Below are 52,238 nucleotides of genomic sequence, written 5' to 3'. Positions count from 1 at the left end.
TTTCATCAAGGAAATATCTTCAGTATCGAATTTATTTCTTTTGAGGGCAACTAAATTGAGAGATCGAACATGGGAAGGGTTGCCTTCGACTAACATATAAGGGGGTACATCTCGATCGATCCTACTCATACCGCCTAGCATAGCCATTTTACCAATTTTTACGAATTGATGAACCCCTAACATACCGCCTATCACTGCTTTTGATTCTACCTCCACATGACCCGCTAGAGCGACGGAATTAGCAATCACAATGCCATTACCTAAGATACAATTATGGGCAACATGGACATAAGCCATTAAGAGATTGTCATTGCCGATAATCGTTTCCTCTCCTTCTCCTGTGGCGCGGTTAATGGTGACATATTCTCGAATAATATTGCGATCGCCAATTTTAACAAAACTTTTTCCACCTTTATATTTTAAATCTTGAGGGGCAAAACCGAGGGCAGCACCGGGAAAAATCTGATTATCACAACCAATTTCAATAGGTCCAGAAATCACCACATTAGCACCGATAATGGTATTAGCACCAATTTTGACATCGGCACCAATAACGACATTGGGAGCAATTTCGACGGTAGGATGTAATTCAGCTTTGGGATCAATAATAGCAGTGGGATGTATCACGATTCGTAAAATAAATTATATATATTTGATGAAATTAGTAACGAGGATAAACAAAAAATCTGATCATTACCATAATTGATTTTAAAATTTATCTCATTTGAGGGAGAAAAATTAATCGAAAAGAGAAAATAACATTTCTGCTTCTACCGCTAATTGTCCATCAACCAAACCTTTTCCTTGCATTTTAGCAATACGATTACGTTTAAAAGACAGTAACTCAACTGTCATCACTAATTGATCACCGGGGATAACGGGGCGACGAAAACGGGCTTTATCTACCCCAGCATAGGCGAAAAACTTGCCTTTCATGCCGGGTAAAAGAGTTAAAATCACTCCCCCTACTTGTGCTAGGGCTTCTAATTGTAAAACCCCCGGCATTATGGGCTTATTAGGGATATGCCCAGGAAAGAAAGGTTCATTGATGGTGACATTTTTAATGCCTGTAGCCTTTTGTCCTTCTGTATAATCAATAATTCGATCGAGCAAAGCAAAAGGATAACGATGGGGTAATAATTCTTGAATTTCTGTAATAGAGAAGGTTGTCACAGTGTTTTGTACTAAATCTTGTTCCATTAATGATGATTTCCTGAAGACACTTATCAATAAGCCTTAATTAGAATATCATGAACCAGTAAAACTAAGCTCAGTAGAGCAAAAAATTTTTTATGATGGAGTAATGCTATTTTAAAATTATTGTTTCGACTATTTCAGCTATTTTGATACTTGCTCCAGAAGTGCCTCTAACTTTTTGTAAATTATCTTTCATGATTGTTAATTTTGTGGGATTTTTTAAGAAATCTAAAACTAAATTTCCCACTTCTTCTACAGTTAAATAACCGATTAATTCGGGTACAATTTCTTTTTTTGCCCATAGATTAGGCCAAGCATAAAGTTTTTTATTTTTTTTGGTAAATTTGAGTACGATCGAGTTAATTAACTTAGCAAAGAAATCTCCTAGTATGGGTAAATTAGCCAAGATTCCGGGTAAACCATCCCATGATTTCATTGCCTCTAATTGATATAAAGGAATTAAAACTATCATCGGTATTCCTAAAGCTCCTAATTGAGCAGTATTTGCTCCCACAGTAGTTAAACAAAGATCACAATTAACTAATTCTTCATAGGCGGGAAAATCAGTAATTAATTTTATTTTAACTCCTCCAGATGTTAGCAGATAAAGTTGTTTTTTTTCTTCTATTAATTGCACTGTTACATTACCTAATTTATCAATTAAAGGGTTATTATTTTTATTACCATAGTAAGCTAAATTTTCTGGAGTTATGGTGGGTGCAAGAGGAAGAATAAAGTCAATATTGAATAAGTTTTGTTCAGATGAAATATTTATAATATACTGTACGATCGAACTTAAAAAAGGCACACCTTGAGTTAATTTACTAGATTTTGAACCGGGTAACAGTCCTATTTTAATATTATTATTAATTTGATTATTGTCTGATTTTAAAATACTCACATCAGCCATTAAATCTCCCACAATAGTACATTTATGATGAAATGAAGAAGGTATTTTATCAATAATAGCTTGATTCATGACTGCAAAATAATCAATATAGCGATACCAACGAGCATCCCATTCTGCATAAATTAAACTTTGAAAACCAAGTCTTTTAGCAATGGTTAAAGTAAAAAATTGATCTCCACCTAAAAAAATAACTAAACCTTGAGAATGCCAATGCCAATTATCCGCAGTTTTTCCCCATAAAAAAAAACTAAAAAAATCATCGGGTGATTGAATACGATTAATCTCTTGCCATGAAGTTGCAATATTAACTTCATTTCCCGTAGCGTGAGGGCAAGGAGATAAAATTAAAGAGATTCTAATATTATTATGAAGATGATTTAATTTAGCTCTAATTTGCTTAACAACAGGTAAAACCCATGTGGTAATTTCTCCCGGTCCGTTGGATAATATAACTATATCAAAATTGTTCATTAAGGTATTATCCCTCCTTTATTAATAAAATTATCATATTTGAAAGTGATACCTTTTCTCTTAAATTTATCTCGTCAGGAATTGATCGATCGATTTTGTGATAAAAATTAAATATCGATCGTATTTTTAGCAACATAGAAAATAATGACTCAAGAGGGAAAATTGGTTGTCATCACCGGACCTAGTGGAGTAGGTAAGGGTACAATAGTTAAGGCTTTACTGTCTAAATATTCTCAGATTTTTGTGTCTATATCTGCGACAACTCGTGTGCCTCGTCAGGGAGAAGTTGATAAAAAGGATTATTATTTTTTGTCTCGTGATGAATTTGAACAAATGATTAATGATCATCAACTGTTAGAATGGGCTGAGTATGCTGGAAACTATTATGGCACTCCTCGTCAACCTGTGTTAGAGCAAATTAATCAGGGTAAAATTATTATCTTAGAAATTGAAGTTTTAGGAGCAAGATTGATTAAAGATAGTTTCCCTTTAGCTACGAGCATTTTTATTTTACCCCCTTCTTTAGATATTTTAGAGCAAAGATTGAGGGGAAGAGCTACAGATGCCGAGGAAGTTATTATTAAACGTTTGGCTAAAGCAAGGGAAGAATTAGCCGTTAGTGATGAGTTTGATTATCAGGTTATTAATGATAATTTAGAAAGTTCGATCGAACTGGTGGAAAGTATAATTTTTCCTGCGGTTTCCTAAAGTATCAAAAATAACGCTTTTAAACTCATTTTACATTATCAGAGTCTGGGGCTGAGGAAGGTTCGATCACGAAGTGGCGCTGCTCGATCGAGCTATCCTCAGTTGCAATTGTATTCTGTGGATTATTTTCTGCTTCTGTTTCTACATCGTCAGCAATCGACTCAACAGTTTCTGTTTCTACATCATCAGCAATCGACTCAACAGTTTCTGTTTCTACATCATCAGCAATCGACTCAACAGTTTCTGTTTCTACATCATCAGCAATCGACTCAATAGTTTCTGTTTCTATCTCATCAGTAATCGACTCAACAGTTTCTGTTTCTACATCATCAGTAATCGACTCAACAGTTTCTGTTTCTACATCATCAGTAATCGACTCAACAGTTTCTGTTTCTACATCGTCAGCAATCGACTCAATAGTTTCTGTTTCTATCTCATCAGTAATCGACTCGATAATTTCTTCTTCCTTAAGAGAGTCTTTCGTTAAATCATTTTCCTCTGTTATTTTCTCAACTTCTTCACTATCACTATTAGAATCCACTAAATCTAAATTCTCAATAGCTGTTTCTACTTCTGTGGCGCTAATATTAAGATCAATTTCAGGCTCAATTTCTGATTCGTTGGTTTCTATAACAGATGGAGAAGTTTCTTTTTCATTCCTATTTTCTGGAGAAGACTTACGGAAAAATCTCATCAATTTACTAAAAATATTACTTTTAGATTTTTCTGATTCATTACTAATATTATCTGTAGATTGAGATAATCCTAAAGAATCTATATCAAAATCATCATCAAGATTATTTTCTGAGGGTGAAACTTCGTTTAAGTCAACTTCTATTTCTTCTTGGATAACTTCTTCAATAACACTTTCAACGGTTTGAGTGTCTTCCTGTAATGGCTTTTCGGTGTTAATTTCTACGGTTACTTTTTTCTCGATTATTTCCTTTGGGAATGGTTGATTTTTTTCAGATTCGACTTCTAAATTCTCTTTTATTTCAAGATTTTTTTCTTCTATTTCAGGCGTTTTTTCATCGGTTTTAGTAGAAGTTTTTCTCGTAACAACTGGGGTTTTCTTTTTCGCTAATTGAGAGATTTTATTAAAAGAAGTGAGAATGAAACTTAAAAGAGAAAAACCTTCTAACCCATTATTCGATTCCGTATCAGCAATGATTAATTTTCTAATTTGTCGATTTTCCCAGATAAATGCGATCGCCAAAGATACTACTGCTAATTGTCCTAATAATACCGCTCCTGTAATTTTTCCTGCACATATCCAGAGAGTTAAAGCATAAAACAAACCTAGTCCACTCCAAAGAAAATCATCTTGCCGATGAATTTTGGGACTAATAAAAGCGTTAAGATATAGTGTTAGACTAATCATAGCCATAACGATGGCGAGAAAGTAAGCTAACATTGCTTGTTCTCCTTCAGTATGTTGATTCTTTGATTTATATTATACTCAAAAACCGTCAAGAAATAAATTTCAGGGAATTTGTCTTCAGGAATAAGTGTAGATTTCTTTGTGATTCGTTTTTTTGTAATAATGGTTTTAACCCTTTTTGGATAATTCCCAATCTCTCCAACACCCCAACACTCTAATACCAAAACCTGATAATTTTATCTTGAACTGATTTTATTGCGGTAATAATTGTTGCACAAAAGCTAAGTTGGCAGTATCTCTTAATATTAAGAAGATGCCTAAACCTAATAGCAAGACTAAGCCAGTTTGCATAATTCCTTCTTGCAATTTATTGGGTAAGGGTTTCCCCATTATTCCTTCTACGGCTAGAAAGGCTAGTTGTCCTCCATCTAGGGCAGGAAGGGGTAAAATGTTGATAATGGCTAAGTTGATGCTAATTAATGCACCAAATTGAAATAGGTTTCCTAAGTCGTTTTTTGCTAATTCTGCACCTACCGCTACGATCGCAACAGGACCAGCTACTTGTTTAACGTTATCTTGAAAGTTAGTTATTAATTGAGCGAAACCTTGAATAGTCAGTTTTGTATAACGTTCAAATTGTTGTGCGCCTACCGTAAAGGCTTCTATAATATCACGGGGACGGCGCTTAATAAATTCTCCGTTGGGTGCTAACATGACTCCGATTTTTCCCTTACCATTGTCTGTTAATTCTGGGGTAATCGGTAAAATAAAAGTGTCGTCTCCTCTTTTGACGGTAAATTGTAAAATCTGATTGGGAGAGTCTTGAATGGTTTTTCTTAAGGTTTCTAAGGCAGTTTCTTCGGCGGGTAAAGTTTGATTGTTGATAGCTAATATCACATCCCCACCTTGTAATCCTGCCGTTACGGCTGGAGAGTTAACTTCGGTGATAATTTCGGGAATTAAAACCCCTGCTTGATAATTTATATCTTGTATGCCGACAGTGGTTGCTTGACCTACTAAAAGGAAATAAGCAAAAATTAGATTAGCGATAACTCCAGCACTGATAACGATGGCTCGATCGAATACAGGGCGATTACGCAGTAAATCAGGATCATCTAAAGATATATTACTATCAGGATCATCATCAGGAAAACCCACATAACCCCCTAAAGGAAAAGCTCTCAGAGCGTACTCTGTTTCTTTACCATCATATTTAGCTAAAACTGGCCCAAAACCGATGGAAAACTTACTAACTCGAATACCTTGTAATCGAGCCGCTCCAAAATGTCCTAATTCGTGAACTACTATTAATAAACCTAAAACTGCTATAGCCGCCAATACTGACATAGTATCTAATTTTACTTACAAAACTTTAAAATTCTATTATAATGCTAACTTACCGTAACCTGAGTTAGACAAAAGAAAACGATCGATGTTTATTAACTAAATTATTAAATTCTTTATATCTTTTAATTCTTTCTGTGATAATGGTTGTGTTTCAAAGTTACAATTAAAACATTCGGCGGCGGCTTCGGTTAAGGCGGAGACGATCGAACTTAAAGACATCAAAGGTAAGACAGGAGAGGGAGGGGTAGTATTAAAAACTTGTTGAAATAGCTTTAAATCGGGTTTTAATAACATTGAACCGTGTTGCAGGGTAAATTTACCCTTTTTGAGTTGCGCACTACCGATAAACTTATTCCCCTGTCGATCGACCAAATCCGCATTAGTAGCTAATTTGAAGCAATTAGCGGATTGTAGATATTTGCTTTCAGGTTGTCCAAAATCTAAATTTACCCCTAATTTTTGCCATCCTAAAATTAAAAATTGGCATATTTGCCGATATACTGTATCTAAATTTCCGTCTAAATGGGATGTTACTACCATATAAGTTAAATCCCCTTGATGCAGTACTCCTCTCCCACCACTAGGACGTTTCACCAAGTCTAAAGGTTTTCCTTCATAGGTGAGATTGTGCCAATGACTAGGAAAATGGCGTTTTTGGCTAACGCCTAAAGAAATGGCTGGAGGATTCCATGTATAAAATCTGAGGGTAGGAGGATGATTGTATTTTTGATGTTGTGTTAGTAGCCACTGATCGATCATCATTTGTAACTTACCGTCACCTTCCATCAAAGGGATAAAACGCCATGTATTCATAAAACAATATCACCTAATCTTTTTCCTTTTGATGCCATTGCCAAGCATGACGAATAATAGTTTCAATATCGGGGTATTCAGGTTGCCAACCTAAAATTTTTCGAGCTTTTTCACTACTTCCCACTAACATAGGTGGATCACCGGGGCGACGATCGTCTATTTTTACAGTAAAATCTTTTTGGGTGACTTTTTTTGCACTTTCAATGACTTCTTTGACAGAGAAACCATTACCATTACCAAGATTAAAAACTTCACTTTTACCACCTTTCAAGAGGTATTCTACTCCTAATAAATGGGCTTGGGCTAAGTCTTCCACATGGATATAATCTCGAATACAAGTGCCGTCTGGAGTGGGATAATCATCTCCTAAAATAGATACAGAATCCCGTTTTCCTAAGGCGGTATATAACACTAACGGTATTAAATGAGGCTCAGGATTATGATCTTCTCCTATTAAACCATCCACAGAAGCTCCTGCGGCATTAAAATAACGAAAAGCCACATATTCCCAACCGTAGGCGCGTTGAAAATCTGCTAACATCTTCTCTACGACTAATTTGGTATAACCATAGGTGTTAATGGGGTTTTGGGGATGACTTTCCGTAATGGGAATTTCATTGGGTATTCCGTAAGTGGCACAGGTGGAGGAAAAGACAATATTTTTGACTCCTGCACTTTCCATCGCTTCCAATAAATTGAGAGTGGCAACGGTATTGTTACGATAATATTTGGCAGGGTTTTCCATGGATTCACCGACATAGGCATAGGCGGCAAAATGAATCACGGCATCAATTTTATATTCTTGAAAAATTTTATCTAATAATGCTCGATCGATCAAATCTCCTTGAATAAAATCGACTTCTAATCGATCGATGATATATTGGTGTCCATAGACTAAATTATCAAACACCAGCAAATCATAACCCTTACTTTTTAAAAGTTTAACGGTATGAGAACCAATATAACCTGCGCCACCAGTAACTAAAATAGTCATAAAAATAGATTAAATAATAAAATTGTTATCTTCCCCTTGGGAGGCTTGACGACTACGAGCATCATAATATAAATCTGCTAAAGTGATCTTAAAAATCCCTTCTTGAAATTTTTGATTCAAACGTTTCCATAAAGTCATTGTTACCCAATCCTCTGCCGAATTTCGATTCAAATGATGAGACGATAAAGGCTCAATTTTATCTCCCACTGCTGTTAAAATATCCCCTAAAGAAATCTCCTCTGGCGGTAAAGCTAATATATAACCCCCCTGCATTCCTCTGATAGACTTAATTAAACCAGCATGACGAATTTTAATTAATATTTTCTCTAAGTAAGGTGCAGGTAAATTTTGACGAGTGGCGATCGCACTTACTGACACAGCTCGATCGTGTTCTTGAAGACTCAAATCTAGTAATGCCTTCACCGCATAATAACCTTTTTTTGTTAACTTCATTGACTATCCCAAAAGATACAAAAAAATTAGTTAACTTCAAGATGTAAAACATAATGACCTAAATTTAGATGATTACTCCACAATTCATACTCAATTCTCAATGACTCAGGATTAGACGAACCTTTTAGAGTCAGATTCCGAGTAAAATTCCGTAGATAAATACTATCATTTTGTTGATCACCGTCTCCATTTTCATTAAGCCAATAACGACTTTTACCGTAAATACCTTTTTCCCAATAATGACGATAATTCACCCCATTTTTATTTTGTTGAGTCATTATCACCCTGAAAGGAGATATTTCTAACCAAATTAAATTTTTGCCGTTTTCCTCCGGGTTTTCTGTGGGAAAATAAAAATTAGTATCATCAGTGATTTTACTGAATTCCACATTATTTAAGACGATGTGAAACCGATTATGATCTCTTTGATATAATGTTGCGATCGCATCCAAATGGACAAGAATCTCTAAATTAGTGGAAAGATAAGAAAGGGATACGGAACGATGATCAGTTAACATAGATCAACCTCTAAACTTGTTAACTATCAGCATAGATCGAAAAGAAAGAAATTGATAGTCTCAGTAAAAAAAATAAAATGTCCCTTGCTTTTTTTTTTATAGTTAGCTATAATAATTTAATGTGAGCAATCCTCGATAGCTCAGTGGTAGAGCGGTCGGCTGTTAACCGATTGGTCGTAGGTTCGAATCCTACTCGGGGAGTTTTAAAAATATTATTCCAAAGATTAATGGTAGATAAGTAAGGGATCATCATTAGCTTATAAAAAAAATACCATAAAAAAATCACTGAACAGATTTTGAAGATTCAATTTCTAATTCAGTGTTCTTTTTTAGTAATCATATATAAACTAAATGTTTTCTATACCACAAGTTAAAGGACAAGACGCATAAATCGAATTTTGATTAATTCTGTCTTTATCAGTGTCATGTAACCAGCCTAACCATTGTACTTCATCAGGGCGAATACCTTTAATCGTTAATAACAAAGAAGAAATAATGATAGCAACGGTTGTTACTCCTAAAATTCCTCCCGATACTAAGACGATGGCACTAGCAGGTAAAATAGATTGTAAGACGATGGCGGCTAAGACTCCCACCGTCATCAAAATGACTACTAAGGGAAAACCCACCACCAAAAAGCACACCGTTAGAGTGAATGTCCAGATGAGAAAACTTTTAGTCATGGCGAATAAATAACTATTTCTCCAACTGTTTTCGTGAGATACTTGCATTGCTTTTGATACTCCCTAAAGATTTTGACGACAATAAACGAGTTTAAATTTTTAATAAACTCTCCGTAGAAATAACTATTAGATTTATTTCTTATATCGTCAGTATAAGAAAAATAAAACGGAAATGAGGGTTTTTGTAATAACTCTTTACATTTAACCCGTGATTTTTGTGGTAATTCTTTGAGTCTAAGGCTTTATCTGATTGATTTTCAGTGCAATTGTGAGGAACAAAGAAAAAAATGTTACATTTCTTCATATTAATTCTTTTTTTCTCATATTTAGGGTTTGCACATGGGAGTCTTTTGATGAGGGCTGGTGTCAGGTTTCAGGCATCAGGTATTAGGTTAAATAATAGACATCTCCAGAAATGAAAAATTAAATCAATTTAGATATTGAAATCGTTAAAATAACATAGTTTATCGTCATTTTCAATCGGATGAAAATAATTATTGGAGAAGTCTAATACATAAAAATATAATCGCCCTGTCCTCCTGTATTCTTATTGACCTCATCGATATTTTTTTCTTTATTAACCTCCCTTAGTATTTTTAAACTACTATTTCCTCAAAATTGTGGCAAAATAGAAATGAATATAATTAATTGCCTCATGATTAGGTAGGAAATCAAAATTATGAATAGTTGTGTGTTAATGGCAAAAATAGTTCGTAGTCCTCAATTAAGATACACTCAAGATAGTCAATTAGCTGTTACAGAAATGATGGTGGAGTTTGATAATCTTTCCCCCAATAATCCCCCTTCTAATTTAAAAGTGGTTGCTTGGGGAAATTTAGCCACAGAAATTGAACAAAAATATGTGGAAGGCAATCAAGTTGTCTTAACTGGGCGTTTAAAAATGGATTTGGTAGAAAGACAAGGATATAAAGAAAAAACAACAGAGTTAATCATTTCTCACATATACCCTTTAAATGGTGGGGACGATCGAAATAAAGTTGTCAGCTTAAATGATTACAAATCCGGGGATAATGGAGAAGAAGGTGTTAATTCTGACGAGGAAGATTCGGGCATTGACGAAAATAAACTAGATCATATTCCATTTTAAATTTAGAGAATGATTACCTGCTGTAGCAAAACTAATTTCTTTGGTGAGCTTTTAATCTTCACCCTGTTATGGATCAAAATATGTTAAATTTTATGTAGGAAGTCTCAGAATTGGATTTGATCATTGACGATCGAATCAATGTCTAGTCTTGCTACAACGTCATGATATAATTTCCTTGACTTAACATAACCTGAAATCTTTGCAAAACTGAGATTTATTCAGGTTAAAAATTAACAACACTGTACATAATAATTCCTAGTTCACGGCTTAATGTTTACTAAACAAGTAACCGATTCTCCTGTTTATAAATGGTTTAACGATCGTCTCGAAGTAGATGCGATTTCAGATGATATTAGTAGCAAATACGTTCCCCCCCACGTCAATATTTTTTATTGCTTAGGTGGAATTACCCTAACTTGCTTCTTAATTCAGTTTGCCACTGGGTTTGCCATGACTTTTTACTACAAACCCACCGTTACGGAAGCCTTCACTTCTGTTCAATTTATCATGAATGAAGTTAACTTCGGTTGGTTGATTCGATCGATCCATCGTTGGTCTGCCAGTATGATGGTATTGATGTTAATCCTCCATGTATTCCGTGTTTACTTAACTGGTGGATTCAAAAAACCTCGTGAATTAACTTGGATTGTGGGTGTAACAATGGCAGTTATTACCGTTTCCTTCGGTGTAACTGGTTACTCCTTACCTTGGGATCAAGTAGGTTATTGGGCGGTTAAAATTGTATCTGGTGTACCTGCGGCTATTCCCGTCGTTGGGGATCAAATGGTAGAACTTTTGAGAGGTGGTGCAAGTGTAGGTCAAGCTACCTTAACCCGTTTCTATACCATTCACACTTTTGTTTTACCTTGGTTAATGGCAGTGTTTATGTTATTACACTTCCTCTTAATCCGTAAACAAGGTATTTCGGGTCCTTTGTAATCAGTGATCTTGAAAATCAAGCAATTATTGTCTTGAAAGTTAATCATTCGTTACAAAATCCTCAGATACAATCAGGATAAAATAATAATTATCCTGTTTCTTCTTCTTATCTACCCGTTAACAGAGGGGAAATTTTAAAATCATGTCTAATCCTAATTCTCAATTAATCAAAAAACCTGATCTCAACGATCCAAAATTAAGAGCAAAATTAGCTCAAAACATGGGTCATCACTACTACGGTGAGATTGCGTGGCCTAATGATATTCTTTATATGTTCCCTGTTTGTATTTTAGGGGCATTAGGTTTAATTGTTGGTTTATCCATTCTCGATCCTGCTATGATTGGCGAACCTGCTGATCCTTTTGCAACTCCTTTGGAAATCTTACCTGAGTGGTATTTATACCCAGTATTCCAAATTTTGCGCGTTTTACCTAACAAACTTTTAGGTATTGCTTGTCAAGCGGCGATTCCTTTGGGTTTAATGTTAGTACCTTTCATTGAAAGTGTTAACAAGTTCCAAAATCCTTTCCGTCGCCCCATTGCCATGACTGTATTTTTATTCGGTACGTTAGTCACTCTTTGGTTAGGCGCTGGTTCTGTATTCCCCATTGATAAGTCTTTAACTTTGGGTTTATTCTAGGTTTTGACTTAACTTTCAAAAATATCAAAATACAAGCCTCTCGATCGATCCTATGCTCATTTCCTGAGATTTTTAGGCTCGATCGAAGGCTTTTTTATTTGTTGATCATTAACTAGCTCGTTTATAAGCCTCGTCTAACACTTCGGAAAGGGTAGGATGGGCATGGATATTGAAGGCTAATTGATGGACAGATTCTCTATTAGCGATGGCATTAGCGGCTTCTTGAATTAAGTCTGAAGCATGAATCCCGATAATATGCACACCAAGTAATTCTCCCGTATCTTTGCGATAAATAATCTTAGCGATACCATCGGTTTCTTTCTCTGCAAGGGCTTTAGAATTGCCTTTAAAGAAAGTTTTAACCGTGGCGACTTCAAATTTTTCATTTTTGCCTAATTCCTTGGCTTGAGGCTCACTTAAACCCACATAGCTGATTTCGGGATGGGTAAAGGCGGCGGCGGGAATACTACGATAATCGATCGATTTTTCGTTACCGCACATATTTTCTACGGCGATGATACCTTGCCCTGATGCGGCATGGGCTAACATCATTTTACCGTTAGCGTCACCCACTGCCCAAAGATGGGGTACGACTTTACCATCTTTCAACACCTGCATTTTGTCGTTGACGGGAATAAAGCCTCTTTCGGTTTCTACTCCCAGATTTTCTAAGCCCAAATTTTTTGTAGCGGGGATTCTACCCGTAGCGACTAAACAAGCATCTACTTCTAATATTTCTACTACTTCCTTTGTTTTAGCATCCGTGAGTTCGATCGTCACGGGATTTCCGGGGGTGATTTTGGTGGCGAAAACTCCTGTATAGGTTTCGATGTCACGACTATTGATTAAAACTTTTTCCGCAATTTTAGCAATATCTGGATCAAAAGTAGGCATTAATTGATCTAATGCTTCAATCATGGTAATTTCACTACCTAAGGCGGTATAAACATCCGCAAATTCCAAACCGATGTAACCACTACCAATAATGGCTATCCACTGGGGTAATGATTCCAATTTGACAGCTTGATCGCTAGTATAAACGGTTTTGCCATCAACTTCCACTCCCCTAGGCACAAAAGGAGTTGAGCCAGGGCAGAGCATAATTTCTTTCGCTGTAAATACTTTTTCGCCGTTATCGGTAATAACTCCTACTTTTTGAGAGGCTAACACTTTACCCCAACCTTTAATAATGTCAACGTTAAGACGCTTTAAACTATTGGTTAAATCTCCTTGAATTTTGCTGACTAAATCGTTAGCATGATCGGCAATGAGTTTTCGATCGAAACTAACACCACCAACATTAACACCCATACTCTGTAAATGCTCATGATGAGATAACTCTCTTACCTTACCCGAAGCGGCTAATAAGGCTTTAGAAGGGATACAACCACGATTAACACAAGTACCCCCCATGTCTCCCGCTTCGATGATAGCGGTTTTTAAACCCATTTTAACACCATGAAGGGCTGCACCATGACCACCAACACCAGCACCGATAATGATTAAATCATAATCAAACTTACTCATATTCTTTATTATAAAAATTCGATCGAGATAACCTTACCATTTTACAATACCTGAGTTCGACAACCGAAAAATGACGAAAGCAATATAGAGAAAAAAGCAAAAAATTATTGAGTTTTAAATTCTCAATTCTCAATCAATTATTTTGTTGACTTTTTGTTCAACACCTTAAAAAGTATTGACTTTTTATTCAACATCCTTATAATCTTTATTTTTCATTCTTTAACCTAATACCTAACACCTAATACCTAACACCTCCCCTTGTCAAAATACTTTTTCAGCACCGCCTAAGTAGATTAATATTCAGGTACAGAAGAATCGACTTCCTTACTCCAAGCAGAGATACCACCTTTGACGTTAATACCTTCAATTCCTGCTTGTTTAAGAATTTGTAAGGCTTTAGCCGATCGACCTCCTAGCTTACAATGAGCAATCAAACGAGCTTTACCAGTTACTAACTCCTTAACCTTAGCTACTCCGTCACCGTCTTCAATATCAGGTAAAGGAATTAACACCGCTTGAGGAATTTGAGCGATTTGATACTCATTAGGATTACGCACATCGATTAAAACATAGTCATCCGCCGAACTATCTAACAAAGTTTTTAACTCCGTTACCGTCATTTCCTGTAACTCATTAGCGTCTTTTGCTTCTTCTGCTTTTGCTTGAGGAATACCGCAAAACTGTTCATAATCAATCAATTTCTCAATGACAGGGCGCACAGGATTAGGGCGTAATTTCAACTCTCTAAACTTCATTTCCCACGCATTGAATAACAATAAACGCCCGTTGAGGGTATTTTTTGCCCCTAAAATAATCTTAATCGCCTCAGTAGCTTGAATTGTGCCAATGATACCGGGGAGTACTCCTAACACACCTCCTTCGGCACAGGAAGGCACCATCCCCGGCGGTGGAGGCTCAGGGTATAAGTCACGATAGTTCGGTCCACCTTCATAGTTAAACACCGTTGCTTGTCCTTCAAAACGGAAGATTGAGCCGTAAACGTTAGGTTTATTTAACAATACACAAGCATCGTTAACGAGGTAACGGGTAGGAAAATTATCTGTACCATCAATGACTATATCATAGGGTTCGAGAATAGCAAGGGCGTTGTCTGCACTTAAACGAGTCTCATATAAATCCACTTGACAGGCTGGATTGATTTCTAAAATACGGTTTTTTGCGGATTCGATTTTAGGTTTACCTACCCATGATGTGCCGTGAATGATTTGTCTTTGCAAGTTGGAAGCGTCAACGATGTCAAAGTCAACGATACCGATTCTACCGATACCTGAAGCGGCAAGGTAAAGAAGCAGGGGCGAACCTAGTCCACCAGTACCAACACAGAAGACACTAGCGGCTTTAATACGTTTTTGTCCTTCCAAACCCACTTCAGGCAAAATTATATGTCTAGCATAGCGCTCATACTCTTCTTTATTGAGTTCGATCGCATCTAAATTAGGATTGAGCATTTTATCTTTTTATATACCAGAGTTTGATTTCTGTTTTATTGAGCAAATTATCATTTTAGCAAATAAGAGTTACTTAGGAGTTGATGAATAAATCAACAGAATTTAGACTTTTTCTCACCCTAAGACGCAAAATATTTTAATTATTTTTCTTCATAAGTTAGTATTTTAATGATAATTACTTGCAATAACTTGAATAATGAGTTATCCTATTTTATAGGTATTTGATAAATATTATCAATAAGAATCGGTTACTCTGTATTTAGCAAGGTTCTAATCTTGCTGATACTTTCTTTTGTTTTATAGAAATTTATTGAAAAAGATGTTCAAAAGTTTAGATACTCTGTGGTTAAATACAAATCCTTATCTATTGCGTTTTAATTTACCTATGGTTAAATATTTGTCTCGTCATGTAAATATTGCTCAATGGGAATATTGTCAGACTGCGGATGAAGGTACGTCTCTTGATATTGCGATCGAATTGTTGGATGATTATATAAGTTTATTAAAAAAACCTATCAATTTAATTGGTCATAGTACCTGTGGATTGTTAGGATTATTATATGCTCAGAAATATCCGGATAAGGTAAAATCTTTAGTTATTTTGGGAGTAGGAACAAATCCTGCTTTAGATTGGATTAGTTATTATTATTTGTTACGCACTAATTTTTATTGTAGTAAAGAAAGAATCCTCGCACGAGTGGCATCTTATCTGTTTGGTTATCATAATCAATATTATCAAAAAGCCTTTATGGGATTATTGGAGAAAGCCTTATTATATTCTTTGTCTCCCCATAGTTTATATCAAAGACATGATTTATCGATCGAACAAATTACGTCACCCTTAATGATTTGTGGTTGTGAAAAAGATAAAATTATCTCAGGAGAGGAGATGAGGAAATGGGAAAAACATTTAAAACCTCAAGATAGATTATGGCAATGTGATCAAACTGAACACTTTTTTCATTATTTTCAACCTACTTTAGTCGGACAAAATATTCTCGATTTTTGGGTTTCTCAGGGCAACGATTCCACAAATATATTACCAGAGATGTCTAAATTAAATGGCGCTGAAAAAGTTTTTTGATGAAGACTAGGTATCGGAAAGGGTGTTAGGTTTTAGGTTAAAGAATAAAAATCAAGAAGGGTTAAAACCCTCACTACAAAGTTATTAAAATCCCTTTGCGTCTTTGCGTCTTTGCGTGAGAAAACAAAAACAGTAGCTAAATGCTAAGTTGTGATAATAAAAAATGAAGTCTATCTCGATCGAAAATATACAAATATCCTAACAAAGTTTCTAAACCACTAGCCTGTTGATAAGTTTGCAAAGATAAACGACGGGGAGACTTCTTCACAGAATTTCGCCCCCGACGTACCCAATTTAATTCTGTTTCTGTCAAGATGGGATGTAATTGCTGTAAATAAAGAGCTTGAGTTTCCGCTCGTACCTTTTCTACTACTCGATGATGATAGTCAGAGATTCGTTTTGCCGGAAACAGATAATGAGTGCGAATATATAACTCATAGACGGCATCACCGATATAAGCAAAAGCGGTAGGGGAAATTGTTTGTAGGGATGAGGCAGAGATTTCGCCATTAAAAATTAATTTCCAGTGGGGAATAACCTCATTCTTAGAGTCAGATTGAGGAAAGTTGTCAGAAGGTAATGGAGTTATTTCCATAGATAAAATAATGCTGGAAACTGAATTAATTTTTATTTGATGTCTTTTAACGCCTCATCCAGAGAGTTTTTCAATTTAAGAAATTTCTCTAATCTCACCATTTTCACGGTTTGAGTAACTCTAGCATTACTAACAATTTGTAAGTCACCTTTAACTGTGGCTACTTGCTTGGCAATACGCACTAATGCGCCTAATCCTGAACTATCAATAAAGTCTATTTGGGATAAATCAAGAATGATTTTATTGGCAGTTTCTTTCACATATCCTAAGATGACTTTTTGAAAAGTAGGCTCAGAAAAAGCATCTAGTTGCCCTAGTAAATGGAAAATTTGGCAATTATTTCTGACTTCACGAGTCCCTCTAAGACTAACCGTCAGATTTAGTTGTTCTGAAATAGCTACCTCCTTACGGTATCTGTAGTTAATTAACAATAGTATAATATACCTTAAATTTTCTTCATTTTTTATTTTTTCTGATTATTCTTGAATATTTTTTTGCATTGTTTTTGTTATGATTAATATTTCTTCTCGAATGTTATTTTTTATTTTACCTGTGATGTTTAGTCATCTCTCGGTGTCTGCCTTACCTCCTCCAGAGGATACTCCCGAAGAAGTGTTGGCAACGGAAATTATTATTGAGGCAAAATCTCCTGAAGATAATCAACCTTTAACTGCTGAAGAATATGCTTTGTTAAAAGAGGAAATTGCTAAAAATCCTTTTCCTCCTCAAATAAATTCAGAATTACGTCACAAGATTTTTTTGTTAAGAATATTGAAACTAATTCGATCGATCGTACCCTAAATTAATTGAGAATTGAAAATTGAGAATTGAGAATGAAAAAGTCACCAATTTTTCTCTTGGTTTCCCTTGTCTTCTTCCTCTATGTTGAATAAAAAATCAACGAAAAAGAACGAAAGAACAAGGCTTTTAAGGTTATTGAATAAAAAATCAATATTTTTCAAGGTGTTGAATAAAAAATCAACATAAGAATTCATTAACAATTATCTCCTAGTCTCCTATCTTCAGAGTCCTCCGGTGCTATTTTCTCGATCGAACTTAGATTCATTTGGAGCAAAAATCAGCTAAATTAGAACTAAAGTGCATAATTAGAGTGAAAAATCATGGCATCTTCTTCCATCGCAGTTAGAGAATTACCTTTGTTTCCCCTCCCTGAAGTGGTTTTATTTCCGGGGCGCCCTTTACCTTTACATATTTTTGAATTTCGTTATCGCATGATGATGAATACTATTTTAGAGTTCGATCGACGTTTTGGAGTACTAATGATCGATCCGACAAATGGAGAAATCGCCAAAGTCGGTTGTTGTGCGGAAATTATCCATTTTGAACGATTACCAGACGATCGCATGAAGGTGCTAACATTAGGACAACAAAGATTTAGAGTGTTGGAATATGTGCGAGAAAAACCCTACCGAGTTGCTTTGGTAGAATGGTTTGAGGATAACTCTACTCAACATAATTTACGGGAAAAAGCCAAAGAAGTCACAACTTTACTCCATGACGTAGTTAAGTTATCCGCTAAACTGACAGATCAAAAAATTGAATTACCTGAGAATTTGCCCACTTTACCTAGGGAATTATCTTTTTGGGTGGCTAGTAACCTTTATGGAGTTGCGATCGAACAACAATCTTTATTAGAAATGCAGGATACTCAAGAAAGACTGCAAAGAGAAGCCGATATATTAGAGACAACACGCAGTAATTTAGCCGCTCGTACCGCTTTAAAGGATGCTTTTAATTAATCATACAAATAACTCCTAATTAAAACTTAATTGCTCATTTTTGGTGATTTTTGTGACAAATTTAGTGAGGAAATTATTATCTTTAGTTTGTTGAAAAATTAGCTGTAATTTCTCTTTGATAATCTTTAAATTAATGCTTTGATTGTTATTTAATTCGGCAATTTCATAATATTCAATTAAACTTAAACCACACAGACGAGTTAAATAAGCGGCACTAATTCCTTGAATTATTCCCCCTGCAACATAGGTAATGGCATTCGTTTTTAAAATGGCAGTAATGGCTTGACTCGATATTTCTACCATGCCTAATTTTACCATTAATTTTGCAAGTTCGATCGAGATTTCTTTGGCTTGATTTAAAGATAATGACTGTTGATAAATACTGCTTAAATCCACAATCATTTGAGTATTAATCGCCGCCGTTGCTAATAAGTCTAAGCTAGAAACGGGATTGGCAAAAGTTGCGGTAGCGGCCACTATTTGATATTTTTCTAATAAGGGTAAAGCCTTTTCTTTTCTGATAAGATTTAATTCTTTTTTGATGGCTTTTTCTAGCTCGATCGAGTTACGATAAGCAGTAGCTAAAATAAGATTATCTTTCTCTTTTTCAACAGTGATTTTTAAGGTATTTAATAAGTTATTATATTCTCCTTGAGTCACTTCTTCCCATTCTTGATAGTTAACTTCATCGAGGTATTTTTTCACCTTAACTTTTTTACTTTGAGTTGAGATTGCGATAATAAATTCTGAATTAATAATCTCTTTTAACTTGTTTTTGATATTAGTAAAAATGAGAGTTTTTTCTTCCGCCAAGGGATAATCTATGTCATTGAATAAGACTAAAATTCTTTGATTCTTGTTAATTTGAGTAATAATTTGTTTTTCAGATTCTGTTATATCTCCCTGAATAACAAATAAAACTAAGTCAGATTTTAAAGATAAATTTTTAAGATTATTTAGAGTTAATGAATTAGATTTTTGATTATTATTATTTTGATTAATAGCTATATTTTGATCATAATTTAAAAAGTTAGTTTCACTAAACCATTTAATATCATCAACAAATTTTTGTTGTAAATTATTAACTATAGAACTAGAAATAATTTTGTTATGATTAATTATCGTTAAATCTAAGTATTTTTTTGTTATGCTTTGCTCGATCGAACTTAAACTAGAATTAAATTTATCTTGAAAAATATTACCTAAATCCTCAGAAGATTCTTTAACTAAAGTATCTAATAAATTTTTAATTTGCTGATTTTTTTTATCAAAGTCAATTCTACTCACTGAAGATAATGAAAAATTAGGGATAATTAAGGGCGTTTTTTTCCTTTGCCAAAACAACCAAATACTCCCCATTAAAATTAAAGCGAAAAGAGTAACATTTCCTACCTCATCAAAGGTATTTTTTAAATTCTCTCCTATCCATAATAAAAAAGAAAGGCTAACACCGACTACTAAAATGGGTTTTTTGATTGAGATAGTCATAATGGGGATCATCCATAACAAAATTAAAAACAGTTAATTATATAATATATCACTGAGGGATAAAATTTCTTGGTAAAGATAAGGTGTTAGGTATTAGGTATTACTCAAGTAAAGAATTGAGAAAAAACTATTAATAATTGGTTTTACATCAATTAATTTAACTTAATTTAATAATTCAATAAAAGTTGAAAAATTAACCTAAAATCTAAAACCTAAAGCCTAAAACCTAACTATATCAAGGATTCTTGTATTTAACTAAGGTCTATAATACTGCGATCGAACATTTTTTGATCACGAAAAAACTCTTAAATTCCAAACTCAGGTAAAATAAAGTACCATTATTCAAAGAAAATTGATCAACTATCGAGGGCAAACAATGGTAACATTCGCATCTGTTAAAGAATTGCGTCACAATCGTATATTTTGGTATGGTTTTGCGATGGCTTTTACCATTAACTTCGGTTTCCTTGCTTTTTTAATCGGTAAATGGCTTGAACTCGATCGAACTTTACCTGATAATGTCGCTAATGTGGTTAACTACGATCGACCTAATACCCTGATTATTAAAGCCAAAGATGACACCATTCTTGCACAATTTGGTGATGGAGCTTTCGATCGAAAAAAAATTACAGAAATACCAAAAAAATTACAACAGGCGTTTATTGCCATTGAAGATAGTCGATATTATCAACATAAAGGAGTCGATATACAAGGTATCGCGCGTGCTAGTGTCATCAACTTTCAATCAGGAGAAGTGAAGGAAGGAGGAAGTACTATTACTCAACAACTGGCGAGAATTGTGTATTTAACTCAAGATCGTAGTATAGAAAGAAAGCTAAAAGAAGTTATCATTGCGCAAAGAATCGATAATCAACTAAGCAAGGAAGAAATATTACAAACCTATCTTAATTTAGTGTATCTCGGTTCGGGCGCTTATGGAGTTGCCGATGCCGCCCATCGTTACTTTAGCAAATCTTTAGATGAACTTACCCTCCCTGAAATTGCTACCATTGCAGGAATTACCCCAGCGCCAAGTCTTTATTCTCCCCTCGAAAACCCCGAAGTGGCTACCACTCGCCGAAATATGGTGTTAACTCGTATGGCACAACAGGGGTATATTACTCCAGAAGAAGCCCAAAGTGCCATCGAAACCCCCTTAAAAATCAAATCTAGCCCCTTAAAACGACAAATTCGCAAAGCACCCTATTTTGTCGAATACATACAAAAAGAAATGGGGAAATATGTCAGTCGAGATAAACTAGCCCAAGGAGGCATTATCATTAACACCACCCTTAACCCTCAATGGCAGGAAGCAGGAGAAGAAGTAGTAGAAAAAGCCGTAAATCGTTATGGTAAATGGCAAAAATTCACCCAAGGCGCATTAGTAGCGATCGATCCTCGATCGGGAGAAATCCGTACAATGGTAGGAGGGGTTGACTTTGCCAATAATCAATTTAATCGAGTTACCCAAGCACAACGACAACCAGGCTCAACTTTTAAAACCTTTGTCTATGCAGCCGCCATCGCTGGAGGAATGTCACCCACCAAAAACTATTTAGATGCTCCCTATGTAGTAGATGGATATGAGCCAAAAAACTACGGTGACAGCTATCGAGGAGACGTATCAATTTCCGAAGCCCTAACATCATCCTTAAACGTAGTTGCTATCAAAACCTTGATTGATGTTGGTTGGAATCCTGTTATTAAAATAGCTCAAAAAATGGGTATAGAATCGAACTTACAGCCTACCTACTCCTTGGCGTTGGGTGCGTGGGAAGTTAATCTTTTAGAATTAACCAGTGGTTATGCTACATTAGCAAATCAAGGACAACATTTACAAGCTCATGGTATCACCAGCATCGTTAATGGTAATGGGGAAATTCTCTATGAAGCGAAACTCAATCCTCAAACTGCTTTAGACAAAAATAGTGCAAATATCACAACATGGATGTTGCAAAGAGTTGTTCAATCAGGTACAGGAATCCCCGCCCAAATTGGGCGCCCCGTGGCAGGAAAAACAGGCACATCCGACAAGGCAAGAGATTTATGGTTTATTGGTTATATCCCCCAACTAGCTACAGGAATATGGGTTGGCAATGATAATAATAAAGAAACTTGGGGAAGTAGTGCTGTAACGGCGCAAATGTGGCGTAATTTTATGTTAAAAGCTACGGATAAAATGCCTATTGAGAATTTTGGACATCCTCCGGGTAGGTTAGCCTTAGATAAAGCTACCATCAAATTAGAACCCCTTAAACCCAGACAAAGTTATCATAAAACGACTCTTGTTCAACAATCTCCTGAAGAATTACCCCAAGAAAATACTCGCCGTCGTCGCCGTCGTCGTCGAAACAATCCCATTTAGCTTAGAGAGAATTTTATTCATTCACCAGAAATACAATCAGCCTGTCTGCTTGTCTTCGGAGTCTTCCAAGTTAGCCCTAATTATGATTAATTGTGTTAATATCGGAGAAAATAAGCACTTTTTAGTTAAAAATCATTTTACTCTGTTTAAATTTAACAAGTACAATTTTAATTAAACAGTTCACTTCCGTTCCCTTATAAGTTTTGATTATAGATTTGAGAATATGAATATCACTAAACGTGGACTAATTCTGGGTACAACTGCCTTAGCCGTTTCTAGTGTGGCGATCACAGGTTTTGGGCTTCGATTTTCCCAAAGTCAGGCTTTTTTTAAAGATAGCCCCAAAGAATTAGTAGATGAAGTATGGCAAGTTATTAATGGTAGATATGTTGATGCGACTTTTAACGGAGAAGATTGGCGAGAAGTTAGAAAAGAGTATCTAGGGAAGGAATACAGCGATAAGGAACAAGCCTACGAAGCGATTCGAGAAATGCTCAAAAAGCTCAATGATCCTTATACACGCTTTATGAATCCTGAAGAATTTAAAACCATGCAAATTGATACTTCAGGGGAATTAACTGGGATTGGTATTCAAATTACGAAGGAAGAAGAAACAAATAATATTATTGTAATTTCTCCTATTGAAGATACTCCTGCTTTTTCGGCAGGTATTATTTCTAAGGATATTATTCGTAAAATTGATGGTAAAACTACGGAAGGAATGGAGTTAAATGATGCGGTATCGATGATCAGAGGGACTCCCGGTAGTAGCGTTGATTTAGTCATCGAACGAGAAGGGGAAATGATGAATTTTACGATTACCAGAGCTAAAATCGAAATACATCCTGTCAGAGCAAGAGTTGAACAGAGTCCAGATATAGGTAAATTTGACTATATTCGCTTAGTGCAATTTAGTAGTAATGCTGCCGCTGAGATGAAACAGGCAATTTTAGAAGGTGAAAAAAATAATGTTGCAGGTTATATCCTCGATTTACGATCGAACCCAGGGGGGTTGTTATACTCTAGTGTAGAAATTGCCAGAATGTTTATTGATGAAGGTCGAATTGTTACGACTGTCGATCGAGTGGGAGAAGTAGATGCCCATAGTGCCAATGGTACTGCTTTAACGAATAAACCCGTGGTGGTTTTAGTTGATGGTGGTTCTGCTAGTGCTAGTGAGATTCTTTCTGGTGCATTACAAGATCATAAACGAGGTATTGTCGTAGGAACTCAAACCTTTGGAAAAGGCTTAGTGCAATCGGTGCGAGGTTTAGGGGATGGCTCTGGTATGGCAGTTACGATCGCCAAATACTTAACTCCCGATGGCAGAGATATTAATAAACAAGGTATCACTCCTGATATAGTTTATGAAATGAGCGATGAAGAAAAAGAAGTTTTAATCCAAGATCGTCTTAAAATAGGTACGATCGACGATGCACAGTTTAAAAAAGCCTTAGAAATTTTATCTCAACAAATAGCTCAAAAACCCAATTAATGGAATTAGGAATTAGGAATTAGGAATTAGAAATTAATTGTGATAATTTTATGTAAAAATATTTCACCAATTAAATCGGTTCGCTATATGAATATAATACATGAGTAAAATAGCTTATATCGACTTAGAATTTAAAGACAAAAAAATTGGCGATAAAATCTATAAACAACCCACAGAAATCGGTTATTCATGGTTTAGTAATAAAAAAAATTTAAACTCTAAATAGGGTTTGCTGAAAAAGTATTTTGATGAGGATAGGAGAGAGGAGTCAGGAGACAGGAGATAGGATAAATACTGAAACATCAAGGTTTTGATGCTGTTGATAGATAGAACAAGTATAGTTGTATTAAAAAAATAAGGTCAAAAGTGTCGAATTTTTGAATAAAAATCCTCAAAACGGCGCACTTTTTCACTAATGTATTATATCTAAACCGTTGATTTTAATAGCTTTCTGATTTATTCAGCAAACTCTAAATATCACGATTTAGACTACAATCAAGACTTAGAATTAGTTTTAAAAAAACTTAAACAAATAATTATAGAAGTAACAAAAAAGTATAATTTTGATACTTTTATTTTTTGGGATAGTCGTCAAGATATTAAGATTTTAACGGAAGCGAAAGTTGATTTAAGTAAATTAATCATAGAAGATTTACAGGAAAATATTGCTACTTTAACTAATAATTATCGTTTATCTTTAGAAACTGTTAATAAAATTTTTAACCTTCATTATGAGTTAGCAAAAGAAACAGAATACTTAAAGGAAGAAGAAAGAAAATCACTGAAAATTCATACTTCTATTGGTGATTCTAGTCGCATTGCAATTTTAGATAAAAAATTAAAAGAAAATAAAGATAAATTTATTAACCTTATCAAAACATATTTAGAAGAAGTTAATAAAGACAAAAAAAGTTTAACAGAAAATAATTTTCCCCCCATAGAAAGTGAACATAAAACACTCTTAAAAAGAAGTATTTTACAATCTATTCCTTTAACAAGTACAAATATAAAACAATTAACAGAAGGAATATTAATCTTATTATCTTTAGATCATTTACCCCCGGAAGAAAGAGAATTAGAAGAACAAATGTTATTAAAAAATAAGGATTATCAATTAGTAAAAAAATTGCAAGATAAAAATTTTGATGTGCGAGGATTTCCCACAGAATTATTAAAAATTAACAGATTTTTACAGTTAAATTTTAACATGACTATTCAAGATTTATACTCGATCGAACTACCTCATTCCCAAAAAGAAGAAGAATCTCCCACAAAAAAAGGGGAGAATTAAGCTAAAACTTATCGAGTTAAATAGGAAATTCCCACTAAAAACCCTAATAATCCCACGGTAGTTAAGAAAAAGTGTTTTAAAGATAATCCCTTTTTTTTCACCATATTGCGCATAGCTAACTTGACATAGCTATCTTTAGTTTCGGTTTCTGGGGTATCATTGGTAATAGATTCAGGATTAGTCATAAAAACAGAAATAATTGAATAAATCTATTTATAGCCTATTCTTATAATCAACTGCAATTAATTTAAAGGTATTTTATGACAGATTTTCTTCAAATTTTAAATGATGCTACTAACAATAAAGTCTCAAACCCCGCAAGTCAGGAGATAGTATCAGCATTATTATCCGCAGAAAAATATAGCCATCAACACAAGCCAAAATATAATGTTGAACAATTAATAGGAAATTGGCAATTATACTTTATTACTGGTACTAAAAACAGTCAAAAAAAATTAGGAAATATTCTCGGTTCAGGTTTTTATTTACCTTTTTTTACTCAAGTTATCATCTCTTATTCTTTTCCAGAAAATTTTACTCAAGGTAGGGTAGAAAATACGGTAAAATTTGGTTTAGTAAAGTTTTCGATCGATGGTCCATGTAAATTTATCGAGAAAAAAAATATCATCGCTTTTGATTTTACTTACTTAATAATGGAAATTTTAGGAAACAAAATATATCAAACAAATATCAGAAAGGGAAGACAAGGGGAAGATAAATTTTATGCAACAAACATTAGTAAACAAGCATTTTTTAGCTATTTTCTCGTCACAGATAAATTTATCGCTGCCAGAGGTAGAGGAGGCGGTTTAGCTTTATGGAAAAAATTGTAAAATAATATTGAAATTTATAATTAAGACATCGTTGTTGTGATATTTAAGCGATTAGCTTTGAGATTGCTTCGTGTCGAACTAGAGACTGTAAACTTTTAAGTAATAAAATAACAACAAAATCAATTAAATCAGGAATTAATAAAAATGGGAGTTGATGTTTTGTGAATTTTGAAATTATTGGTACAATCAAAAATATAGAAGTTATTGCAGTAACGAACTCCATTCGAGAATTAGCACAATTGCGTGATAAATATGGAGACGGTAGATGGCGAAAATTAAAAGGAATTGCACAAGTTATTCTTGAAAATGGTAATATTCGTTTAGCTGAAATTCATTGGTATGAAGCTCATAGTATTGGCAAAAGAAAATTAAAAATTAAATGTTTTTTAGATTAAAAAAGCTATGAAAAAAATAAAATTTGTTTTATGTATTAATAATAAAAATGAAGATGATTTAACCATTTTTAAAGTTTATCAAGTTTTAGTTGATAATTCTGCAAACAAAGATAATTATCTGCGAATTATAGACGACTCACAAGAAGATTATTTATATCCTGCAAGTTATTTTATCATGATTGATTTACCCGAAAATGCTCAAAAATTATTTGCCGAAATTAATTAATTTTACTAAGTTCGATCGATTTTAATGTAATGATGTTATATCATCACTCCCTAAGAAAAAAATTTTATATAACTAGCAACACAAGTGTGCTAAAGCGACTTAGAGATTTTATTTTTACGGCATTTTTCAGAACAATATTTAACATCATCCCAACATTTTGACCATTTTTTTCGCCATGTAAAAGGAAGTCCACAAACAAGACATATTTTAGTAGGAAAATCAGATTTTTTTCTTTGTTTTGTCATTAAAAAATAACCTCAATTACAATAAAACTATTCTCCATTATCTTTTTTTTATTTTCGGTAGAGACGTAAAATTTTACCTCTCTACAATAGTTTTAGGCATCAAAAATTTAATTTTTACTGGATGCCTATTGACTATAGATTGGTAAATCAAACCAAAATGTTGTACCCACTCCCACTTCACTGTTTAAGTGAATACGACTGTTGTGCTTTTCTGTAATATTCTTGACGATCGAAAGTCCTAATCCCGTACCTTCTAAAGTATGGACTCTATTTTCGACTCGGAAAAATCGATCGAATATAGCCTCTTGGTCTTCGGGTGCAATACCAATTCCTGTATCACATATTTCTACCCTCACATGGGAAAATTCTTCGGGGTTTTCGGGGTTAGCCTGTACAGGATGGGCTTTAACGGTGACTTTCCCCCCTTCTAAAGTGAATTTTAGAGCATTGCCCACTAAATTAATTAACACCTGTAAAAGTAAATCATAATGTCCCAAAATAGGAGGTAATTCGGGAGTTATTTCGTGGATTAATTGGATGTTTTTATCCTTAGCATTTAATTGATAAGTTCTTAAAGTTTGTTCAATGGGTTGTGCTAAATCTAAAGGACTAAATTCATAACTTCTACTAGACTCTAAACGAGATAAGTCTAACACATCATTAACTAAACGGCTAAGTCGATCGGTCTCATTATTAGCAGTTTGTAAAAACTCTAATTTTTCAGCTTCCGTTAAGTCGTCCCCATATTCAAAAAGAGTTTCTATAAAAGATTTTATATTAAATAAAGGAGTTCTTAATTCATGGGAAACATTACTAATAAATTGACTTTTAGCCTCATTTAATTCCGCCTCTTTCGTTATATCTTGTACAGTCATGACAATTCCTTTGATGTTTTCCCTATTTTGATCTAATACTTGAGTGAGTAAAATTCTAAAAATATGTTGATTAGGAGAAGTTAAAGTTATGGTAAATTCTCCCCTAGTAGGTAAAATATTTTGATGATCTTTTTCGACTTCGTGATGATCTTCATGGGAAATATTATTTAAAGGAGTCTTCAATTGTTGCGTAACTTCTAACGGTAAATATTCTAATAAATTTTCCCCAATAATATGGGTATTTTCCCAATTAAACATTCTTCTAGCCGCAGGATTTACTAAGATTAATTTTAGTTGAGAATCTAGTAAAATTGCTCCATCAGCAATAGTGGAAACAAGGGTTTCTAATTTGGCTTTTTCGGCGGTTAATTCTTCGATATTTTGTTCTTCATATTTCTCTAAAATTTCTGCCATGTCATTAAAACTTAATATCAACTCTCCCAATTCTCCCCCAAGGGGTAAATCAATTCTTTGTTTAAAATTTCCAGCGGCGATATTTTTCACCCCTAACAGTAATTCTTTGATGGGTTGAGTAATAGTTAAGGCGTTGAATACCCCTCCTAAAATAACCATTGCCCAAATAGAGATAAATACCGCAATGGTGACATCTCTAGTAAGGTTAGAAGAAGCGACAACAGTAGGATTCGGATTAATACCAATAGCCAATACCCCTAAATAATGATTATGATCCGATAAGGGTACAAATACATCGGTGACTTTGCCGTTAGGAGTTAAATGTTGTCTGACAACAGGAATTTTTGCCTTGGGGTTATAATCTTCGGGTAACTCTAATTTACGCTGAATCGTCAATGAGTTTTTTACTTCATTTTCCGTAAAAGGAATACCGAAAAAAATATGTCCTTCTTCGTTAGCATAGATAATATATCTCACGCTGGATGTGCTATTAAAAAAACGTCCTGAAAATCTGGCAACTTCCGTTAATTTATCTTCGGCAATCAAAGGAGTAACGTTACTAGCTAACAATAATCCTAAATCTCTACCGAAACGAGTATCATTCATTTGAGCTTCCTGTTGAATGGAATTGACAGCCCAAAATGTCAAACTACTCATAACCAACGATACTACCAAGGTAGCGATCGCCATTAATTTTGTTTGGAGAGTAAATTCTGACCACCAACGCGCGATAATTTCTTTAAATACTTGCACCGTAAATAATTAATAATGAATAATTAATAATGAATGTTTGAATTGTGAACTTGTAATCTATCATTATCAAAATGAAACTTAATCGAACGACTATATCACTGGTAATTTTAGCATTAGGTTTAACTAGCTTTGTTTATTTTAGCGAAATCAAAGATCAAGGATTCGATATTAGCTCAAAAATCGATCGAGTGGAAGAAACCAGAGAAAAAATTTTCCCCTTTGATAGTAAAGACATCAAGAGTATAACCATTAACCTCGATAATCAGAATATTAGTTTTGAGAAAACAGAAAAAGATACTTGGGAAATGATACAACCCGAAAAATTAACCGCTAGTGATGCGTCTATGTCTTTTTTGGTGAATTTATTTAATCAAGCCGAAAATACCGTAGAGATTCCTTTTACAGAAGACAAAAAAGAAGAATATGGTTTGACTACATCAAATTATAAAATTCAATGGACATTAAAAAATGGTGACGAATATCAAATGATTTTAGGAAAATCCAATTTTAACGATACTCAAATTTATGCGGAGGTGATTTTTCCTGATTCTGTAGAGATGAAACAAAATATTTTTTTAGTGTCTAAAAGTTTTCAATATGCCATTGAGAGAGATTTTGAAGAATGGAAAATGAATTAAAGATGTAAAATTTTACTTCTCTACCAGAAATATTGTTAATTTCTAATAGAGTTCGATCGAATTTGATGAGATAAAAACGGGTTGAATACTATTCAACTCCTACAAATAAAAAATATTTTCGGGAAAATTGTATTAACGGAATAATAAAACTGGAATCCTTGTACTGCGTAAAACTTGCATGGTTGTACTACCAATAATTAAATGGCGAATGCGACTATGCCCATAAGCTCCCATAATTAAGAAATTGATGTTATTTTGATTAATATAATTAGTAATTACTTTTTCAGCTTCACCTTGTAACAAGGAAAATTGAGGATTAAAACCTGCTTGTTGTAATTGAGAAACTGCTTTATTTAACTTGTCTTGATAGGTATTTTCTGAGCCTCCTTTGGCAATAGTTAAAATATGTAATTCTAAATCTTTTACTAAAGGTATTTCTGCTAAAAATTTAAGGATTTTTTCCCCCGTAGCACTACCATCATAGGCAATTAAAACTTTATCAATGGGGTTAAAATCACGGGGAATCACAAAACAGGGTTTATGACTACTGCGAATAATGCGATCTAAATTTGCCCCTAAATGAGTAGAAGCAAAATCAGCATTTTCTCCTCTTTTACCTAAGATAATTAAATCAGTATTTTCCTCAAATTCGTGCAAACAGTCCACTAAAAAACCTTTTTTATGGCTTAATTGAATATTGGTTATGCCTTCTTTTTTAAAGGTTTCTTCGGCGGTTTTTAAGATTAATTTTGCTTTTTGATGATTAAGTTTAGCTTTTTCGTATTCTAATTCAACTAATTTTTGTAATAATTCATCGGATGCACCTAAACCGATACTACCGCTTAAATTGCCCGTAGAAATTGCCTGTTGACTACGAATATCAGTAACAGATAAAACATTGATTTGGGCATCTAATTTTTTGGCAATCCATGCACCATATTTATAGATATTATCGGCATAAGCTGAACCATCAGTACAGAGTAAAATATTTTTCATAAAATTAATTTTTGAACATGGTTTAACATTGTTTATTAAACTTATTCAGATAAAATTTTTATCGGTTTGTAGTAAGGGTTTTAACCCTTATTCTGTTCGTAATCTTGTTTTTCTACGGACAACCTAGAGATTGACGGGTACTAGCTCCTGTTTTAGAATTGATACCATCGGCGTATTGACAAAGTTTGATGATTTGTTGTCTATCTAATACTGCTTCGGTGAAGTCTGCCCCTGTGATTTTAGCATTATTGAAGGTCGATCGTTGCATAATAGCTTCCCTTAAAATGGCATCGGTAAAGTCAGCGTTATCAAAATTACTAACATAGGTTAAACCGTTAGTTATATCTGCACCAGCAAGGTTAACATTTTCTGCCATTACCCCGTTAAAAACTCCGCCTCGCAAGTCTGCATTGCTGAAATTAGCATTTTCTAATTTAACTTTGGTAAATTCTGCTAATTGTAGGTTTTGCCCTGAAAAATCTTGTCCACTCAAGTCTTTACTTTCAAAGGTAGAAGTAACGGCACTAGAACTAGCCGCGATCGCACTGTTAGGAATAAATAAGATTGTTAATATTAAAATTACAGCAAAAAAACGAGTTAATTTTTTAAACATAAATATAAATAATGGAAAATTGAGAATGGAAAATTGATAATTAAAATATTTAGATCGTTTTCAATACTATTCGGTTAGTGACTCAAGTTATTCTGTCTGCCCCCTTTCCGATACTGGGGACTTTTATCAAGTTTGACTCCCCCAAAATTGGGGGATGGGGGGCTTAACCGAGCAGTATTGAGGTCGTTTTAACATTACTTATGAGGGGCTTAATATTTTAAGCCCCTACATTACTTAATAAATTACGTTCCTACAGTCCAAGAGTTCATATACTCAATTTGAGCAGGAGTTAAGGTGTCGATCGAAATACCCATAGCTTGTAGTTTTAAACGAGCAATTTCTTGATCAACTTCTGTAGGAATGGAATGGATACCGGGTTGTAAAGTCGCTTTGTTTTTGACTAAGTATTCACAAGCTAAGGCTTGGTTAGCAAAGCTCATATCCATAACCGCGCTAGGATGTCCTTCAGCCGCCGCTAAATTGACTAAACGTCCCTCTCCTAATACGATGACAGATTTACCGCTATTGAGTAAATATTGTTGGGTAAAGTTGCGTACTTCTTTAACCTCTCTGGACATGGTAGCTAAGGCTTCTAAGTCAATTTCAATATCGAAGTGACCAGAGTTACACACCATCGCACCATCTTTCATGGTTTCAAAATGTTCTTTACGAATGATATGTTTATTACCAGTAACGGTTACGAAAATGTCTCCGATACGAGCCGCCTCATCCATTGTCATTACACTGAAACCGTCCATAGCGGCCTCGATCGCTTTGACGGGGTTAATTTCGGTAACGACGACATTTGAACCTAAACCACGAGCGCGCATTGCAACGCCTTTGCCACACCAACCGTAACCTGCAACTACGAGGGTTTTTCCAGCTAAAAGAACATTGGTTGCGCGAATGATACCATCAAGGGTGGATTGTCCTGTACCATAACGGTTATCGAAGAAGTGCTTAGTATCAGCATCATTAACATTCATGGCGGGGAAGGTTAACACACCATCTTTGAACATGGCTTCTAAGCGCACGATGCCTGTGGTGGTTTCTTCCGTTGTGCCGATTAAGTCAGCAAGTTGATGTTGTCTTTCTTTAATCAAAGTTGCTACTACGTCTGAACCGTCATCGATGATCACATTGGGTTTATGATCTAATGCGGTTTGTACATGACGATGATAGGTGGCGTTGTCTTCTCCTTTGATGGCATAGACGGGGATACCGTAATCATTGACTAAACAAGCGGCCACATCATCTTGAGTAGAAAGAGGGTTACTGGCGATTAAGACGGCATCTGCTCCTCCTGCTTGGAGGGCGATGGCAAGGTTAGCGGTTTCCGTGGTAACGTGACAACAAGCCACTAAGCGAATACCAGCGAGGGGTTTTTCTTGATTAAAACGATCGGTAATTTGAGCCAAAACTGGCATTTCTCTTGCCGCCCATTCGATTCTTTGACGACCAACACTAGCTAGGCTAATATCTTTAATGTCGTAATTTAATTTGGTAGGAGTTGCAACCATTAGTTGTTTTCTAAATAAAACTTTACATTTTTTATAATACCTTAACTCAGTTCATGTTATCTTGTCATCTCGATCGAGGTTAGGAGCGGTTCGATCGACAACTGGATAAAATAGTTATCAATTTGTGAGGGAAGAAGAATGGGATTAAGAACGGTAAATAGACTAATACCTAGGCAAAAATTTATTATCGGGTGAATTTAGATAAGATATTACTAATTTTAAAAGAAGATGATTTATCGTAAATTATTGAGCTAAAAAACCTGTAATTAATAAGGGGATTAAAATTAATAAAAATACGATTAAAAAACTGGTTTCAGGACTTAAAGGAATTTCATTTTTTTCTGGTTTTCTCATGTTTCAATCTCCCATTTCTCAGTTATTTTTATTCAAACCCTAAATATCCGTAAACCCTCGCTTATCTTCTCTATTCTAACTCATCTATCTCTAATTGTTAATACTTTTTCAGCACTGTCTAAATATGAGTTATAATTTTTATAGATCAAACTATTGTTAAGATCAATCGATCGAATCCTCATCATGACAAATAACTCTAGTACTCCAGATAAATCTTGGTGGAATCGTCCTCTTGTGGGTAGTGTCAGTTTAATTGAAAGAATACTGGGTGCATTAAATCCTCAAACAGTACCAGAATTAGCCTTATCCCTCCATGATACAGAATGGGAAGAATTAGAAAAAATTGTTCCTACTTTAACCATGTTAGATAATGAACAATATAGTCCTGAATTTTTATTATATATTAATATTAAAAATAAATTAAAAAATAATTTAGATGAATATAAAGGATTAGATAAATTTGTGAAAATTTTTAGTTTTGCCATTAAAAATATTCATCATTTTCGTACCATGAGAAGAATTGAATTAGATTTTCAAGGGAAAACTCAATTACAGTTATATCAATTTGTAGAATACCAATTAAATACTAATTATGATCCTGTTCTATTTCATAAATTAGTTAGTAATGAAATAGATGAATTATTAAGATTGATTATTAACGAACCTACTCAAAAAGCCTTATTAATGTATAAAACGGCTTTAGATACCATTACTCAAGAAGAAGCAGGTTTAAATTTATTGCTTTTATTTAAAAAATATCAAATACAAGATTATGCCATTTTTAAAGTAGTTAATGACATTCTTAAACAACTTAAAAAACAAGATTTAGATAATTTAAAAGCCTTAGTTTTAGTGGTAAAAGTAAATTATGATGAACTTAATAAATTAGGACAATTAATGGGGATTAATCATCAAGAAGATTTGGTTATTACCTATGCAAAAATTATTCAGTATATAGCCTTATCTTATCGCTATGAGAGTATTACTTACCGTTTTCATCAACTAACAGAAAGTCTGCACAAATGGTATAAACATTATGAAACTATTGCGAATATCAGAGAAGAATATCCAAGTCATAAATATAAAGTTTCGCCTAATTTTTTACAGCCCATACCCGGAGAATTAATTTATTCTAAATATAAGGATTTCATGAATATTAGTTGAAAGTGTTGATTTCTTGCTACCTATTTACTACTCCTATTCTTAGATTTTATCTATTTAACTTTTGTTAAAATAACTAGAATTTTATCACGATCGCAACTATTAGAATGATGGGATAACAAGAAGAAGTTATCAATAAAAAATTCCTTAATAAATAAAGGTTTTAAGTTTTTTTTCAAAATAGGTTGCAAAAAAATAAAATAATGGTTATCATAATAAAGGTATCGCGGGATAGAGCAGCCAGGTAGCTCGTCGGGCTCATAACCCGAAGGTCGGTGGTTCAAATCCGCCTCCCGCCATTGTTATCATAGTATTATAAATATTTTGGCTTGGGCAAGGGTTAAAACCCTTACTACAAACACTATTTTTCATGGGGTGGATATTCGAGGGAAACTTTGCCCAAATAACCTTTGCGAAAATCCTGTAATAATTGACGGGCGACTCTTTCTCGATCGTTATTATACTTAGATTCAGCTAATTTGATCACAAATTCTTCTCCTGTCATCTCCAGAGCATCTAAACCGTATCGATCGAGTAATACGCTTTCTGTACCTAAGTTGACTAATAAGTCAACAAAAGCCTGTGCCACTTCTTGATTGTTGTAAGCGGCATCGCCAATATCTTCACAAATAGCTAATTTTAAGGCATCTTCTTGATTTTCTAATTTTAATGGTATGATACCGGGTGCATCTAATAATTCGATCGAATCGGAAATTCTTACCCACTGTAGTTGTCGTGTTACTCCTGCTTTTCTGGCACTGGCGACAATCTTGCGATTTAACAAACGATTAATTAAAGCGGATTTGCCCACATTAGGAAAACCAATTACTACGGCGCGCACAGGGCGAGGTAACATTCCTCTATTACGGCGACGTTCATTGACGGCAATTCCTGCGACTTGGGAAGCCTTATTAATAGCTTTGACTCCTTTACCATCTTTGGCGTTGGTAAAAAAGAGGGTTTCTCCTTGATTTCTAAACCATTCATACCATTCGTTTTGTAAAGCATCGCTAATCATATCCTCTCGATTTAAGACGAGAATACGAGGTTTTTCTCCTATCCATTCTTTAACTTGAGGGTGATGGGATGCTAAGGGGATTCTTGCGTCTCTTACTTCTAAAACTACATCTACTTTGGTTAATTGTTCTTTTAATTGTCTTTCTGCTTTGCTAATATGTCCGGGATACCATTGAATCAGTGCCATAATTTGTCAATAAAAAATGTTTTTTCTTCAGGAAATTTTTTGTAAAATATTATCTAGTTCGATCGAATAATAATATCGAATGATCGAATTTTAACAGAGTAAATTATTGATTATTATTTTAAATTTTATAATTAACAATAGCTTTTAATTGATTTACGAATAATTTAGCATAGCATATTATGAACACACTGTTTCGATAAGAGAAGAGGAAACAAAAATGATCCAATAGATATTATTTTTACTCTTGTTGGTAGGTTAAAACCCTTATTTCTTCAAATATAGTCGATGTCTAATGAACTTTGATTAAGGCAAAAAAACAAAATAGCATACAAAATTTTGATCTTAAAGATTGCTTGAGATTGCTTCTTAACCTCGATCAAAATGATAAATTAGCAACCATTATTTTTTCTATTTTTTCAATAATTTTATGATATTTTTTTTCTTATAAGATTGAACTTTTCCTTAAAATAGTACGATTAATTTTTAACATTTTCTAACCATAAATTAACATTTTTGTGTTTAATAATATTTATACTCATCTTGTCCTGTACTGTAGTTATGTTGCCATTCCCCACTCGATCCCATATTATTAATAATACTCATATTCGTTTCATGAGCCATACGGGACATATTTGATCTCATTTGTAATTCAGCAGGAGTCATGTTATTATTGGTGGCAGAATTTTGAGCATTTAAGGCAGTTTGTATTTGTTGTCCTTGCTGTGCTACAGATTGAGCTTGTCCTGCAAATTGAATTAATTTGTTAGTAGCTTCGGGCATTCTTTCAAGGGTTTGTTTTAATTGATTAGCATTTTGGGTTTGATAGGCTTGTTGAATGGAGTTTAATATCTCTATCCAAGGGGTGAAAGCTAAAGCGCCTAATCCATTGAGGGTGACAATTGTTCCCATATATTCAGTTTCGATCGTACCTTGGGGAAGCATGGGGAGCATTTTTTCCCCTGAGTTATAGGCTTGAGTAAAATTATTGGTGATTCTGGTGGCAACGGGGGTTAATTGTTGGGCTAAACTTAGTAATTGTTCATCGGTTTCGATTTTTTCGATTTGTTGTAAGGCACTCAAAAAAGGAATAATCTCTTGAAAGGCACTATTCATGGATTGATTCATTTGGTTGTAAGTCATATCCACTGAATTAGCTTGGGCTATTTCTATGCTTGGCGTTGATTGGGCTAGGGTTCGATCGATGATCAAAAAACTATTACATAATAATAGTACGATCGAGAAACTTTGTATTTTTCTTAATTTTAGTAACATAATCTTTCAACATAAATTTCAGTTATTCTTATGATAAAAAATTGATTATATAAATGTGAAAATTGTCATAAAAATTAATATAAAAAGTATTTAATAAAGAAAATAAAATCATAATTTAACAAATTTTAAAATAAGATTCTATAATAGTTAAACATACTTAACCATTTATTTCCATGACAATTACTTTAGAAATACCTCAAGAATTAGAACAACAATTATCAGGTGAAGCAGAAACAAATAATTTGCCTTTGTCTGAATATATATTGCAAATTCTTTTTACAAGGCAAGTGGTAAATAACTCACCAAAAACAGGTGCAGAATTAGTTAATTATTGGCAAAAAGAAGGTTTAATTAATTCTCGTCCATATATAAAAGATAGTCAAGAATATGCTACTAAAATCCGCTATAAAGCTGAACATCGTCAACATTTATAAATTAATTTTATGTATGTGTTAGATACGGATATTTTAATTGATGTTTTGAGAGGGCATCAACCTGCAATCACTTGGTTTACTTCTTTAACAGAAATGCCAAATATTCCGGGTTTTGTCGTTATGGAATTAATTCAAAATACCAAAAATAAACAAGAAGTTAATCAAGTTTTCAAATTAATTGCTCCTTTATCTATTATTTGGTTAAGTGAGGTTGATTGTGAAAACGCTTTATCTGATTTTACCAAGTATCATTTATCTGATGGAGTCGGTTTATTAGATGCTTTAATTGCTCATTGTAGTATCGGCAAAAATGCTACCCTTTGCACTTTTAATGTCAAGCATTACAGAGTTATTCCTAATCTTAAGATTACACAGCCTTATATGCGATAACAAATTTTTTATTTTTGTAAATTGTAAAGTTTTTGTAAAATTAGATACCTTTTAGTTTAGTCATTATGTTGACAAAATCCCCTAGATATGCAGTGATTAATGCTGATGATTTTGGTTACTCCGATTCAGTAAATGAGGCAATTATTACCGCTTATCATCAAGGTATTTTAACAAGTACCAGTTTAATGGTGACAGCAGATAAAGCTGATTCTGCGGTAAAGTTAGCCAAAGAAAATCCATCTTTAGGGGTTGGTTTACATCTGGTGTTGTGTTGTGGCAAATCTGCTTTACATCCTGCCCAAATTCCTCATTTAGTAGATCAACAAGGTTATTTCGATCGTAGTGCTGGAAAAGCAGGGTTAAAGTATCAATTTATTCCTCAAGCAAAACAAGAATTGAAAGAAGAGATTAAAGCGCAGTTAGATTTATTTCAAGCTACGGGGTTATCATTATCCCATGTGGATGGTCATTTACATTTACATACTCATCCTCTAGTTTTAAAAATATTAGCAGAATTAGCTTCAGAATATGACATCAAATTTATTCGTCTTCCCCATGAGGAATTGAATTTTACCCTGAAAATTGATTCTACTAATTTACCTTTAAAAGTAGTTTATTCGATCGTATTTAAACTATTAAGAAACCACGGTGAAAAATTATTGAAAAATTATGGTGTTAAATATTTAGAAAAAATATATGGTTTATTAGCAACAAGTCAAATAAGCAAATCCTATTTATTAGGGTTAATTCCTCAAATTAAAGCTGATATTATCGAAATTTACTCTCATCCTCAATCTATTTCCTCGGATATAGAATTAGATGCTTTATGTAGCCAAGAAGTACGAGAACTGTTAAACTCAAATGGTTTTCAATTAGTCAATTATCATCAGCTAGAGGAGAAGTTATCAGGGTGTTAAATGCTTTAATCCTGTTTATCTTAGTTATCACTCAGGTTTTAGGAGACGTTTCTTTGAGTCATGCCATGAAAATTTATGGCGAAATCACCTCTTTTTCTCCCTCAGCAATTATTGATATTACCTTCTATTTATGCACATCCTATTGGTTTTATCTAGCTTTAGTGGGATTGGGTGTTTCTTGGTTTTTATATATGTTTTGTGTTTCCAAGATGGATTTAAGCTATGTTTTACCTATTCATGCCTCTAGTTATATTTGCAATGCTTTACTAGCTTGGTTAATTCTTCAAGAAACCGTTACTCCTGTCAGATGGTTTGCTACTGGTATTGTGTCTGTAGGAGTTTTTGTTGTAGGTTATAGTCAACATCGCAAGGAAAAATTAGCTAAAAAGTTAGCTTCTCCTGCCAATATACCTAAACCAGAAGTAACTAAAATTTTAGTATCCCTGCCTTTTGTTTCTGTTATCCCGATTATGTGGTTAGGGGTTATTTTCATGGTGGTAGCGGATAGCATGGGAGATTTGTTAAATGCTAAGGGGATGAAGCAGATTAAACCCATGACTTCTTTGTCTTTGAAAAGTTTTATCCAATGGATTAGTCAAATTTTCACCAATGTATCTGTTTTAGTTGGTATTATATTTCAATTAATAGCACTCTTATTATTTATTTCCCTTTTGAGTTGGGATGATTTAAGTTTAATTCGTCCTGCTAGTACTATTAGTTACATCATTACTTTAATTTTCGCTAAATATATTTTACAGGAAAAGATCGATCGAGGTAGATTTATCGGTATTTGTTGGATTTTAAGCGGAGTAGCTATGTTATCGGTGACTTAAGATTTTTTCTTGTGAGTATCGGCGCTCGATCGACTAAGATTTTGACATTTATCATCTATTTTTATGGTTCACTCAGGTAAAATAGATTTTGCTTTTTATTTTACAAGAGTTCTATTAAAATTTTTGGCTTTTTAGTCTATCCTAGAAGGATCACTTTTCTTGATTTTGGATAGATATTTGAAAATTTCTAAAAAAATACATCCCCCAGAGGAAACAAAATAGCTCGAACTTGGTCATACAAAGCAAGTGTATTTTATTTAAGATCAGAATTTCAAGTCTAATTCTCCTTTATAATTAATTTCTCATTGCCCAATCCTCATTAATTCTTATATTTATTCTTAATTCCTATGAAAGTTTCGATCGAACCTAACAAAAAAACCTTCTATTCATCACTAATCGCCCTATTTCTCTTAACCTTTGGTGTGGTTAGTGTTTCTAAACAATTTCAGTTTAATCAAGTCAACGCTCAATCTGTAGCACCAGCTCAACCTTTAACGGTTCGATCGGACGTTCAAGAAGCCAACTCCGAAACAGGAGTTATCACCGCTAGAGGCAACGTCTATATTAACTATCCCGCCAGAAATCTTCAAGCCACTTCCACTCAAGCCCAATATTTTAGTAGAGAAAGACGGTTAGTTTTAACAGGAAATGTCTATGTTTTACAAGAGGGAAACACCATGAGGGCAGAAACCATGACATACTTGATCGATGAAGGTCGTTTTATCGCTACGCCTGAAACAAAGCAACAAGTAGAATCAGTTTACCTAGTGGAAGATCAGGAAACTAAATAAAATGTAGTAATGGGCGGAGTTTGGGTTTCCGATTCTTGGTATCGAGATGTAATCATTTTTAGTATTTTATTCCCTGAGAAATAATCAAATTCTGTACCTGTGCGATGGCAGGATTTAATTCATAAAGACGCTGAAAAGGATTGGCTAAAAATGCTTCTTGTTCTTGTTTAATCATAGCCACATCTTGACGCACTAAACCATCGAGTAAGCCTTTGGCAGTGCCAAAAAGGCTATTTTTGACAAAACGACGAAAGGCAACGGGTAATTTATGTAAGCGCCAGAAGGCTTCTAAAGAAGTAAAATGTACCAAATAAGCCTTAGTCGTGGTTTCGTTGATAGGGCAAAATAAGCAATAGATTTTGAAGTCTTTGCCTAAACTAGAACTCCAATGAGGATATACATAGCTTACCGTTAAGGGTTCAGGATGTAAACGGCGCAATGGTGGGAAAAATAGCTGAGAAATTGACCAAATTTTATCGATGCGGTAATAGCTTTGAGCTTCATATAAAACGTCCACTCGATGGCATAGCCCTGTTTCTCGATCGAACTCTGTGGTAATATCCTTTAAGGATGCGGAAGCCCAAGCCTGATAATTGTCATGTAAATGCCCGTGATACATATCCATCAAATTTTCGATAAGGAAGGAAAAATGTCCGGGGCAGTCTATCTTCGTCATGCTACCGATATAATTAAGATGTTCCCATTCTGGTAATCCCATGGGTTGAATCGCTTCAGAGTCACCATCTCCGGGAAATAACCAGATAAAACCATCAAATTCTTTGACAGGATAAGATTTTAATTGACAACTAGGCAACTTTTGTTTTTCCGTTAAATAGGGTACAAAAGAACATTTACCATCACCATCAAAGCGCCAACCATGATAAGCACATTCAACATCATTGCCCACAATTTGACCATCACTTAATTTTACTTGACGGTGAGGACATCGATCGTCCAAAGCCTGAATTTCTCCTTTTCCATTGCGGAAAAGCACTATATTTTTATCCCACAATGTTACCCCAAGGGGTTGTTTTTTCAATTCTGCACTACTAGCAACCACATACCAATGATTAAGATTAATACCGCAGGTACGAATATTTGGTTTAATGTCTAATTGTCCCATCCTGATTTTTGATTTAATGATTTCCTAGTCAACTATAACTGTTAAAATATTAGCGAAAATTGGTTTTACTAACACAATATGAAGATAAAACGTCAATATATTATTCTTCTTACCCTCTTAATTTTAACAGCTTCGATCGTACCTAATTTTTGGCAATTAGGCATGACAGGAATCATAGGATTTTTTCTAGCTTATCTCACCAAAGGAAGCCGTAAAGTTAAAACCAATGACAAAAAAAATATTTAAGATTGAATAAAATACAAGGGATTTCTTCGTGCCTCGCAATGACAACTAGACTTAACAAAAAAAGTTTAGACAAAATAACGAATATGCTTTATAAATAAGTTAATATTTGTACACATTCAAGAATTTTGAGGGGGATAACCTTGTCTTTATTTTTATCTCGAACTCACGGCGACAACAACTTAAAAGGTAAATCAACCAAAACCAGAAACCGAAAATCCATAGGGAAAAAACCCTCAGGGGTGGGTACAAATTCTCTTAATGGTAGGGTAATAAAAACAAGCGATGTGGTATCCCCTAAGAATCCCATTACTTCCGAAAAACCAAAAAATTTGACTAACGTTATCTTAAACAACGTTTTCCGATTAGCTATTGTGGGGGTAGGTATGGGTACTATTTTTGGTAGTATTTTAGCCAATGTGGATTTAACGAAACCTTTATTTCCTGATGTGAATTTACCTTTTGTGGATGGTTTATTAACGAAAATTACTCAAAATTCTTCAGAAACATCAGACAATATCCCTGAAAATGTCTCTGTAACAGAAACAAAAGAAGATTCTTCATCCCCTCGAAATAGTGAATCTCTGGCATTTAGTCGAGAATTAGGGGATTTAAAAAATAAATTTGCTCAATTACAAACAAAATATCCTCAATTGGAAGCGGGAGCATTTTTTGTGGACTTAGATAATGGTGCTTTTGTTAATTTTAATGGTATCACCACTTTTTCCGCCGCTAGTACTATTAAAACCCCGATTTTAGTGGCATTTTTTCAAGATGTGGATGCAGGAAAAATTTATTTAGATGAACAACTTGCCACCAGTCCGAGTAATATAGGGGGAGGTGCTGGTGGAATGCAGTATCAACCCGTTGGCACAAAATACAGTGCTATTCATACCGCTACGGAAATGATTGTTAATAGTGATAATACTGCTACTAATATGATTATTGAGCGTCTTGGAGGTAAAGATGAGTTAAATAGACGTTTCAAAGAATGGGGGTTAGATGTCACACAAATCAGTAATCTTTTGCCTGACTTAGAAGGCACAAATACCACTAGCCCAAGGGATTTAGCTATGGTGTTAGCTAAGGTTAATCAAGGAGATTTGATTTCGGTTCGATCGCGCGATCGAATGTTAGATATAATGAGACAGACTCGCACCCGAACTTTATTACCCCAAGGTATAGAAAAAGATGCCACCATTGCCCATAAAACAGGGGATATAGGCACAGTATTAGGAGATGCAGGAATTATCGACATCCCCACGGGAAAACGTTATATCGGGGGAGTCTTAGTCAAACGCCCTCACAATGACTATACAGCTAGAACATTAATACAAGACATTTCTCGCACAGCTTATCAACACTTTAAATGGTATCAACCTCGTTCTTCTGTGGCAACTCCTTCTTCTTCACCATCGGGGAATTAGGGTATTGGGGTATTAGGGGTATTGGGGTATTAGGGGGTATTAGGGTATTAGGGGATTAGGGATTAGGATATTGAAGATTTTGATTTTTTATTCCCTTAGTCAGTATATAACTATGAAATATTTTTTTTTAGCCGAAGGATGGACACATAACCGCATTTGGGAGAGGGGAGGCATTTGGAATAATACGGTTTGGCGGCGACAACCTCATATTCAATGCCTACCAGTCGGAATGATTGAAAATAATCAAGTGATGTGGCTTAATGAAGTAGAAGATAATGTTATTATGGTGGAAGTTGTGCCTATTAGTGAAACTATGCGACAATCTTCTAACATTGGTCAAGTAGTGTTAAAAAGATTAATAGATTCAGATCAAGTTATTCAAACTTTACTCAAAGCGCAACAAATTTTTAAATCTTCTTAATTTTTAGGAGAGAGGAGTTAGGAGACATATTTTTAATCAGTTTGTAGTAAGGGTTTTAACCCTTCTTTCGATTTGTTGCCAATGAAGCCAAACTTCACCAAAAAACCTTGTCATCACATCCTACTTATGACTATCACACCCATTAAAAAAACAACTTTAACCCTTGAGGAGTTTTTGCAACAGGATTATATTGAAGAATCTCCAGCCTATGAATATATTGATAATGCCATAGTTAGAAAATCGATGCCTCAAGGAAAACATAGCCAAATTCAATATAAAATTTGTGAAGTTATTAATCAATTTTCTCAAACAGATAAAGTTGCCTATGGCTTACCTGAACTTCGTTGTAACTTTGGGAATAGATCGATCGTACCAGATATTGCAGTTTTTTTCTGGGAAAGAATACCTTTAGATGAAGAAGGAGAAATAGCGAATCAATTTAACTCTTATCCTGATTGGTGTATAGAAATTTTATCCCCTAATCAAAAACCAACAAAAGTAATAGATAATATTTTATTCTGTTTAGAATATGGAACACAATTAGGCTGGTTAATTGATAGTGATGAAAAAATTATTCTGGTATTTGAACAACAAAAACCGTTAAAAATTTATCGTCATGAAGAAATTTTACCTGTTATTAATAACCTTAATTTAGAATTAACAGTCAATCAAATATTTTCTTGGCTTAAAATTAAATAAGGGTTAAAACCCTTACTACAAACCTATAAAATAAGTAAAAATATTAAGTAAAATGAGTACTATTGAAAATTTAATTGAGCAGATTCAAAAAGAAGCCCAAAGAGCAGAATTTCCCTTAGATATACCTGTTTATGAATCGGTAAAAAAAGAACCAACTAAACCCATTTTCTATTTTGGTAATTTAAAGAGTAATATTTGCTTTTTTGGTAGAGATTTAGGTAAGGATGAAGTTATAGCAGGGCAACCTTTAATTGGTGCTTCTGGTACTTTAGTTCGCCAGGGATTTTATCAGGCAATTTATGGAGAAAATACTGAAGATAAGGAAAAGTTACAATCCATAAAAGATCGTTTAATCTTAACTAATACTGTACCCTATAAACCACCAGAAAATAAGGCTTATGGGGTGAAAATAAAAAATAGATTTCGCCCTTTTATTGAGCAGTTTTTTGTCCTTTATTGGGAAGGTCATCAAATTATTACATTAGGTACAGAAGCGTTTAAATGGTTTCAAAATTACTCTACTAAAGAGGAGTTTAATACTTTTTGGGAACAGGGCGATCGACGCTACCAAAAAAGTTTACAAATCACTTTAACCGCTACGGATGAAGCAGGAAAAACCCACAAAAAACCTGTATCTATTTTTCCTTTACCTCACCCCTCACCATTAAATCAAAAATATTACAACAGATTCCCTGCAATGTTAAAATATACATTGTCACAAATTGAGTTTTAAAATGTTGAATCAATGGTTAAAATTATTTCTTTATCTCTAAGTATAGTTGGTTATTTACTATTTTTAAATGGTTGCCAAAATCAACCGCAAAAATTACCTCCATTACCCCAAGATTCTGCTATACAAGTTTATTTTAATTATAACCAAGCTCAAGGGAAAGAATATTTAGAAACCTATAGAAATATTGTCCGTCATGGAGATAATTTAGAAGCCGTAATTATTGAACAAATAAACTCAGCAAATACTTCTTTAGATATAGCAGTACAAGAGATAAATTTGAGTGAATTAGCAAGGGCAATTGTTGCTAAAAAAAAACAAGGGATAAAAGTTAGAATAGTTATGGAAAATAACTATAATTTACCTTTAAATAAACTCAATAATAATCATGGTTTAGGTATTTTAAAAAGTGCTAATATTCCCATCATAGACGATCGAGAGGATGGCAGTAAAGGCAGTGGTTTAATGCACCATAAATTTATTATAATAGACGGTAAAAAAGTAGTTACTGGTTCGGCTAACTTTACTTTAAGTGATATTCATGGAGATTTTGACAACTTAGAAACTAGGGGAAATGCTAATCATTTATTAGTCATAGATAGCCCAGAATTAGCGAAACTTTTTACTCAAGAATTTAACTATCTTTGGGGGGATGGAGTTGGTAAAAAACAAGATAGTTTATTCGGTTTAAAAAAGCCCGATCGATCGCCCAAAACTCTTAATATAGGAGATACAACCCTGACAGTAAAATTTTCTCCCACATCTCCCACTAAATCTTGGTATAATACCCCCAATGGTTTAATTGCTAATACTTTACAATCCGCCAATAATTCCGTTAATTTAGCATTGTTTGTTTTCACAGATCAAGGAATATCTAATACCCTACAAAAAAAGTCTTTAGAGGGGGTAGAAATAAAGGCTTTGATCGATCGAAATTTTGCTTATCAATACTATAGTGAAGGATTAGATTTATTAGGGGTAGAATTACCTTTTAAGTGTAAGTATCAACCCAACAATAATCCTTGGCAAAATCCCATAGAAACCGTTGGCATACCCAACTTAGAAAAAGGAGATAAATTACATCACAAATTTGGGCTTATTGATGATTATACCATTATCACGGGTTCTCATAACTGGTCAAATGCGGCCAATCACACTAACGATGAAACCCTTTTAATCATCCAGAATCCCTTAATTGCCCAACATTTTCGCCGAGAATTTGATCAACTTTATGAAGATGCTATATTAGGGATTCCTGATTATATTCACCGTAAAATCGAAACAGAAACCGCTAAATGTCAAAATTAATTTGAAAGTTAATAATAATAAGTTCGTAGTAAGAAACGGCTAAAGCCATTACTACAAACTTTTATAATTGTATGAATTATCCTTACTATCTCCTATCTCCTCTCTCCTAACTCCTACCCTCATCAAAAAACTATGAGGTAAATCTTAAATCACAAAGGCTTCACTTAACTGAGTCGCACCTAAATTAATTTGAATCCAGAAGCATTCTCCTTTCTTACCCCAAAATTTATATTGTAGGAGTCGATCGCCATCTCGTGCTACCAGTTGTTTAAACACGAGGGTTTCTTGATCCATAATATTAACTTGAAGATTATGAGGTAAAGTATAAGCATCATTTATGCCATAAAGCCGTAAAAAGATACTATTTTCTGTGGCAGATTTAGGTAATAAACCAATGACTAAGGCTAAAGATACACCGTTGATATCAACACCAAGATTAAGACGTTTACCACACCATAACCCAGCATTAGGATTATTCGGCTCTAAACGCCAAATTCCTTCCGCCGCATTCCAACGGGTATCGTCATCAAGGGATTTACTCATAATGTAATTGAGTGCTTTTAACACTTGCGGTTTATAAATGGTATCTGTAGGTAAAACACTTAGTCTTTGCGCTGCGATTTTTAACTGTTGCTCATCTTGAATTTGATAGATATATTGTAAGTTAATCTCCCCTGAGCGCATGACGACACCATTAGTAATTAATGGGGGAGTGTTACTCATTAAATCTAAGCTATCGGCAAAATCCCTGAGATGTTGCCAACCTCGATCGTACGCCTGATTGAAATTATGTTGTAGCCATGCTCCTAAACTCAGAGGTTGATATTTTTGATATAAATATTTACGACAATCATCATCACTAAATAGCACAGCCCACTGAAAGAAATTTAAACGATGACGTATAATTAGAGTATCTAAGGTTAGTAATTGTGTTAATAAATTATATTTTTCTTCCTTTGATAATATAGGTAATGGTTGATATTCAGGTTTAGGAGAAAGAGAGTATTTTTCAAACAAAAATAATAAATTGAGATCACCTTCCACTACCTGTTCTGGTAGAATATACTGTGCAAAAGTATGATCATAAATACCTAGTTTTTTAATATCCTCATAGGTAACAAAACCCCAGAATCTTAACCATCCGGTGTCTAAGTTAACTTGTATTGGCAAAAAATAATCCCCTCGAAAACGAGGAATATCAACCCATTCTTGGGGAATATAAAATTCGCTTAAATCTTCTGTTTCTTCTGGTAATAAAATCAGGTTGCTATTATTAATATTAATAGGAGTGCCATTAACAAATTCCCATATAGTTAATAAATTTTCTTCGTCTAATTGATGATAATTCATCTGGGGAAATGTGATTTTTAGCCATTTCATTAAACAAATACTTGATAAGGCATTCAAAAAACTTTGATGTCTGCCTCCTTTGATGGTACATCCTTGAGATATTTGTTCGGCTTTTGCTTGATCTTCTTCAGAAAATTTCAGCCATAAATGTTCAGAATTAAAAGCTGTAAATAAATCTAAGGGCATAATCTTAATCTGGTTAGTTTTTAAAAAGTTCATAGAAAAATTTAATTGTTAATTATGAGTGAATAAGCTGAGTTATTAATCCAATCTTCTATTAATTCAGCAAAGCAAATTTTGATATGTTTAGTATTGGGAAAAAATAATTGTGATTCTTGGATAATTTTCTGTTTAAATCGAGATTCGATCGAGCTTTGAATATTTTTACCATACTGATCATTAATCGTCCAATTATGTTCAACCAAGTAGGATTTAATATAAATTTGTTCATCTTGAGAAAAAGATTGATATAACTCATAAATTTGTGCAGACAAAAGCTGTTTACAATGTTCTTTTAACCAATAATCTAAAGGAGATTTTAATTCAGTAACTTTTTGCTTGGATAAAGATATTTGCTGATCAAGAAATAACTGTTTGATTAGTTTCTCTAGTAAATATTCTCTCACAAGATTAATTTCCCTTGCTACTTGAAACTGCTGATTAACATAGTTAGGATATTTAATAACCATAACTTCAACAATTTCTGTTTGAGTTAATTGTAGTCCTTTCCACAACTGAAATAAAATTTTTTTATGATTTTCAAGATTAGCAAAAGCTGAGGTTAAAATCTCATTAACTAAACTATATTCTGTCTCTCGATCGTCACAATCTTCCTGATTATCTAACATTAAATTATTAAGATCATTTTCCTGTTTATTCATAGAAGGATTGCAAAATTGACGAGTAAACTTAATGGAGTTTAAGATAATATTTTCACATTCCTTAGCAGTTAAAGAAGATAAATTTTTACCTTTATTAGTAACAAGAAAATTATACTCTTTACTCACATCTTTAAAGTGTTGTTCTGAAGGTGGGGTTAAGGATTTATTTTTGCCATGAATTTTTGACTTATAAATAAGGTTAAAACATTTTATGACTAATAAATATTGCTCTAAATTATTACCCTTTAAACCTCCTATTTTTTGTAAACATTCTTTTTGCTTACTCTGACTCAATTTTCTAAGTAAACCCCAATCTGACGATCGTTCCCATCCCATATATTGATAGGCTTGATCAATTAATTTCTGTTCTAACTTATGTCTAGCATAAGTGGTTAATTTAAACTGAAACTTCTGATCATAACTAGATAATAATTGAATGGGAGAAGATACCAATAAATTCGCCCACTGAAAATAATCCTGCCAAGTAAACAAATCCCAACAATTTTGTAACCGTTGATGGACTTTTTGGGTAGCAAAGAAACAGGATTCTTGTAAGTAAGCAATCAAATGTTTATTTTTCAAGCTATCTTGTTCTTTTCTGAGCCATTGTAAAAATTCTTGGGCAACTCTATCTTCTTCTGGGGAAACAGTTTGTTGTGATAGTAACAACTTGATATTTCGTTCTAACTCTGGAGTATTTTTCCAGTAGGTAATCAGAGAAGATGATTCCTCTTTCAAACAGAGAAAGGAAGAAAATTGCGTCACAAGATTCGTGCGTTTTTGCATTTTCATAAAGTAGATTAGGGTTTATTCTCCTCAAAATTTGGTTTCCTTATCTACTTATCAGTGTGACTTTGCGAATTTATGCGCGATTCCCCAAAATTTTTTTATTTTTCTCTAAGAAGTGGCTTAAGAAGTCATAAATTGATTTTGTTTTTCAAGTTAGTTATTACCTTTTTTATAGTTTACTCAACTAGAGTTGGAGTAAAATTTACCTCAAACCTAAAGCCTAAAACCTAAAACCTACCTACATCAAAGATTTTTGAACCACACTTAGACAATTAACTAATCGATCTTTTCCTAAGTAATTTATAATAGGTAAAGCAGATAAGCCCTGAAAATAAATGATTAAGGAATATTAATATTTATTACGTTATATTAATTATTTGGTAAAAATACATGAGTGAAGTACAAGAATTTCGTCACGTTTTAGTCATCGAAGATCGTAAGGGTAGAAGGATAGTTTCCCTTGAAGAAAGTAACTATACTTTGGGGAGAGATTCCCATAATCCGATTATTCTTTATGATTATCAAGTTTCTCGTACTCACGCCACGTTGATTCGTAAAATAGATGATGAAACGGTTGGTTTTTCTTACCGTATTATTGATGGTGATTTACAAGGAAAAAGAAGTACTAACGGTATTTTAATTAATGGACATTCTAGCATTTCCCATGAGTTAAAACATGGTGATATTGTTCGATTTGCTAGTGAGGCAAAAGCTAGTTATTATATTATTCCCACTGACTCAGGTATTGATTTATTTAACCCCGATGGACTCGATCGCATTAATGCCTCTCGTACAACACTGACTAATCAGTCTAGTGAAACCATGATCAAAAAACAGGAGGAATCGAGCAATTCTGAAGATCAAGAGGAATTAATCCGTTTAGCTTCTTTTCCTGAATTATCTCCTAACCCCATTATTGAATTAGACTGGGATGGTAATATTACCTATGTCAACCCCGCCGCTAGTATTAAATTTGATACTATTTATGATGAAAAATTAGAACATCCAATCCTTGCAGGTTTATTGACAGAATATAATAATCGTCAAGGTAATTTATTTTTAAGAGAAGTTAAAATTGGAACTGAAGTTTTTGAACAATATGTTCATTATTTATCGGAAAAAAAATTAATTCGTTGCTACATTTTTGATTTTACGAAACGAAAACAAGCTGAAGCACAATTAAAAGAAAGTGAAGTCCGTTATCGTGCCATCGCCCGACAAACTTCTGAAGGTATTTTCTTAGCTTATGCTAGTAATAAACGCATTATTGAAGCTAACGATTCTTATTTAAAACTTTTAGGTTATTCTAGTGAAGAAATTAGTAATTTAACTCTCTATAATATTATTGCTAATGATTTAAGTATTTTTAACCAAGATTTAACTCATGTTTTAGAAAATAAAGAAGATTTTACCAAACAATATTTACACCGTTGTCAAGATGGTTCTTTAATCAATTTAGAATCTAGTATTAGTTTAATTAGCTATCAAAATCGAGATATTTTTTGCTTTGTAGTTAGAAATATAACAAATTCCGTAAACCTTCCTAATTCTAATGATCAAGTGTTTCATGATTATATCACTCATCTGCCTAACCAAAAGCTATTTAATGAACAGTTAGGAGTAGCGATCGTCAATGCAGAAAGGTATCAATATTTAATGGCAATTATCATCATAGAAATAGAAAAATTTTTAGAATTTAAACAAAATAATCATCAAAATATCGTCAATCAATTAGTGAAAAATTGCTCCCAAACTTTGCAATCATGTTTACGCACAGGAGATTTACTTGCTCGATGGGATGAAAATAAATTTATCATATTATTTCCCCGCATTAAAGGACCTAGAGACCCCGCAAAAATTGCTAAAAAAATGTCTTCCACTGTAGAACAATTTTTACAAGAATCTTCCACAAATGTGACCTTAACATCTAATTTAAGTTTAGTTATTTATCCCATTGATGGAGATGAAATTTCTTTATTAGTGAAAAATAGTTTACTTTCTTTGGAATCTAAAAACAACTCTAATAACGTTAACTACAACGTCACCGGTTTTAATATTAGCCCTAAAACAGCAAGTTTATTAAAACTAGAAAACTTAATCGGTAGTGCCATTAAAGAACAACAATTTTTCCTCTGCTATCAACCTCAAATTAATAGTTACACTAGAAAATTAACAGGTTTAGAAGCATTACTACGGTGGGATCATCCCGAATTAGGGAAAGTTACCCCTCGTCATTTTTTACGGTTAACCGAAGAAACAGATTTCATGCTTCCTTTGGGGATTTGGATTTTACAAACTGCTACTTTACAGATGTTGTCATGGACAAAAGAGAATATTCAACCTTTACCCATTGGTGTTAATATTTCCGCAAGACAGTTTTCTCAGCCTAATTTTGTAGAATCGATCGAAAAAGCCCTCGAACAATCAGGCTTACCCCCCCAATTTTTAGAGTTGGAAATAACAGAAAATTGTTTTCTCCAGAATCAAGAATTGGCTTATAATATACTATCCCATTTATCTAGTTTAAACATCAGATTATGTTTTGATAACTTTGGCTCAGGCAATTCAGCTTTAATTCATTTGCAAAAAGTTCCTTTTAATACTATCAAAATTAGCCCTAGTGTGGTAAACCAATTAGACGAGAATCCAAAAAGTAGAGCCTTCATTCAAAGCATGGCTATTCTATCAGAAGGTTATGGTAGTAGATTAGTTGCTGTAGGCATTGAGAAGCTAGAACAAATGGAATTACTAAGAAATCTAGGATGTACAGAAATTCAAGGTAATTTATTTAGTCGTCCTTTACCAGCCAAGGACACCACAGTTTTTCTTCATAAAGCCGAACATACTATAATTAACAGTTAAACAAGAATTAAGATTTAGTGACATCATTAATTTTAATTCTAAAATTCCTTTATGATTAAACAATTTTAATAACACAATCTTCTCGACTTTTTTATTCTTAATTCCCTAGTAATAGCAAACTATCAACTTCTAATTATTAATTATTAACTATTAACTATGAATAGTGACTATCTCAAAACTACCTCCCATAAAAATTTACAACCCATTACTCATGTCCTAGTATTAGAAGATGAAAACTCTAGGCAAACTATCATTTTGGATGAAGCCAATTATTCCATCGGTAGAGATGTGAGAAATAAAATTCC

General features: G+C 33.8%; 55 protein-coding genes and 2 tRNA genes (2 of these 57 only partly in view). 31 read left to right on the top strand and 26 right to left on the bottom strand.

What is annotated here, in order from left to right; all coding sequences use genetic code 11:
• The 3 genes from lpxA to SYN6308_RS16330 form a co-directional block, all read right to left on the bottom strand.
• On the bottom strand, positions 1-639 hold the 5' portion of the coding sequence (gene lpxA, locus SYN6308_RS16340) for an acyl-ACP--UDP-N-acetylglucosamine O-acyltransferase (protein WP_390091460.1). It extends 162 nt beyond the left edge of the window; only the first 639 of its 801 coding nucleotides appear in the window; its start codon is at positions 637-639; the stop codon falls past the left edge of the window.
• 99 nt (positions 640-738) lie between these two features.
• A complete protein-coding gene (gene fabZ / locus SYN6308_RS16335; protein WP_017295522.1) occupies positions 739-1,200 on the bottom strand; it encodes a 3-hydroxyacyl-ACP dehydratase FabZ in 462 nt (153 codons plus the stop codon).
• 106 nt (positions 1,201-1,306) lie between these two features.
• Positions 1,307-2,578: a hypothetical protein gene (locus SYN6308_RS16330; protein WP_017295521.1), complete on the bottom strand. Its 1,272-nt coding sequence runs from the start codon at positions 2,576-2,578 to the stop codon at positions 1,307-1,309.
• A 144-nt stretch (positions 2,579-2,722) separates the two neighbouring features.
• On the opposite strand from SYN6308_RS16330, the gene gmk reads away from it, so the two are divergent.
• Positions 2,723-3,286, top strand: coding sequence for a guanylate kinase (gene gmk / locus SYN6308_RS16325; protein ID WP_017295520.1), 564 nt, complete (start codon positions 2,723-2,725; stop codon positions 3,284-3,286).
• Between the two features lie 25 nt (positions 3,287-3,311).
• Here the strand turns inward: gmk and SYN6308_RS23525 are convergent, their stop codons facing one another.
• The 6 genes from SYN6308_RS23525 to SYN6308_RS16290 all read right to left on the bottom strand — a co-directional run bounded on the left by SYN6308_RS23525 (position 3,312) and on the right by SYN6308_RS16290 (position 8,792).
• Entirely contained in the window at positions 3,312-4,700 is a 1,389-nt protein-coding gene (locus tag SYN6308_RS23525) for a Ycf66 family protein (RefSeq protein ID WP_017295519.1), read from the bottom strand.
• Positions 4,701-4,919: 219 nt separating this feature from the next.
• A complete protein-coding gene (rseP, locus tag SYN6308_RS16310) occupies positions 4,920-6,014 on the bottom strand; it encodes an RIP metalloprotease RseP (RefSeq protein WP_017295517.1) in 1,095 nt (364 codons plus the stop codon).
• Between the two features lie 96 nt (positions 6,015-6,110).
• On the bottom strand, positions 6,111-6,827 hold the full coding sequence (locus SYN6308_RS16305; RefSeq protein WP_017295516.1) for a lipoyl protein ligase domain-containing protein: 717 nt from the start codon (positions 6,825-6,827) through the stop codon (positions 6,111-6,113).
• A 13-nt stretch (positions 6,828-6,840) separates the two neighbouring features.
• Positions 6,841-7,821: a UDP-glucose 4-epimerase GalE gene (gene galE / locus SYN6308_RS16300; protein WP_017295515.1), complete on the bottom strand. Its 981-nt coding sequence runs from the start codon at positions 7,819-7,821 to the stop codon at positions 6,841-6,843.
• Positions 7,822-7,830: 9 nt separating this feature from the next.
• Positions 7,831-8,274 carry an Rrf2 family transcriptional regulator gene (locus tag SYN6308_RS16295; protein WP_017295514.1) on the bottom strand — a complete coding sequence of 148 codons (444 nt, stop codon included), beginning with the start codon at positions 8,272-8,274 and terminating at the stop codon, positions 7,831-7,833.
• A gap of 26 nt (positions 8,275-8,300) precedes the next feature.
• Positions 8,301-8,792 (bottom strand): hypothetical protein, encoded by a 492-nt coding sequence (locus SYN6308_RS16290; protein ID WP_017295513.1) that lies wholly within the window; start codon positions 8,790-8,792, stop codon positions 8,301-8,303.
• Positions 8,793-8,921: 129 nt separating this feature from the next.
• Here SYN6308_RS16290 and SYN6308_RS16285 point away from each other — a divergent pair.
• A tRNA-Asn gene (locus SYN6308_RS16285) sits at positions 8,922-8,993 on the top strand.
• A gap of 146 nt (positions 8,994-9,139) precedes the next feature.
• On the opposite strand, the gene SYN6308_RS16280 is transcribed toward SYN6308_RS16285, so the two are convergent.
• The gene (locus SYN6308_RS16280; protein ID WP_017295512.1) at positions 9,140-9,523 is read right to left on the bottom strand and encodes a hypothetical protein; all 384 of its coding nucleotides are present in this window, start codon (positions 9,521-9,523) and stop codon (positions 9,140-9,142) included.
• A gap of 631 nt (positions 9,524-10,154) precedes the next feature.
• Between SYN6308_RS16280 and SYN6308_RS16275 the strand changes: the two genes are divergently transcribed.
• The 3 genes from SYN6308_RS16275 (at position 10,155) to petD (ending at position 12,162) form a co-directional block, all read left to right on the top strand.
• A complete protein-coding gene (locus tag SYN6308_RS16275) occupies positions 10,155-10,583 on the top strand; it encodes a single-stranded DNA-binding protein (RefSeq protein ID WP_017295511.1) in 429 nt (142 codons plus the stop codon).
• A 270-nt stretch (positions 10,584-10,853) separates the two neighbouring features.
• On the top strand, positions 10,854-11,522 hold the full coding sequence (gene petB, locus SYN6308_RS16270) for a cytochrome b6 (protein WP_017295510.1): 669 nt from the start codon (positions 10,854-10,856) through the stop codon (positions 11,520-11,522).
• A 142-nt stretch (positions 11,523-11,664) separates the two neighbouring features.
• Positions 11,665-12,162 carry a cytochrome b6-f complex subunit IV gene (gene petD / locus SYN6308_RS16265; RefSeq protein ID WP_017295509.1) on the top strand — a complete coding sequence of 166 codons (498 nt, stop codon included), beginning with the start codon at positions 11,665-11,667 and terminating at the stop codon, positions 12,160-12,162.
• Positions 12,163-12,270: 108 nt separating this feature from the next.
• Here the strand turns inward: petD and lpdA are convergent, their stop codons facing one another.
• A complete protein-coding gene (gene lpdA, locus SYN6308_RS16260) occupies positions 12,271-13,689 on the bottom strand; it encodes a dihydrolipoyl dehydrogenase (protein ID WP_017295508.1) in 1,419 nt (472 codons plus the stop codon).
• Positions 13,690-13,982: 293 nt separating this feature from the next.
• Positions 13,983-15,158: a molybdopterin-synthase adenylyltransferase MoeB gene (moeB, locus tag SYN6308_RS16255; protein WP_017295507.1), complete on the bottom strand. Its 1,176-nt coding sequence runs from the start codon at positions 15,156-15,158 to the stop codon at positions 13,983-13,985.
• Between the two features lie 319 nt (positions 15,159-15,477).
• Between moeB and SYN6308_RS16250 the strand changes: the two genes are divergently transcribed.
• The gene (locus SYN6308_RS16250) at positions 15,478-16,242 is read left to right on the top strand and encodes an alpha/beta fold hydrolase (protein ID WP_017295506.1); all 765 of its coding nucleotides are present in this window, start codon (positions 15,478-15,480) and stop codon (positions 16,240-16,242) included.
• Between the two features lie 136 nt (positions 16,243-16,378).
• Here the strand turns inward: SYN6308_RS16250 and SYN6308_RS16245 are convergent, their stop codons facing one another.
• Both SYN6308_RS16245 and SYN6308_RS16240 read right to left on the bottom strand, forming a co-directional pair.
• The gene (locus SYN6308_RS16245) at positions 16,379-16,837 is read right to left on the bottom strand and encodes a Mini-ribonuclease 3 (RefSeq protein WP_017295505.1); all 459 of its coding nucleotides are present in this window, start codon (positions 16,835-16,837) and stop codon (positions 16,379-16,381) included.
• A 32-nt stretch (positions 16,838-16,869) separates the two neighbouring features.
• Positions 16,870-17,214, bottom strand: a complete 345-nt coding sequence (locus tag SYN6308_RS16240; protein ID WP_202803915.1) for an STAS domain-containing protein — start codon at positions 17,212-17,214, stop codon at positions 16,870-16,872.
• Positions 17,215-17,368: 154 nt separating this feature from the next.
• On the opposite strand from SYN6308_RS16240, the gene SYN6308_RS16235 reads away from it, so the two are divergent.
• Together SYN6308_RS16235 and SYN6308_RS16230 are read left to right on the top strand one after the other, a co-directional pair.
• On the top strand, positions 17,369-17,638 hold the full coding sequence (locus tag SYN6308_RS16235; protein ID WP_017295503.1) for a hypothetical protein: 270 nt from the start codon (positions 17,369-17,371) through the stop codon (positions 17,636-17,638).
• Between the two features lie 320 nt (positions 17,639-17,958).
• Positions 17,959-18,597, top strand: coding sequence for an LON peptidase substrate-binding domain-containing protein (locus tag SYN6308_RS16230; RefSeq protein WP_017295502.1), 639 nt, complete (start codon positions 17,959-17,961; stop codon positions 18,595-18,597).
• A gap of 15 nt (positions 18,598-18,612) precedes the next feature.
• Here the strand turns inward: SYN6308_RS16230 and SYN6308_RS23520 are convergent, their stop codons facing one another.
• Complete coding sequence (locus tag SYN6308_RS23520) at positions 18,613-20,085, bottom strand: DUF697 domain-containing protein (RefSeq protein ID WP_158412762.1); 1,473 nt, start codon at positions 20,083-20,085, stop codon at positions 18,613-18,615.
• Between the two features lie 376 nt (positions 20,086-20,461).
• Here SYN6308_RS23520 and SYN6308_RS22775 point away from each other — a divergent pair, with 376 nt between their 5' ends.
• The 4 genes from SYN6308_RS22775 to SYN6308_RS16205 all read left to right on the top strand — a co-directional run bounded on the left by SYN6308_RS22775 (position 20,462) and on the right by SYN6308_RS16205 (position 25,236).
• Positions 20,462-22,450, top strand: coding sequence for a transglycosylase domain-containing protein (locus SYN6308_RS22775; protein WP_017295500.1), 1,989 nt, complete (start codon positions 20,462-20,464; stop codon positions 22,448-22,450).
• A 223-nt stretch (positions 22,451-22,673) separates the two neighbouring features.
• A complete protein-coding gene (ctpC, locus tag SYN6308_RS16215) occupies positions 22,674-23,945 on the top strand; it encodes a carboxyl-terminal processing protease CtpC (RefSeq protein ID WP_017295499.1) in 1,272 nt (423 codons plus the stop codon).
• Between the two features lie 100 nt (positions 23,946-24,045).
• Positions 24,046-24,171, top strand: coding sequence for a hypothetical protein (locus tag SYN6308_RS25835; RefSeq protein WP_017295498.1), 126 nt, complete (start codon positions 24,046-24,048; stop codon positions 24,169-24,171).
• Positions 24,172-25,032: 861 nt separating this feature from the next.
• Entirely contained in the window at positions 25,033-25,236 is a 204-nt protein-coding gene (locus SYN6308_RS16205; RefSeq protein WP_017295497.1) for a hypothetical protein, read from the top strand.
• Between the two features lie 8 nt (positions 25,237-25,244).
• Here SYN6308_RS16205 and SYN6308_RS24045 read toward each other — a convergent pair whose 3' ends face one another.
• Positions 25,245-25,421, bottom strand: a complete 177-nt coding sequence (locus tag SYN6308_RS24045) for a DUF3285 domain-containing protein (protein WP_017295496.1) — start codon at positions 25,419-25,421, stop codon at positions 25,245-25,247.
• Between the two features lie 75 nt (positions 25,422-25,496).
• Between SYN6308_RS24045 and SYN6308_RS16195 the strand changes: the two genes are divergently transcribed.
• From SYN6308_RS16195 to SYN6308_RS16185, 3 genes are all read left to right on the top strand, one after another.
• Positions 25,497-26,069 (top strand): hypothetical protein, encoded by a 573-nt coding sequence (locus SYN6308_RS16195; RefSeq protein ID WP_017295495.1) that lies wholly within the window; start codon positions 25,497-25,499, stop codon positions 26,067-26,069.
• Positions 26,070-26,230: 161 nt separating this feature from the next.
• Positions 26,231-26,464, top strand: a complete 234-nt coding sequence (locus SYN6308_RS16190) for a hypothetical protein (RefSeq protein ID WP_017295494.1) — start codon at positions 26,231-26,233, stop codon at positions 26,462-26,464.
• 7 nt (positions 26,465-26,471) lie between these two features.
• Entirely contained in the window at positions 26,472-26,690 is a 219-nt protein-coding gene (locus SYN6308_RS16185) for a hypothetical protein (protein ID WP_017295493.1), read from the top strand.
• Positions 26,691-26,779: 89 nt separating this feature from the next.
• Here the strand turns inward: SYN6308_RS16185 and SYN6308_RS24040 are convergent, their stop codons facing one another.
• Positions 26,780-26,935, bottom strand: a complete 156-nt coding sequence (locus tag SYN6308_RS24040; RefSeq protein ID WP_071590991.1) for a DUF2256 domain-containing protein — start codon at positions 26,933-26,935, stop codon at positions 26,780-26,782.
• 125 nt (positions 26,936-27,060) lie between these two features.
• Positions 27,061-28,977 (bottom strand): two-component system sensor histidine kinase NblS, encoded by a 1,917-nt coding sequence (nblS, locus tag SYN6308_RS16180; RefSeq protein ID WP_017295492.1) that lies wholly within the window; start codon positions 28,975-28,977, stop codon positions 27,061-27,063.
• Between the two features lie 71 nt (positions 28,978-29,048).
• Here nblS and SYN6308_RS16175 point away from each other — a divergent pair, with 71 nt between their 5' ends.
• Positions 29,049-29,615 carry a DUF4340 domain-containing protein gene (locus tag SYN6308_RS16175; protein ID WP_017295491.1) on the top strand — a complete coding sequence of 189 codons (567 nt, stop codon included), beginning with the start codon at positions 29,049-29,051 and terminating at the stop codon, positions 29,613-29,615.
• Between the two features lie 132 nt (positions 29,616-29,747).
• On the opposite strand, the gene SYN6308_RS16170 is transcribed toward SYN6308_RS16175, so the two are convergent.
• The 3 genes from SYN6308_RS16170 to ahcY form a co-directional block, all read right to left on the bottom strand.
• Positions 29,748-30,611, bottom strand: a complete 864-nt coding sequence (locus SYN6308_RS16170) for a universal stress protein (protein ID WP_017295490.1) — start codon at positions 30,609-30,611, stop codon at positions 29,748-29,750.
• A 112-nt stretch (positions 30,612-30,723) separates the two neighbouring features.
• A complete protein-coding gene (locus SYN6308_RS16165) occupies positions 30,724-31,224 on the bottom strand; it encodes a pentapeptide repeat-containing protein (RefSeq protein WP_017295489.1) in 501 nt (166 codons plus the stop codon).
• Between the two features lie 242 nt (positions 31,225-31,466).
• Positions 31,467-32,744 carry an adenosylhomocysteinase gene (gene ahcY / locus SYN6308_RS16160; protein WP_017295488.1) on the bottom strand — a complete coding sequence of 426 codons (1,278 nt, stop codon included), beginning with the start codon at positions 32,742-32,744 and terminating at the stop codon, positions 31,467-31,469.
• 537 nt (positions 32,745-33,281) lie between these two features.
• On the opposite strand from ahcY, the gene SYN6308_RS16150 reads away from it, so the two are divergent.
• Together SYN6308_RS16150 and SYN6308_RS16145 are read left to right on the top strand one after the other, a co-directional pair.
• Entirely contained in the window at positions 33,282-34,262 is a 981-nt protein-coding gene (locus SYN6308_RS16150; RefSeq protein ID WP_017295486.1) for a hypothetical protein, read from the top strand.
• Positions 34,263-34,484: 222 nt separating this feature from the next.
• Positions 34,485-34,558: transfer RNA gene (locus tag SYN6308_RS16145), tRNA-Met, on the top strand.
• Between the two features lie 62 nt (positions 34,559-34,620).
• Here the strand turns inward: SYN6308_RS16145 and ylqF are convergent.
• Both ylqF and SYN6308_RS16135 read right to left on the bottom strand, forming a co-directional pair.
• The gene (ylqF, locus tag SYN6308_RS16140; RefSeq protein WP_017295485.1) at positions 34,621-35,463 is read right to left on the bottom strand and encodes a ribosome biogenesis GTPase YlqF; all 843 of its coding nucleotides are present in this window, start codon (positions 35,461-35,463) and stop codon (positions 34,621-34,623) included.
• A 519-nt stretch (positions 35,464-35,982) separates the two neighbouring features.
• Positions 35,983-36,735, bottom strand: coding sequence for a hypothetical protein (locus SYN6308_RS16135; RefSeq protein ID WP_017295484.1), 753 nt, complete (start codon positions 36,733-36,735; stop codon positions 35,983-35,985).
• A gap of 173 nt (positions 36,736-36,908) precedes the next feature.
• Between SYN6308_RS16135 and SYN6308_RS16130 the strand changes: the two genes are divergently transcribed.
• The 5 genes from SYN6308_RS16130 to SYN6308_RS16110 all read left to right on the top strand — a co-directional run bounded on the left by SYN6308_RS16130 (position 36,909) and on the right by SYN6308_RS16110 (position 40,100).
• Positions 36,909-37,169 (top strand): hypothetical protein, encoded by a 261-nt coding sequence (locus SYN6308_RS16130; RefSeq protein WP_017295483.1) that lies wholly within the window; start codon positions 36,909-36,911, stop codon positions 37,167-37,169.
• A 9-nt stretch (positions 37,170-37,178) separates the two neighbouring features.
• Complete coding sequence (locus tag SYN6308_RS16125; protein WP_017295482.1) at positions 37,179-37,559, top strand: PIN domain-containing protein; 381 nt, start codon at positions 37,179-37,181, stop codon at positions 37,557-37,559.
• Between the two features lie 65 nt (positions 37,560-37,624).
• On the top strand, positions 37,625-38,476 hold the full coding sequence (gene hpnK / locus SYN6308_RS16120) for a hopanoid biosynthesis-associated protein HpnK (protein ID WP_017295481.1): 852 nt from the start codon (positions 37,625-37,627) through the stop codon (positions 38,474-38,476).
• Positions 38,470-39,309, top strand: coding sequence for an EamA family transporter (locus tag SYN6308_RS16115; RefSeq protein WP_017295480.1), 840 nt, complete (start codon positions 38,470-38,472; stop codon positions 39,307-39,309). Before hpnK ends, SYN6308_RS16115 begins: the two co-directional genes overlap by 7 nt.
• 347 nt (positions 39,310-39,656) lie before the next feature.
• Positions 39,657-40,100 (top strand): LptA/OstA family protein, encoded by a 444-nt coding sequence (locus SYN6308_RS16110; protein ID WP_017295479.1) that lies wholly within the window; start codon positions 39,657-39,659, stop codon positions 40,098-40,100.
• A 58-nt stretch (positions 40,101-40,158) separates the two neighbouring features.
• Here the strand turns inward: SYN6308_RS16110 and SYN6308_RS16105 are convergent, their stop codons facing one another.
• On the bottom strand, positions 40,159-41,223 hold the full coding sequence (locus tag SYN6308_RS16105; RefSeq protein WP_017295478.1) for an aromatic ring-hydroxylating dioxygenase subunit alpha: 1,065 nt from the start codon (positions 41,221-41,223) through the stop codon (positions 40,159-40,161).
• A 78-nt stretch (positions 41,224-41,301) separates the two neighbouring features.
• Here SYN6308_RS16105 and SYN6308_RS25180 point away from each other — a divergent pair, with 78 nt between their 5' ends.
• The 6 genes from SYN6308_RS25180 (at position 41,302) to SYN6308_RS16075 (ending at position 46,051) form a co-directional block, all read left to right on the top strand.
• Positions 41,302-41,469, top strand: a complete 168-nt coding sequence (locus SYN6308_RS25180; protein ID WP_017295477.1) for a hypothetical protein — start codon at positions 41,302-41,304, stop codon at positions 41,467-41,469.
• A 218-nt stretch (positions 41,470-41,687) separates the two neighbouring features.
• The gene (locus SYN6308_RS16095) at positions 41,688-42,893 is read left to right on the top strand and encodes a serine hydrolase (RefSeq protein ID WP_026102124.1); all 1,206 of its coding nucleotides are present in this window, start codon (positions 41,688-41,690) and stop codon (positions 42,891-42,893) included.
• A gap of 112 nt (positions 42,894-43,005) precedes the next feature.
• Positions 43,006-43,314: a hypothetical protein gene (locus SYN6308_RS16090; protein ID WP_017295475.1), complete on the top strand. Its 309-nt coding sequence runs from the start codon at positions 43,006-43,008 to the stop codon at positions 43,312-43,314.
• Between the two features lie 126 nt (positions 43,315-43,440).
• On the top strand, positions 43,441-44,013 hold the full coding sequence (locus SYN6308_RS16085; RefSeq protein WP_017295474.1) for a Uma2 family endonuclease: 573 nt from the start codon (positions 43,441-43,443) through the stop codon (positions 44,011-44,013).
• A 52-nt stretch (positions 44,014-44,065) separates the two neighbouring features.
• A complete protein-coding gene (locus tag SYN6308_RS16080; RefSeq protein ID WP_017295473.1) occupies positions 44,066-44,746 on the top strand; it encodes a uracil-DNA glycosylase family protein in 681 nt (226 codons plus the stop codon).
• 12 nt (positions 44,747-44,758) lie between these two features.
• On the top strand, positions 44,759-46,051 hold the full coding sequence (locus tag SYN6308_RS16075; protein WP_017295472.1) for a phospholipase D-like domain-containing protein: 1,293 nt from the start codon (positions 44,759-44,761) through the stop codon (positions 46,049-46,051).
• A 144-nt stretch (positions 46,052-46,195) separates the two neighbouring features.
• Here SYN6308_RS16075 and SYN6308_RS16070 read toward each other — a convergent pair whose 3' ends face one another.
• Together SYN6308_RS16070 and SYN6308_RS16065 are read right to left on the bottom strand one after the other, a co-directional pair.
• Positions 46,196-47,620, bottom strand: coding sequence for a DUF1822 family protein (locus SYN6308_RS16070; protein WP_237741227.1), 1,425 nt, complete (start codon positions 47,618-47,620; stop codon positions 46,196-46,198).
• Positions 47,621-47,628: 8 nt separating this feature from the next.
• On the bottom strand, positions 47,629-49,074 hold the full coding sequence (locus SYN6308_RS16065) for a hypothetical protein (protein ID WP_040466883.1): 1,446 nt from the start codon (positions 49,072-49,074) through the stop codon (positions 47,629-47,631).
• A gap of 387 nt (positions 49,075-49,461) precedes the next feature.
• On the opposite strand from SYN6308_RS16065, the gene SYN6308_RS16060 reads away from it, so the two are divergent.
• On the top strand, positions 49,462-51,933 hold the full coding sequence (locus SYN6308_RS16060; RefSeq protein ID WP_017295469.1) for an EAL domain-containing protein: 2,472 nt from the start codon (positions 49,462-49,464) through the stop codon (positions 51,931-51,933).
• A gap of 156 nt (positions 51,934-52,089) precedes the next feature.
• Positions 52,090-52,238, top strand: the beginning of a protein-coding gene (locus SYN6308_RS16055) for an EAL domain-containing protein (protein WP_017295468.1). Its footprint extends 2,428 nt past the window's final position; 149 of the gene's 2,577 nt are visible here — the first part of the coding sequence; it begins with the start codon at positions 52,090-52,092; the stop codon falls past the right edge of the window.

Source organism: Geminocystis herdmanii PCC 6308, assembly GCF_000332235.1.
Taxonomy (GTDB): domain Bacteria; phylum Cyanobacteriota; class Cyanobacteriia; order Cyanobacteriales; family Cyanobacteriaceae; genus Geminocystis; species Geminocystis herdmanii.
This window is presented reverse-complemented; position numbering and strand designations above follow the sequence as displayed.

Bases quoted from the DNA above. Each gene is read 5' to 3' on its own strand.
- fabZ (WP_017295522.1), bottom strand. From the start codon at position 1,200: ATGGAACAAGATTTAGTACAAAACACTGTGACAACCTTCTCTATTACA.
- SYN6308_RS16330 (WP_017295521.1), bottom strand. From the start codon at position 2,578: ATGAACAATTTTGATATAGTTATATTATCCAACGGACCGGGAGAAATT.
- gmk (WP_017295520.1), top strand. From the start codon at position 2,723: ATGACTCAAGAGGGAAAATTGGTTGTCATCACCGGACCTAGTGGAGTA.
- SYN6308_RS23525 (WP_017295519.1), bottom strand. From the start codon at position 4,700: ATGTTAGCTTACTTTCTCGCCATCGTTATGGCTATGATTAGTCTAACA.
- rseP (WP_017295517.1), bottom strand. From the start codon at position 6,014: ATGTCAGTATTGGCGGCTATAGCAGTTTTAGGTTTATTAATAGTAGTT.
- SYN6308_RS16305 (WP_017295516.1), bottom strand. From the start codon at position 6,827: ATGAATACATGGCGTTTTATCCCTTTGATGGAAGGTGACGGTAAGTTA.
- galE (WP_017295515.1), bottom strand. From the start codon at position 7,821: ATGACTATTTTAGTTACTGGTGGCGCAGGTTATATTGGTTCTCATACC.
- SYN6308_RS16295 (WP_017295514.1), bottom strand. From the start codon at position 8,274: ATGAAGTTAACAAAAAAAGGTTATTATGCGGTGAAGGCATTACTAGAT.
- SYN6308_RS16290 (WP_017295513.1), bottom strand. From the start codon at position 8,792: ATGTTAACTGATCATCGTTCCGTATCCCTTTCTTATCTTTCCACTAAT.
- SYN6308_RS16280 (WP_017295512.1), bottom strand. From the start codon at position 9,523: ATGCAAGTATCTCACGAAAACAGTTGGAGAAATAGTTATTTATTCGCC.
- SYN6308_RS16275 (WP_017295511.1), top strand. From the start codon at position 10,155: ATGAATAGTTGTGTGTTAATGGCAAAAATAGTTCGTAGTCCTCAATTA.
- petB (WP_017295510.1), top strand. From the start codon at position 10,854: ATGTTTACTAAACAAGTAACCGATTCTCCTGTTTATAAATGGTTTAAC.
- petD (WP_017295509.1), top strand. From the start codon at position 11,665: ATGTCTAATCCTAATTCTCAATTAATCAAAAAACCTGATCTCAACGAT.
- lpdA (WP_017295508.1), bottom strand. From the start codon at position 13,689: ATGAGTAAGTTTGATTATGATTTAATCATTATCGGTGCTGGTGTTGGT.
- moeB (WP_017295507.1), bottom strand. From the start codon at position 15,158: ATGCTCAATCCTAATTTAGATGCGATCGAACTCAATAAAGAAGAGTAT.
- SYN6308_RS16250 (WP_017295506.1), top strand. From the start codon at position 15,478: ATGTTCAAAAGTTTAGATACTCTGTGGTTAAATACAAATCCTTATCTA.
- SYN6308_RS16245 (WP_017295505.1), bottom strand. From the start codon at position 16,837: ATGGAAATAACTCCATTACCTTCTGACAACTTTCCTCAATCTGACTCT.
- SYN6308_RS16235 (WP_017295503.1), top strand. From the start codon at position 17,369: ATGTTATTTTTTATTTTACCTGTGATGTTTAGTCATCTCTCGGTGTCT.
- SYN6308_RS16230 (WP_017295502.1), top strand. From the start codon at position 17,959: ATGGCATCTTCTTCCATCGCAGTTAGAGAATTACCTTTGTTTCCCCTC.
- SYN6308_RS23520 (WP_158412762.1), bottom strand. From the start codon at position 20,085: ATGACTATCTCAATCAAAAAACCCATTTTAGTAGTCGGTGTTAGCCTT.
- SYN6308_RS22775 (WP_017295500.1), top strand. From the start codon at position 20,462: ATGGTAACATTCGCATCTGTTAAAGAATTGCGTCACAATCGTATATTT.
- ctpC (WP_017295499.1), top strand. From the start codon at position 22,674: ATGAATATCACTAAACGTGGACTAATTCTGGGTACAACTGCCTTAGCC.
- SYN6308_RS25835 (WP_017295498.1), top strand. From the start codon at position 24,046: ATGAGTAAAATAGCTTATATCGACTTAGAATTTAAAGACAAAAAAATT.
- SYN6308_RS16205 (WP_017295497.1), top strand. From the start codon at position 25,033: ATGTTATTAAAAAATAAGGATTATCAATTAGTAAAAAAATTGCAAGAT.
- SYN6308_RS24045 (WP_017295496.1), bottom strand. From the start codon at position 25,421: ATGACTAATCCTGAATCTATTACCAATGATACCCCAGAAACCGAAACT.
- SYN6308_RS16195 (WP_017295495.1), top strand. From the start codon at position 25,497: ATGACAGATTTTCTTCAAATTTTAAATGATGCTACTAACAATAAAGTC.
- SYN6308_RS16185 (WP_017295493.1), top strand. From the start codon at position 26,472: ATGAAAAAAATAAAATTTGTTTTATGTATTAATAATAAAAATGAAGAT.
- SYN6308_RS24040 (WP_071590991.1), bottom strand. From the start codon at position 26,935: ATGACAAAACAAAGAAAAAAATCTGATTTTCCTACTAAAATATGTCTT.
- SYN6308_RS16175 (WP_017295491.1), top strand. From the start codon at position 29,049: ATGAAACTTAATCGAACGACTATATCACTGGTAATTTTAGCATTAGGT.
- SYN6308_RS16170 (WP_017295490.1), bottom strand. From the start codon at position 30,611: ATGAAAAATATTTTACTCTGTACTGATGGTTCAGCTTATGCCGATAAT.
- SYN6308_RS16165 (WP_017295489.1), bottom strand. From the start codon at position 31,224: ATGTTTAAAAAATTAACTCGTTTTTTTGCTGTAATTTTAATATTAACA.
- ahcY (WP_017295488.1), bottom strand. From the start codon at position 32,744: ATGGTTGCAACTCCTACCAAATTAAATTACGACATTAAAGATATTAGC.
- SYN6308_RS16150 (WP_017295486.1), top strand. From the start codon at position 33,282: ATGACAAATAACTCTAGTACTCCAGATAAATCTTGGTGGAATCGTCCT.
- ylqF (WP_017295485.1), bottom strand. From the start codon at position 35,463: ATGGCACTGATTCAATGGTATCCCGGACATATTAGCAAAGCAGAAAGA.
- SYN6308_RS16135 (WP_017295484.1), bottom strand. From the start codon at position 36,735: ATGTTACTAAAATTAAGAAAAATACAAAGTTTCTCGATCGTACTATTA.
- SYN6308_RS16130 (WP_017295483.1), top strand. From the start codon at position 36,909: ATGACAATTACTTTAGAAATACCTCAAGAATTAGAACAACAATTATCA.
- SYN6308_RS16125 (WP_017295482.1), top strand. From the start codon at position 37,179: ATGTATGTGTTAGATACGGATATTTTAATTGATGTTTTGAGAGGGCAT.
- hpnK (WP_017295481.1), top strand. From the start codon at position 37,625: ATGTTGACAAAATCCCCTAGATATGCAGTGATTAATGCTGATGATTTT.
- SYN6308_RS16110 (WP_017295479.1), top strand. From the start codon at position 39,657: ATGAAAGTTTCGATCGAACCTAACAAAAAAACCTTCTATTCATCACTA.
- SYN6308_RS16105 (WP_017295478.1), bottom strand. From the start codon at position 41,223: ATGGGACAATTAGACATTAAACCAAATATTCGTACCTGCGGTATTAAT.
- SYN6308_RS25180 (WP_017295477.1), top strand. From the start codon at position 41,302: ATGAAGATAAAACGTCAATATATTATTCTTCTTACCCTCTTAATTTTA.
- SYN6308_RS16090 (WP_017295475.1), top strand. From the start codon at position 43,006: ATGAAATATTTTTTTTTAGCCGAAGGATGGACACATAACCGCATTTGG.
- SYN6308_RS16085 (WP_017295474.1), top strand. From the start codon at position 43,441: ATGACTATCACACCCATTAAAAAAACAACTTTAACCCTTGAGGAGTTT.
- SYN6308_RS16080 (WP_017295473.1), top strand. From the start codon at position 44,066: ATGAGTACTATTGAAAATTTAATTGAGCAGATTCAAAAAGAAGCCCAA.
- SYN6308_RS16075 (WP_017295472.1), top strand. From the start codon at position 44,759: ATGGTTAAAATTATTTCTTTATCTCTAAGTATAGTTGGTTATTTACTA.
- SYN6308_RS16070 (WP_237741227.1), bottom strand. From the start codon at position 47,620: ATGAACTTTTTAAAAACTAACCAGATTAAGATTATGCCCTTAGATTTA.
- SYN6308_RS16065 (WP_040466883.1), bottom strand. From the start codon at position 49,074: ATGAAAATGCAAAAACGCACGAATCTTGTGACGCAATTTTCTTCCTTT.
- SYN6308_RS16060 (WP_017295469.1), top strand. From the start codon at position 49,462: ATGAGTGAAGTACAAGAATTTCGTCACGTTTTAGTCATCGAAGATCGT.